Here is a 57,671-nt window from a genome sequence, read left to right on the forward strand (position 1 = left end):
ACGCCCGGTTACATTTCGAACCCGGAAGCTAAGCCTTTCAGCGCCGATGGTACTGCAGGGGGGACCCTGTGGGAGAGTAGGACGCCGCCGAACAATCATTGTGGGGGAGCCCCGCACCTTATGGTGCGGGGCTTTTCTGCGTTTACGGGTCTTTTCGGTGGCCGTGCCGTGAGGGGCCGCATTCTCCCGCGGCCCCTCACGGGCCGCCGGAGAAGCGGGGAAGACGGCTCAGAGACGGCCGGCGGCCTTCAGGGCCAGATAGGCGTCGGCGAGGGCCGGGGCCAGTTCCTCCGGGACCGCGTCCACGACCGTCACCCCGTGACGGGCCAACTGCTCGGCCGTCCGCAGGCGTTGCTGTCGGGCCTGGACGCCCGCGGCCGCCTCGTACACCGCGTCCACCGAACCCCGGGCGGCCGCCATCTCCGCGATGCGGGGATCCGCCACCGAGGCCACCAGGACCGAATGCCGGGCCGTGAGCTGCGGGAGCACCGGCAGCAGGGCCTCCTCCACGGGAGCCGACTCCAGGCTCGTCAGCAGGACCACCAGGGAACGGCGCGGAGCACTGCTCAGCACCGTGGACACCATCGACCGGGTGTCCGTCTCCACCAGCTCCGGCTCCAGCGGGGCCATGGCCTCGACCAGAGCGGGCAGTAGGTCCCGTGCGGACCGGCCCTGGACGCGGGCCCGGACCTTGCGGTCGAAGGCCAGCAGGTCCACGCGGTCGCCGGCGCGGGAGGCGAGGGCGGCCAACAGCAGGGCCGCGTCCATCGCCGAGTCCAGGCGGGGGGCGTCACCGACCCGGCCCGCGGCCGTCCGGCCGGTATCCAGGCAGATGAGGACGTGGCGGTCCCGCTCGGGCCGCCACGTGCGGACGGCCACCCGGTGCTGCCGGGCCGTGGCCCGCCAGTCGATGGAACGGGTGTCGTCCCCGGGCACGTAGTCCCGCAGGCTGTCGAACTCGGTGCCCTCACCGCGCGTCAGGACGCTGGTGCGGCCGTCCAGTTCACGGAGGCGGGCCAGCTTCGACGGCAGGTGGCGGCGGCTCGTGAAGGCGGGCAGGACCCGGACCCGCCACGGCACCTCGTGGTGTCCCTGCCGGGCCAGCAGACCCAGCGGGCCGTACGAGCGGATCGTCACCCGGTCCGCCTCGCGGTCACCGCGCCGGACCGGTCGCAGCCGGGTCGTCAGGCGGCGGCGCTCGCCCGCCGGGACCGTCACCCGGTGCCGGGAGGCCGAGGGCTCCGTGCCGGGCGGCCAACTCGACGGCGGCCAGGCGTCCCGGATGCGGGCCCGCAGGGTCCGGCCGCTCGGGTTCGTGACCGTCAGGTGCACCTCGGCCTCCTCGCCCAGCCGCACCGAGGACGCGCCCGAGCGCTCCAGCCGCAGCGACCGGACGGGCGCCGCCAAGGCGTAGTCGCAGGCGCAGGCCAGGGCCAGCGGGCCGTTCACGGCGAGGACGCCCGCCCAGCTCGGCTCCAGGAGACCGATCGGGAGGGCGCCGAGGGCCGCCAGCAGGGCGGCGCGTCCGGTGAGGGCCATCAGCGGGGCACGGGGACGTGGGTCAGGATCGCCTGGATCACCGCGTCGGCGGTGACCCCCTCCATCTCGGCCTCGGGGCGGAGCTGGACGCGGTGCCGCAGGGTGGGCAGGGCCAGGGCCTTCACGTCGTCGGGGATGACGTAGTCGCGGCCGGTCAGCCAGGCCCAGGCGCGGGCCGTCGACAGCAGGGCCGTAGCGCCGCGCGGGGACACGCCCAGGGTGAGGGAGGGCGATTCGCGGGTGGCGCGGCAGACGTCCACCACGTACCCGGTGATCTCGGGGGAGACCGTGGTGCGGGCCACGGCGCGGCGGGCCGCTTCGAGCTCGGCGGGTCCGGCGGCGGGGCGCAGCCCGGCGGCCTTCAGGTCGCGGGGGTCGAAGCCGGCGGCGTGCCGGGTGAGGACGTCGATCTCCGCCTCGCGGGAGGGGAGGGGGACGTTCAGCTTGAGCAGGAAGCGGTCCAGCTGGGCCTCGGGGAGGGGGTAGGTGCCCTCGTACTCGACGGGGTTCTGGGTGGCGGCGACGAGGAAGGGTTCCGGCAGGTGGCGGGGGGTGCCGTCGACGGTGACCTGGCGTTCCTCCATGGCCTCCAGGAGGGAGGACTGGGTCTTGGGAGGGGTGCGGTTGATCTCGTCGGCGAGGAGCAGGTTCGTGAAGACCGGGCCCTCCTGGAAGGAGAACTCGGCGCTGCGGGAGTCGAAGACGAGGGAGCCGGTGACGTCGCTGGGCATCAGGTCAGGGGTGAACTGCACCCGCTTGGTGTCCAGGGACAGGGCGGCCGCGAGGGAGCGGACCAGGAGGGTCTTGGCGACGCCGGGGGTGCCTTCGAGGAGGACGTGGCCGCGGCAGAGCAGGGCGACGACGAGGCCCGTCACGGCCGGGTCCTGGCCCACGACGGCCTTCCCGATCTCGGTGCGCAGGGCCTCCAGGGAGGCGCGGGCGGCTTCGGGGGAGACCTGCGGTCCGCCGGGGGTGGCGTCGGCGGGTTCGGCGGGCTGGGCCGTCATGAGGTGCGGACCTCTCTTTCGAGGGCGTCGAGTCGTTCGGTGAGCGCGAGCAGGGCCGCGTCGTCGGTGGGCGGCGGGCCGAAGAGGAGGGCCGCCGGGTCGTCGGTGGCGCCGCCGGTGGCGGTCGCGGTGCGGCGGGCCGAGACGGCGGGCAGCAGGACCGCCGGGTCGTGGGCGCGGGCGGCGGGTACGCCGAGGACGGTGGCGAGCCGGCCGCGGGTCGCGGTGCGGAGCACGGTCGCGGCGCGGTCGCGGGCGTCGGCCGCGCGGTAGAGGCGGGCGCGGCCCTCGGCGGCCTCGGCGGCCGGGACCACGACGGGCAGCGGCTCGGTGACCAGGGGGCCCAGGCGGCGGGCCCGCCAGAGGGCGGCGAGCACCGCGGCCACGGCCAGTTGGAGGAGGGCCCAGTTCCAGCCGTCGGGGACGAGGTCCGTGAAGGACTTCCGGGCGACCTGGTCGGGGTCGGTGAGGGCCGGGTCGTCGAGGGAGGGCAGGTACCAGACCAGGTCCGGTCGGGAGCCGAGGAGTTGGAGGGCGAGGGAGGCGTTGCCCTGCTCGGCGAGGTTCTCGTTGAGGAGGGGGGCGGGGGAGCCGAGGAGGACGGTCTCCCCGGCGGTACGGGAGGGGCCGGGGAGCAGCAGGAGGGTCGCGGAGCCGTCGGCGGGGTAGCAGGGGACCGCGCCGGGGCGGGCGTCGGTGTAGCGGGGGCCGTCCCCGGTGGCCGCGCTGCCGGCGCGTCGGGCCGCCGGCAGGGGGCAGTCCGGTGCGAGGACGGTGTCGCCGGCGGGCGGGTGGCCGGTGGTGCCGGGGGCCAGGGCGGCGAGGGAGGCGACGGGGGCGAGGAGGACGGTGCGTCCGCCGGACAGGTCCATGGCCGCCTTGAGGCGGGTCTGCTGGGCGGGGCCGAGGAGGTCGGGGACGGTGACCAGGAGGGTGGTGCCGGGGCCTGCGGCGGCGGCCGCTTCGGCGGTGGTGGTGACCACGCGGGTGCGGACGCCTGCGCGGGCCAGAAGTTCGGCGACGGCGCGGCTGCCCTGCGGGTCGGCGGAGCGGGGGTCGAGGGTGCCGTGGCGGGTTCCGGTGCGGAACAGGGCGAGGAGGAGTCCGGCGAGGACGAGGACGACGGCCGCGAGGACCAGGCCGCGGTGGTCGCGCCACAGGTCGGCGGGGCGGCGGGTGCGGTCGGTGGGGGCGGGGTCCGTGGCCGGAGGGTGCGGGGCCGGGGCGGTACGGGTCACGGGGCTCCTCCCGGGGCGGGGTGGACACGGGTGCGGCCGGGGGCCGTGTGCCGTCGGTGGGGGTGCGGGGCGGGGTCCGTGGCCGGGGGCGCGGCGGAGGTGCGGGTCATGACGGGGGGAGGAGCGGGGTCGTGACGGCGAGGGCCTGGTCGAGGTCGCGGATGCGCTCGTACGCGGCCCGGGTGGCGGGGCGGGAGCCGTAGGTGACCTCGTCGAAGGTGCGGGCGGCCGCGTGGAGCCCGGCAGTGTGGGCGGGCAGGGTACGGGCGGCCTCCGCGGCGGCCTCGTCGGCGGTGCGGCCGGGGCGGGGGTCGAGGAGGGTCCGTTCCTCCAGGGCGCGGACCAGGGCGCGCATCCGTTCCCGGATGGCTCCGTCCCAGCGGCCCGCCGCGGCGTGCGCCTCGGCGGCGGCCCGGTGCTCGGCCGCGCTGCGGGGGCCCGTCTCGAAGAGGCCGGGTGTGCCGGTGGGGAGGTGGCGGGGGGTGCCGAGGCGCCACCAGAGGGCGGCCGTGAGGAGGACCGCGACGAGGACCACGGCGATGAGTCCGGCGGTGCCGCCGGGGGTGGCGCCCGCGGCGGCGTCCAGGGCGTCGGCGACCCAGTCCCAGAAGGCGCGCAGGGCGCGTTCGAAGAGGCCCGGGTCGTTCTCGTGGTAGATCGGCCGGAGCAGTTCGGTCTCGGCCGCTTCCCGGGCGGGGACCCGCGGTGTGGTCACCGGCGGGACCTCGGCCCCGGTGGGACCGGCCGCGAGCGGTACGCGGCCGGTCCGTCCCCCCGTGACGTGCACCGTGTCAGCTCCCCGTGGTGCCGGGGTGTGGACCGGGGCCGCCGTAGTTCTCCAGGCCGGCGGCGCGGGCCAGTTCGAGGTCGAGGGCCTCGCGGCGGATCCGCTGGTCGATGTAGAGCAGGACGGTGACGCCCGCGGTGATCGGCAGCGTGACGGTGAAGGCGATCACGGAGCCGATGCCGGCGATGATCAGGAAGGCCCAGCCGAGCTCGCCGGTGCCGTTGACGAAGCCGCTGATGCCGTCGCCGGAGACGACCATGCCGATCAGGGAGAAGGGCAGCACGATGATGCCCTGGACGATACTGATCATGATCTGGGCCAGTACGGAGATGCCGAAGATCCGCCACCAGGAGCCGTTGACGAGCTTCGCGGAGCGGCCCAGGGCCTTGCCGATGCCCTGCTTCTCCAGCATCAGGGCGGGGGAGGCCAGTGCGAAGCGGATCCACAGCCAGGTCGCGACGCCGACGCCGATGGCGCCGCCGAGGAAGGCCAGGCCCAGGCTCTGGGTGAGGAGGCCGGGCAGGAGGCCGACGCCGATGACGGCGACCACCATCAGGGCGAGCAGCAGGGTCATCCCGAAGAGGGGGAGAAGTCGGGGGCGGGCCTCGCGCCAGACGGTGCCGATGTCGGAGGGCTTGCCGAGCACGGCGCGGCTGAAGACCATCGTGAGCATGGCCGTGGCGACGACGGTGCCGAGCAGGGTGACGGCGGCGGCCAGGCCGCTGCTGGCCAGGCTCGCCTGCATCTGGTCGAGGGCCGCGTCCACGTCGCCGGGTTCGGCGGCGGGGGCGGTGCCGTCCAGGGCGAACCCCTGGATCAGGGTGATGACGAGCTGGGCGACGATGCCGAGGGCGAGGGAGATGCCCAGGACGGTCCGCCAGTAGCGGCGCATGGTGGTGACCGCGCCGTCGAGGATCTCGCCGACCGCGAGCGGCCGCAGCGGGATGATGCCGGGCTTGGCGGCGGGCGGGGCGCCCCAGCCGCCGGCCTGCGGGCCGTTGGGGTACGGGGTGCCCCAGCCCTGCTGCGGGGTGCCGGAGCGGGCCCAGCCGCGGCCGGCGTCGGGCGCGGGGGGCTGAGGTGCGGGGCCCTGGGCGGGGCCGGGGGTGCCCGTACCGTCGGGGGCGGGGGCGGACCACTGGCCCGGCGGGGGCTGCTCCTTGGACCAGCGGGGGCCGGGTGCGGCGGAAGCGTCCTCCGGGGCCGGAGTGCCGTCCTGACCGGCGGCGGGCGCCGCGGGCTCGGGGCGGTCGCCTTCGGACGGGGAGGATCCGGGCGAAGCCCAGCCCGGAGAGTCGTTCATCATCGCTCCTTCGTGGCGCCCGGTTCGGGGGCGAGGCGCTGGTCGGCTGCCATCGTGCCATGCGGGGTCCGGGGGCGGACCGGCCCGTGTCCCCCTTCGTCACCCTCTTCCCCCGCGCACCTTCTCTTGATCCCCGGCAGCGGGCAGACTGGAGGACCGGAAATCACCCCGGGCGACCGTGCGGGAACGGGCGGTCGCGGGGCTGTGTGCCAGCTCACCGCCAGGTAACGATTAGCTAATGGGATGATGTCAACCATGAAGGGACGCGTCCTTGTCGTCGACGACGACACCGCGCTGGCCGAGATGCTCGGCATCGTGCTGCGTGGAGAAGGTTTCGAGCCGTCGTTCGTCGCCGACGGCGACCGGGCATTGGCGGCATTTCGCGAGGCCAAACCGGATCTGGTGTTGCTCGACCTCATGCTGCCCGGACGGGACGGCATAGAGGTCTGCCGGCTGATCCGGGCCGAGTCCGGGGTGCCGATCGTGATGCTCACGGCGAAGAGCGACACGGTGGACGTGGTCGTGGGCCTGGAGTCCGGGGCCGACGACTACATCGTGAAGCCGTTCAAGCCGAAGGAGCTGGTCGCGCGGATCCGGGCCCGGCTGCGGCGCTCCGAGGAGCCCGCGCCGGAGCAGCTGACCATCGGTGACCTGGTCATCGACGTGGCCGGGCACTCGGTGAAGCGGGACGGGGCGGCGATCGCGCTGACCCCGCTGGAGTTCGACCTGCTGGTCGCGCTCGCCCGCAAGCCCTGGCAGGTGTTCACCCGCGAGGTGCTCCTGGAGCAGGTGTGGGGCTACCGGCACGCGGCGGACACCCGCCTGGTCAACGTGCACGTCCAGCGGCTGCGCTCCAAGGTCGAGAAGGACCCGGAGCGCCCGGAGATCGTGGTGACCGTCCGTGGCGTCGGCTACAAGGCCGGACCGAGCTGACATGTCCTCCGGCAGGCCCCCGCGGGGCGGCCGGTTGCTCCGCGAAGGCGCACCCGGCGGCTCCGTCCTGCGGCTCTTCGTGCGCTGGGCGCGCAGGCCGCTGCTCCCGGCGGTCCGCTTGTGGCGCCGCAACCTCCAGCTGCGGGTGGTGGCGGGCACCCTCCTGATGTCCCTCGGCGTGGTGCTCCTCCTGGGCTTCGTGGTCATCGCGCAGGTGAGCAAGGGCCTCCTCGACGCCAAGGAGGAGGCCGCGCGGAGCCAGGCGGGCGGCGGATTCGCGGTCGCACAGGAGAAGGCCAGCAACGCGCCCGTGGACACGCCCCCCGAGGGCGGCGCGACCGACGGGCGCAGTGGCCGGAACGCCACCGCGTGGATGAACGACCTCGTGGAGGCGCTGTCCAGCGGTGGGCAGAGCGCCTTCGACGTGGTGGCGCTGGGCGCGGGCAGCGGGGACACCGGTTCCGGGGTGCGCGGTGCGCGCGCCTCGGGCGGGGTGGACCCGACCGCGAGCATCCCGGTGTCGCTGCGGGCCGAGGTGGACAAGGGGGCCGGGGCCTACCTGACCTTCTCGAAGATCCGGTACAGCGAGGGCGAGGGGAAGTCCCCCGAGCCGTCGCTGGTGATCGGCAAACGGCTGACGGACGTCAACGGCGACCCGTACCACCTCTACTACCTCTTCCCGCTGACGCAGGAGGAGGAGTCGCTGAACCTGGTGCGCGGCACCGTGGCGACGGCCGGGCTGTTCGTGGTGGTGCTGCTGGGCGCGATCGCGTGGTTCGTGGTGCGGCAGGTCGTGTCCCCGGTGCGGATGGCCGCGGGGATCGCCGAGCGGCTCTCGGCGGGCCGGCTCCAGGAGCGGATGAAGGTCACCGGGGAGGACGACATCGCCCGGTTGGGCGAGGCGTTCAACAAGATGGCCCAGAACCTCCAGCTGAAGATCCAGCAGCTGGAGGACCTGTCGCGGATGCAGCGGCGGTTCGTCTCCGACGTCTCGCACGAGCTGCGGACGCCGCTGACGACGGTGCGGATGGCCGCGGACGTCATCCACGACGCCCGGGTCGACTTCGACCCGGTGACGGCACGGTCGGCGGAGCTGCTGGCCGGGCAGCTGGACCGGTTCGAGTCGCTGCTCGCGGACCTGCTGGAGATCAGCCGGTTCGACGCGGGCGCGGCGGCCCTGGAGGCCGAGCCGATCGACCTGCGGAACGTCGTGCGCCGGGTCATCGACGGGGCCGAGCCGCTCGCCGAGCGCAAGGGCACCCGGATCCGGGTGCTGGGCGACGCGCAGCCGGTGGTGGCCGAGGCGGACGCCCGCCGCGTGGAGCGGGTGCTGCGGAACCTGGTCGTCAACGCCGTGGAACACGGCGAGGGCCGGGACGTGGTGGTCCGGCTGGCCTCGGCCGGCGGGGCGGTGGCCGTCGCGGTGCGCGACTACGGCGTGGGGCTGAAGCCCGGCGAGGCCACCCGGGTGTTCAACCGCTTCTGGCGGGCGGACCCGGCGCGGGCGCGGACAACCGGTGGTACCGGACTGGGCCTGTCCATCGCCGTGGAGGACGCCCGGCTGCACGGCGGCTGGCTCCAGGCGTGGGGCGAGCCGGGTGGCGGTTCGCAGTTCCGGCTGACGCTGCCGCGGACCGCCGACGAGCCGTTGCGCGGGTCCCCGATCCCGCTGGAGCCGGAGGACTCGCGGGCCGCGCGGGCCCGGACGGAGAGCGCCGCGACGGCCGGGGCGCGCACGGTGCCCGGTCCGCAGCAGCCCGAGCGCGCCGGGGCGGGCCTGGACCCGATACCGCCGCGGCCCACCGGGGCCGTCGCCGTGCCCGCCGACCCGACGGCCCTGCCGGGCAGCGGGGCGCGGGTGGTGCCGCGCACCGCCGCCGAGCCGGAGGGCGCGGAGGGCCGCGGTGCGGCGCGCGGGGCGGTGCCCGAGGAGGCGGCGGCCCGGGCGGCCGGGCCCGGGGGCGGCCGCGCGGAGCGCGCGGACGGAACGGACGGGAAGGACCGGGCGGGTGGACGCTGAGCAGTCGGGGCGTACGGAGCCGGTGCCGGGCGGCACGGGCGGTCCGGACGGGCTCCCGACACCGGACCGGGCCGCGCGGCGGGCCCGCGGACGCGGGCGCGGCCGGGTGCTGCGGGCCGCGGCGGTGCTCGGCTGCGGCGGGCTGCTCCTGGCCGGCTGCGGCTCCATGCCGGACAGCGGGGACATCCAGCCCGTGGACGCCTCCCGGGGCCTGGACTCGCAGGTGCGGGTGTACGCGGTGCCGCCGCCGGACGACGCCACCGTCCCCGAGATCGTCGACGGCTTCCTGGAGGCCATGACGAGCGACGACCCGCAGTTGGCCACGGCCCGCCAGTACCTGACCAAGGAGGCGGCGGAGAAGTGGAAGCCCGAGGCGGGCACCACGGTGCTGACCTCCGGGGCGAACATCACCCTGGCGACCCCGCCCCGGGACCCCGAGAAGGAGCCCCTGGGGGCGCGGGTCCGGCTCACGGGCAAGAAGCTCGCCTCGGTGGACTCCCGCAGCGCCTACCAGCCGGAGACGGGCAGCGGCCGCTACGAGGCCGACCTCCAGCTGGTGAAGAAGGACGGGCAGTGGCGGATCGCCGTGCTGCCGGACGGGCTCGTGCTCGGCAAGTCCGACTTCCAGCGCATCTTCAAGCCGGTGAACAAGTACTACTTCGCCTCGGGGATGCTCGTCCCCGACCCGGTGTACGTGCGCCAGCGGCAGGACCCGGTGTCCCGGATGGACCCGATGACGCAGACCGTGCGGTCCCTGCTGGCCGGGCCCTCGGCCTGGCTGGACCCGGTGGTCACCACCAGCTTCCCGACCGGCACCGCCCTGCGCGAGGGCACTCGGACGCTGACCTACGACGACCAGAACACCCTGCGGGTGCCGCTGAACCGCAAGGCGTCGAACGTGACCTCCCGGCAGTGCCAGAAGATGGGCACCCAGCTGCTGTTCACCGCCCGTGACCTGACCTCCTCGCGGGTCGCGCGGGTGGAGCTGCTCGACGAGGACGGCAAGCGGCCGCTGTGCGCGGTCGACGAGACCTCGGCGAACACGGGGCGGCTGTCCGGGACCCTCCAGCACCAGTACTACGTGGACACCCAACAGCGCCTGGTGCGGATGCAGCTCGGCACCGACGGCGAGGAGATCCCGCGGCCGGCGGAGCAGGTCAACGGCCCGCTGGTGAACTCCGGCCTCAAGGTGGGCCGGGCGGCCGTGGCGCACGACGAGCGGCGGGCCGCGGTCGTCACCGAGAACGGGCACAGCATGTACGTGCTCTCCCTGACCACGGGCGGCCCGCTGGGCAACCCGGTGCTGGAGAGCGCCGCGAACCGGCTGTCGGCGCCCAGCTGGGACGCCCTGGGCGACCTGTGGGTGGCCGACCGGGACCCGGCGAAGCCCGCCCTGTGGCTGCTGCCCGGCGGTACGGGCACCCCGCAGCGGGTGGAGGTGGCCGGGCTGGGCCTGCGCCGGGTGGAGGGCCTGCGGGTGGCCTCGGACGGCGTCCGGATCGCCCTGCTGCTCGCCGACGGCGACCGGCAGACCCTGTACATCGGGCGGATAGAGCGGCCCGAGGGCAGGGGCGACGGCGGCGCCGTGGTGGTGCGCGAACTGCGCCCAGCCGCACCGCAGATGGAACAGGTCACCGCGGTGTCCTGGGCGCCGCGCGGGCGGCTGCTCGTGGTGGGCCGGGAGGCGGGCGGCCTGGTGCAGGCCCGCTACATGCTGGCCGACGGCTCCCCCGTGGTCTCCGGCAGCCTGTCCGGCGCCACCGGGCTGAGCGCGATCGCGGCCTCCGAGGACGAGCGGCTGCCGGTGGTGGGCTACTCGGAGGAGGACGGAGTGGTCTGGCTGCCGCCGGGCGCCCAGTGGCGGACGGTCGAGGTGCCGGGGAAGGCCCCGGTGTACCCGGGCTGACCCCGCCGGGACCGGTACGGGTCCCGCCGGGCGCGTCCCCGCCGTGAGCCGGGCGGCCCCCGGCGGCTCCGAGCGGTGTGCGGCCGGGCGGGCCTGGCGTGACGGGTGTGCGGTGCGCTCCGGCGCGCGACCGTGCGCCCCCGAGGAGCGGGGCCGGTGGCCGGCGGTCGCCGAGCGATCGGATCCGGCCGAATTCAGCGGGTTCCGGAGTCGTCCCCGGGCGGTCGCGCACGGCCCCGGGTGGCCGGTCCGGGAGCTTGTCCACAGGGGTCGCGGAGTCGGCCCCCGGCGGGCACAGTGACGGCATGCGGGGGTGGTGGCAGGAGCTCGCCGGGCTGGTCCTGCCCGTGGACTGCGCCGGGTGCGGGCATCCTCGGACGCCGCTGTGCGCGGACTGCGCCCGGGCCCTCCACGGGCACGGCGGCGGGGCCCGGCGGGTCCGGCCGAGGCCCGCGCCGCCGGGGCTGCCCCCGGTGTACGCGGCGGCCCGCTACGAGGGCGCCGTACGGCAGCTGCTGCTCGCCCACAAGGAGCGCGGGGCGCTGGGCCTCGCGGAGGGCCTGGGGCGGGCCCTGGCCCTGGCCGTGACGGCCTCCGTGACCGCTGTGACGGCCGCCGCGGGGCCCGTGGGGCCGCTGGTGCTCGTCCCCGTCCCCTCGGCCCGCCGGGCGGTCCGGGCCCGGGGCCACGATCCGGTGCGGCGGACGGCCGTGGCCGCGGCGGCCCGGCTGCGCGCGGCGGGGCTGTCGGCGCGGGTGGCGCCGGTGCTCCGGCAGCGGCGCCCGGTGGCGGACCAGGCGGGGCTGGGGGCCCGTGAGAGGCGCGCGAACCTCGCGGGGGCCCTGGAGGTGCGGCCGGGGTGCGCGGGGCTGCTGGAGGCGGGCCGGGTGGTGCTGGTGGACGATCTGGTGACCACCGGGGCCACGCTGGCGGAGGCGGCCCGGGCGCTGGCCGCGGGGGCTCCGTCCGGGGGATTCCCGGATCTCCGCGCCGCAGTGGTGGCGGCCCGTCCGGAACCTTTCGAAAAGAATTGGAACTGAACGGATTCGAGCGCCGTTGCAGGTGGTAGGAGGGAAAACACGCCTGATCGGAGGTACGTTCCGGTAGCGGGTGCCGACAACCGTCCCAGCGAGATATGTTCGGTTGTAAGGAAATGGCGAGCCTGGCGCCACGCGTCGGAACGCGGCTTCGGTATCTCCGTGCCTCACGGAGAAGGTGTTCTCTCGACTCTCCGAAGTCGGTGGGGTGGCGATCTCGCCGATGGGGGAGGAGGAGGTGAACGTCGCCAAGTCCGAGGCTCCGGTGCCCACCGGAGTCTGGTGCAAGAGGGAGACGCTTCGCCGACGCGGCGGAGCGATCCGGGAACGGAGTTCTGCGTGGACATCGTCGTCAAGGGCCGCAAGACCGAGGTGCCCGACCGGTTCCGCAAGCACGTGGCCGAGAAGCTGAACCTGGAGAAGATCCAGAAGCTCGACGCCAAGGTGATCAGTCTGGACGTCGAGGTTTCCAAGGAACACAACCCGCGTCAGGCAGACCGTTCCGACCGGGTGGAGATCACCCTTCGTTCGCGCGGTCCCGTGATCCGGGCCGAGGCTTCCGCGGCGGACGCGTACGCGGCGCTCGACCTGGCACAGGACAAGCTGGAGGCCCGGCTGCGCAAGCAGCACGACAAGCGCGGCACCCGCCGCGGAGCGGGCCGCCTTTCGGCCGCCGAGGTCGCCGACGCCGTACCGGACGCGGCGGTCCTCAACGGAAATGGTGAACTCGCTTCGGAAGAGGCCGGAGAGAAGATCCCGACCACGCGGATCGGCTCGCTGGAGATCCAGGGCGAAGGCCCGCTGATCGTCCGCGAGAAGACCCACTCGGCCGCCCCGATGACGCTCGACCAGGCGCTCTACGAAATGGAACTGGTCGGGCACGATTTCTATCTGTTCGTCGACGCCGACACCAAGCAGCCCAGCGTGGTGTATCGCCGCCACGCGTACGACTACGGCGTGATCCACCTGGACGCCGACAGCGCCTCCACCTCGGAAGAGGCCCGCGGCGCGGGCGGCGCGCTGGGCGGCTGACCGCCCCGGGCCCACCGCTCGACGGGCGGTGACCGACCCACCCCTACGGTGCCTCCGGGAGCGCCCCGCGCGTGCCCGGAGGCATCTGTATGCAGCCACACGGCGCACCGCGCTGTCGCCCGGGCATGGAATCATGTCGGGCAGCCAACCGGCCTGTGCGGGGATCCGGTTGATGAGCACGAGCACGTGAACTTCGGGGCCGCGGCCCGCAGGGGGAGGAACGATGGCGGACAGCTTCGGTCCGGTGCGCGACACCGACCGGCCCGCCCCGGGCGGGGAGCCGATCCGGGTGCTCGTCGTGGACGACCACGCCCTCTTCCGCCGCGGGCTGGAGATCGTCCTCGCGCAGGAGGAGGACATCCAGGTCGTCGGGGAGGCCGGGGACGGCGCCGAAGCCGTGGACAAGGCCGCCGACCTGCTGCCCGACATCGTGCTGATGGACGTGCGGATGCCCCGGCGCGGCGGCATCGAAGCCTGCACCTCCATCAAGGAGGTGGCCCCCTCCGCCAAGATCATCATGTTGACGATCAGCGACGAGGAAGCCGACCTCTACGACGCCATCAAGGCCGGGGCCACCGGATACCTCCTCAAGGAGATCTCCACCGACGAGGTGGCCACCGCGATCCGGGCCGTGGCCGACGGCCAGTCCCAGATCAGCCCCTCCATGGCCTCCAAGCTGCTCACCGAGTTCAAGTCGATGATCCAGCGCACCGACGAACGGCGCCTGGTGCCCGCCCCCCGGCTCACCGACCGCGAGCTGGAGGTCCTCAAGCTCGTGGCCACCGGCAAGAACAACCGGGACATCGCCAAACAGCTCTTCATCTCCGAGAACACCGTGAAGAACCACGTCCGCAACATCCTGGAGAAGCTCCAACTGCACTCCCGGATGGAGGCCGTGGTCTACGCGATGCGCGAGAAGATCCTCGAAATCCGCTGAGCTCCGTCCCGCGGCGGTCGGGGCGGGACGGAGTCGCGCGGTCAGAAGAGCGCGGCCACCTCGGCGGTGACGGCCTCGGCCTCGGCGGGCGTGGTCGCCCGCTCCACCCGCACCTCGGTGCAGCCCACCCACGCGGCCGCCTCGTGCAGGGCCCGGGCCACGTCCGGGGCCGCCTTCGGGGAGACCAGCGACAGCTGCCGGGCCACCAGGGTCCGGCCCTCCCGCGCCGGGTCCACCCGGCCCACCAGCTCCCCGCCGGCCAGCACCGGCATCGTGAAGTACCCGTGCACCCGCTGGGCCTTGGGCACGTACGCCTCCAGCCGGTGGGTGAAGCCGAAGATCCGCTCCGTCCGGGCCCGGTCCCAGATCAGCGAGTCGAAGGGGGACAGCAGGGTGGTGCGGTGCCGTCCGCGCGGGGCCTCCGCCAGGGCCGCCGGATCCGCCCAGGCGGCCTTGGCCCAGCCCTCCACCTCCACCGGGACCAGTCCCGAGGACTCGATCACGGCGTCCACCTCGGTGCCCTTGAGCCGGTGGTAGTCGGCCAGGTCGGCCCGGGTGCCCACGCCCAGCGAGCGGCCCGCCAGGCCCACCAGGCGGCGCAGGCACTCCTCGTCCGTCAGGTCGTCGTGGAACAGCTCGGCCGGAACGGCCCGTTCCGCGAGGTCGTAGACCCGCTTCCAGCCGCGCCGTTCGGTGCAGACCACCTCGCCCACGTCCAGCAGCCACTCCACGGCGATCTTGGTCTCGGACCAGTCGTACCACTCGCCGCCGTTCTTGGCGCCGCCCAGCTCCGAGGCGGTCAGCGGGCCCTCCGCGGCCAGCCGCTCCAGCACCGTCTTGGTGGAGCGGTCCTTGTCCTCCAGCAGGTGCCAGCGGTGGCCCCGGGCCCGGCGCACCCGGCGCCGGAAGGCGAACTGCGGCCACTCCTCGATCGGCAGGATGCAGGCGGCGTGCGACCAGTACTCGAAGGCGTGCTGCTCCGTCCAGTACGCCCTCTCCACCGTCTCCCGGCCCACCGCGCCCAGCCGGGCGTAGGCGATCAGCTCGTGGGAGCGGGCCAGCACCGAGATGGTGTCGAGCTGGACGGCGCCCAGGTGCCGGAGCAGTCCCCGGACCCCCGCCTTGCGGTCCGGGGCCCCCAGGAACCCTTGGGCGCGCAGGGCGATCCTGCGGGCCTCGGCTGCGGACAGGGACACGACGGGCTGCGGCGCGGAGGTCATGGCCGCACCCTAGAGGTCGGCGCCGACAATGACCCCGGCGGCGACGGGAGAAAGTCAGGTGGCCCCCGCCCCCTCCCGCGGTCCGGTGGGATCCGGTCAGGCCACGGGCGCGGGCAGGTACGGGAGCAGCGAGGGCAGACCCAGGTCGGAGGGGAGCAGCCCGCCCACCCAGCCGTCCCGCCAGGTGCCGCGGACGGGGAGGCCGGCCCGCAGGACGCCCTCCACGCGGAAGCCCGCCCGCTCCGCGACGGCCTTCGATCCGGTGTTGCCGACCTCGGCCCGCCACTCCACGCGCCCGGCGCCGAGCGCGGTGAAGGCCCAGCGGCAGACCTCGGTGACGGCCTCCAGGGTGTGGCCCCGGCCGCGCTGCTCGGGGGCGGCCCAGTAGCCGATCTCGTACTGGGCGGGTCCGTGGACGTGCAGGCCGACCGCCCCGGTCAGGGCGCCGGAGGCGGTGTGCCGGACGGCGAACCCGTACTCGGTGTCCTGGCGCCAGCCGGCCGGGGAGATCTCCTCGCACCAGGCGCGGGCCTCTTCGGGGCCGTAGGGCACGGGCACCGAGGTCCAGCGCTGGACGGCCGGGTCCTGGCAGGCCGCGAGGGCCTCCGCGGCGTCGGCGGGGGCCCAGGGCGCGAGGGTCAGCCGGGCGGTGGTCAGGGTGACGGGTTCCATGTCCGGATTATCCGGAGAGGGGGGTCGGGCGGCGAACAGTTTTCGGGGCACCCGGCACCTTCCAGGACTCCCGTCCGTTCTCATTTCCGGGCGACCGTTCCCCTGCGGTGACGGCGGACCTCCCGACGCGACCATGTCCTCGCTTACGATGACGGTTGCGGTGGGGCCCACCTGCCGTGCCCGTGTACGAACCAGTGCTCAGGCCCGACCGGCAAGGAGACCAGCCCCAGTGTCCGTCTTCAACAAGCTCATGCGTGCAGGCGAAGGCAAGATCCTGCGCAAACTGCACCGCATCGCGGACCAGGTCAACTCCATCGAAGAGGATTTCGTCAACCTCTCCGACGCCGAGTTGCGGGCGCTCACGGACGAGTACAAGGAGCGCTTCCAGAACGGCGAGAGCCTGGACGACCTGCTGCCCGAGGCCTTCGCCACGGTCCGCGAGGCCGCCAAGCGCGTCCTGGGCCAGCGCCACTACGACGTCCAGCTCATGGGCGGCGCCGCCCTGCACCTCGGCTACGTGGCCGAGATGAAGACCGGTGAGGGCAAGACCCTCGTCGGCACGCTCCCGGCGTACCTGAACGCGCTGTCCGGCAAGGGCGTCCACCTGATCACGGTGAACGACTACCTGGCCGAGCGCGACTCCGAGATGATGGGCCGGGTCCACAAGTTCCTCGGCCTGAACGTCGGCTGCATCCTGGCGAACATGTCCCCGGCGCAGCGCCGCGAGATGTACGCCTGCGACATCACCTACGGCACGAACAACGAGTTCGGCTTCGACTACCTGCGCGACAACATGGCCTGGTCGAAGGACGAGCTGGTGCAGCGCGGCCACAACTTCGCCGTGGTCGACGAGGTCGACTCCATCCTCGTCGACGAGGCCCGCACCCCGCTGATCATCTCCGGCCCCGCCGACCAGGCCACGAAGTGGTACGGCGACTTCGCGAAGCTGGTGACGCGCCTCACCAAGGGCGAGCCCGGCCAGCCGCTGAAGGGCATCGAGGAGACCGGCGACTACGAGGTCGACGAGAAGAAGCGCACCGTCGGCATCCACGAGACCGGTGTCGCGAAGGTCGAGGACTGGCTCGGCATCGACAACCTCTACGAGTCGGTGAACACCCCCCTCGTCGGGTACCTGAACAACGCCATCAAGGCGAAGGAACTGTTCAAGAAGGACAAGGACTACGTCGTCATCGACGGCGAGGTCATGATCGTCGACGAGCACACCGGCCGTATCCTCGCCGGTCGCCGTTACAACGAGGGCATGCACCAGGCGATCGAGGCGAAGGAAGGGGTGGACATCAAGGACGAGAACCAGACCCTCGCCACGATCACCCTGCAGAACTTCTTCCGCCTGTACTCGAAGCTGTCCGGCATGACCGGTACGGCCATGACCGAGGCCGCCGAGTTCCACCAGATCTACAAGCTGGGCGTCGTGCCGATCCCGACGAACCGGCCCATGCAGCGCAAGGACCAGGCGGACCTGATCTACCGCACCGAGGTCGCCAAGTTCGCGGCGGTCGTCGACGACATCGCGGAGAAGCACGAGAAGGGCCAGCCGATCCTGGTCGGCACCACCTCGGTCGAGAAGTCCGAGTACCTCTCGCAGCAGCTGTCCAAGCGCGGTGTCCCGCACGAGGTCCTCAACGCCAAGCAGCACGACCGCGAGGCGAGCATCGTCGCCCAGGCCGGTCGTCGCGGCGCGGTCACGGTCGCCACGAACATGGCCGGCCGCGGTACGGACATCAAGCTCGGCGGCAACCCGGACGACCTCGCCGAGGCGGAGCTGCGCCAGCGCGGCCTCGACCCGGAGGAGCACATCGAGGAGTGGGCGCACGCCCTGCCCGAGGCGCTCGCCAAGGCCGAGGGTGCCGTGAAGGCGGAGTTCGAGGAGGTCAAGTCGCTCGGCGGCCTGTACGTCCTGGGCACCGAGCGGCACGAGTCCCGCCGCATCGACAACCAGCTCCGCGGTCGTTCCGGCCGTCAGGGCGACCCGGGCGAGTCCCGGTTCTACCTCTCCCTCGGTGACGACCTGATGCGCCTGTTCAAGGCGCAGATGGTCGAGCGCGTGATGGCCATGGCCAACGTGCCGGACGACGTGCCGATCGAGAACAAGATGGTCACGCGGGCGATCGCCTCCGCCCAGTCGCAGGTCGAGACGCAGAACTTCGAGACCCGCAAGAACGTCCTCAAGTACGACGAGGTCCTCAACCGTCAGCGCGAGGTCATCTACGGCGAGCGGCGCCGCGTCCTGGAGGGCGAGGACCTCCAGGAGCAGATCCGCCACTTCATGGACGACACCATCGACGCCTATATCCAGGCCGAGACGGTCGAGGGCTTCGCCGAGGAGTGGGACCTGGACCGGCTGTGGAGCGCCTTCAAGCAGCTCTACCCGGTGAAGGCCACCGTGGACGAGCTGGAGGACGCGGCCGGCGAGCGGGCGGGCATCACCGCCGAGTTCATCGCCGAGACGGTCAAGGAGGACATCCACGAGCAGTACGACGCCCGTGAGAAGCAGCTCGGCTCGGAGGTCATGCGCGAGCTGGAGCGGCGCGTGGTCCTCTCGGTGCTGGACCGCAAGTGGCGCGAGCACCTCTACGAGATGGACTACCTCCAGGAGGGCATCGGCCTGCGGGCCATGGCGCAGAAGGACCCGCTGGTCGAGTACCAGCGCGAGGGCTTCGACATGTTCAACGCCATGATGGAGGGCATCAAGGAGGAGTCCGTCGGCTACCTGTTCAACCTGGAGGTCCAGGTCGAGCAGCAGGTCGAGGAGGTCCCCGTCGCCGACTCCGTGGACCTGCCCGCGCAGGAGTCCCGTCCGGAGATCCGTGCCAAGGGCCTGGAGGCCCCGCAGCGCAAGGACCGCCTGCACTTCTCCGCCCCCAGCGTGGACGGCGAGGGCGGCGTGGTCGAGGGCGACTTCCAGGACACCGTGCCCGAGGGTGACGGCCTGACCCGCGCCGAGCGCCGCAAGGCGCAGCGCGCGGCCGGTGGGCGTCGCCGCAAGAAGTAGGGGTCGCGGCCGTCCGCGGCGCGTGACCACCGGCAGGGGCCGGGCACCCGAGGGGTGTCCGGCCCCTGCCGCGTTCCCGGCTCCCGGCGCGGGGCGGTCGGCGGTCACGCGCGGGGGCCGATCTCGACGGCGGCGCAGCGCCAGCGCAGGTCGCGGCCCTGCTCCAGGCGGAAGGCCATGGCGCTGACCCGGTCGCCCGCGCCGATCCGGGCGAAGGCTTCGATGACCCCGGGGGCGGGGTGGGCGAGGTCGCAGTGGCGGACCAGGGGGCGTCGGGCGTCCGCGGGACGCAGCGGGGTCTGCGGGGCGAGGCACACCAGCTGTTCGTAGGCGGCGCCGACGGTGTGGCCGAGCAGCCAGTGCACGGGGCGCTGGCCGCTGAGGACGGCCAGGAGCTGTTCGGCGAACCAGTAGTGCGGCTTGATCTGGCGCGGCACGCGCGGTCCGTGCGGACGGACCGGCGGGCGGCGCTGGTCGAGGCGTCCGGAGGGCCGGGTGCGGGTCATGGGATCCCCCTGGGGTACCGGGCGGTAACTTGGTCGGTGATCTTCTACGGGCGGTTCGTGACCGAAAGCAATCAGCCGTCCGGGAAGCTCCCGGAGGGCCCCCGTTTCACCTATCCGAGTGGCCCGGAGACGGTTCGGCGGGGGCCCGCGGGAGGCGCGCGGAGCCGGGTGGACGCGGGCCCGGACCGGCCCGGGGCCCCGAAGGGGGACCGGCGCCCGTATCCTGAATCCGTTCCCGACGACGGAAAGTGACCGGCCATGCGCGTGTACGTCCCCCTGACCCTTCCCGGGCTCGCCGAGGCGCACGGGGCGGGCGAGCTGGCCCCGGCCCCGCTGCGCGCCTACGCCGTGACCCCGGGCCTGCGCGAGTGGTACGTCTCGGACGACATCGAGGAGCTGGAGTACGCGGCCCTGGGCCGGGCCGCGCTGGCCTCCCTGCGGCTCGTCGCCGCCGACCCGGCGGCCGCCCGCCGCCGCGTGGTCCTGGCCCTGGACGTGCCGGACAAGGCCGCCGCCGCGGTGCCCGGCGTGGACGAGGCCACCCTCGGTCAGGTCACCGTGGACGCCGTGGTCCGGCTGACCGCCGCCGGCGCCGTGCACGTGGACGCCGACGAGGCCGAGAAGGACGTGGCCGCCGCGGCCGGGGCGCTGGCCGCCGCCGACGCCGGGGACGACGACGCGCAGTTCACGGTGGACGGCGCCGAGGACCACGAGCTGCTCTGGTTCGGGATCCAGGAGATCCCCAACCTGATCGCCTGACCGGGCCGGGTACCGTCTTCCCCATGGGGAAGCAGACCGGGAACACGCAGGACACGGCCGCGCGGGACGGACGGGGGGCGGCGGGTGCGCCGCACCTGGTCTGGGACTGGAACGGCACCCTCCTGCACGACATCCACGCCGTGATCGAGGCCACCAACGCCTCCTTCGCGGAGCTCGGGCTGGCCCCGATCACCCTGGAGCGGTACCGCGAGCTGTACACCGTCCCGGTGCCGAAGTTCTACGAGCGGCTGATGGGGCGCCTGCCCACGGACGCCGAGTGGCTGGTCATGGACGAGACCTTCCACCGCCACTACTGGGCCTTCGCGGAGGACTCCGGGCTCACCGAGGGCGCCCGCGAACTGCTCGGCGACTGGCAGCGCTCCGGCCGCACCCAGTCCCTGCTCTCCCTCGCCCCGCACGAGAGGCTGCTGCCCCTGGTGCGGGCCCACGGGATCGACGGGAACTTCGTCCGCGTGGACGGCCGGACCGGCCCCTCCCACACCACCAAGGCCGGACACCTGGTGCGCCACCTCGCGGCCCTGGACGGGGTCACCGCGGCCCGTACCGTCCTGATCGGGGACGCCGTGGACGACGCCCTCGCGGCCGCCCACGTGGGGGCCCGGGCGGTCCTGTACACCGGCGGTTCACACAGCCGGAGCAGTCTGGCCGTGGCGGGGGTCCCGGTGGTGGACACCCTCGCCGAGGCCGTCCACACCGCTGCGGAACTGGCTCAATAGTCACGGGAGGGTTCCCGGGCCCCGCGTCGCTGTCCAGAGTGTCAAACTTCCCCCCCTGGTTTTGTACACATACAGCTCATGACGGCGCGGGGGGATGTGGGGATAGCCTGGACCCGTGATCAGCGCGATATTCCTCGGGGGCGCCGAAGCCCCCGGACTGCGCCCGGAGTGCTCCCGCACCCGGGCCCTCGCTGATTCCCGCCGCTGGGACCGGCAGCCAGGGAAGTCGATCTTGGCTGAAAGTGTTCCGGCGTTTTCCTTTTACGGCATAGCGTCGGGACCGACCGAAACCCGGCGTCGCGGCGCTACGTCACTTCCTTCACCTACGTCACGCAACGGCGCGCGACAGGAGCCATGAGGACATGCAGACCAAGCTGGACGAAGCCAAGGCCGAGCTGCTCGTACGGGCGGCCCGGGTAGCTGAGAACAGCCCGGCCGGGGGGCTACTTCCGACTGGGACCGAGCAGACCGAGCGCCCCGACCGGGACACGGTGCTCTCCTACCTCCAGCGCTACTACCTGCACACCGCCCCCGAGGACCTCACCGACCGGGACCCGGTGGACGTCTTCGGCGCGGCCCTCTCGCACTACCGCCTCGCGGAGAACCGCCCCCAGGGCACCGCGAGCGTCCGCGTGCACACCCCGACCGTCGAGGAGAACGGCTGGACCTCCAGCCACTCCGTCGTCGAGGTCGTCACCGACGACATGCCCTTCCTCGTGGACTCCGTCACCAACGAGCTCTCCCGCCAGGGCCGCGGCATCCACGTCGTGATCCACCCGCAGGTGGTCGTCCGCCGCGACGTCACCGGCAAGCTCATCGAGATCCTCGGCCCCGACTGCGACGCGCACGGCCCCCGGACCCAGCGCCCCCACGACTCCCTCGTCGAGTCCTGGATCCACGTCGAGATCGACCGCGAGACCGACCGGGCCGACCTCAAGCAGATCACCGCCGACCTGCTCCGCGTCCTGTCCGACGTCCGTGAGGCCGTCGAGGACTGGGAGAAGATGCGCGAGGCCGCGCTCCGCATCGCCGAGGAACTCCCCACCGAGCCCAGCCCCGAGGACCTGCGCGAGTACGAGCAGGAAGAGGCCCGCGAGCTGCTGCGCTGGCTGGCCGACGACCACTTCACCTTCCTCGGCTTCCGCGAGTACAACCTCGTCGACGGGGACGCCCTCGCCGCCGTGCCCGGAACCGGCCTCGGCATCCTGCGCTCCGACCCGCAGCACGCCACCGAGGACGGCCACCACGGCCACCCGATCTCCCCCTCCTTCAACCGGCTCCCCGCCGACGCCCGCGCCAAGGCCCGCGAGCACAAGCTGCTCGTCCTCACCAAGGCCAACAGCCGCGCCACCGTGCACCGCCCCAGCTACCTCGACTACGTCGGCGTCAAGAAGTTCGACGCCGAGGGCAACGTCGTCGGCGAGCGCCGCTTCCTCGGCCTCTTCTCCTCGGCCGCCTACACCGAGTCCGTGCGCCGCGTGCCGGTCATCCGCCGCAAGGTCGCCGAGGTCCTGGAGCAGGCCGGATTCTCCCCGTCCAGCCACGACGGCCGCGACCTCCTCCAGATCCTGGAGACCTACCCGCGCGACGAGCTGTTCCAGACCCCCGTCGACAAGCTCCGCGAGATCGTCACCTCGGTCCTCTACCTCCAGGAACGCCGCCGCCTGCGGCTCTACCTGCGCCAGGACGAGTACGGCCGCTACTACTCGGCCCTCGTCTACCTGCCCCGCGACCGCTACACCACCGGCGTCCGGCTGCGGATCATCGACATCCTGAAGGAGGAGCTCGGCGGCACCAGCGTCGACTTCACCGCCTGGAACACCGAATCGATTCTCTCCCGCCTGCACTTCGTCGTCCGGGTCGCTCCGGGCACCGAGCTCTCCGACCTCACCGAGGCCGACGCCGAGCGCATCGAGGCCCGGCTCGTCGAGGCCGCCCGCTCCTGGTCCGACGGCTTCCAGGAAGCCCTGGTCGCCGAACTCGGCGAGGAGCGCGCCGCCGAACTGCTGCGCCGCTACGGCTCCTCCTTCTCCGAGGGCTACAAGTCCGACCACTCGCCGCGCTCCGCCGTCGCCGACCTGGTCCACCTGGAACGCCTCAAGGCCGGCGCCAGCGACTTCGCGCTCTCCCTCTACGAGCCCGTCAACGCCGGCCCCGGCGAGCGCCGCTTCAAGATCTACCGCCAGGGCGACCCGGTCTCCCTCTCCGCCGTCCTCCCGGTCCTCAACCGCCTCGGCGTCGAGGTCATCGACGAGCGCCCCTACGAACTGCGCTGCGCCGACCGCGCCCAGGCGTGGATCTACGACTTCGGCCTGCGGATGCCCGGCAACGGCACCCTCGGCGACGACGGCCGCGAGCGCTTCCAGGAGGCCTTCGCCGCCGTCTGGCAGGGCCGCGCGGAGAACGACAACTTCAACACCCTCGTCCTGGAGGCCGGTCTCACCTGGCGCCAGGCCGTGGTCCTGCGCGCCTACGCCAAGTACCTCCGCCAGGCCGGCGCCACCTTCAGCCAGGACTACATGGAGGACACCCTCCGCAACAACGTCCACACCACCCGGCTGCTGGTCTCCCTCTTCGAGGCCCGGATGTCCCCCGGCCGCCAGTCCGCGGGCACCGAGCTGATCGACGCCATGCTGGAGGAGCTCGACGGGGCCCTGGACCAGGTCGCCTCCCTCGACGAGGACCGCATCCTGCGCTCCTTCCTCACCGTCATCAAGGCCACCCTGCGCACCAACTTCTTCCAGACCGACAGCGCGGGCGAGCCCCACTCCTACGTCTCGATGAAGTTCGACCCGCAGGCCATCCCGGACCTGCCGGCCCCGCGCCCCGCCTTCGAGATCTGGGTCTACTCCCCGCGCGTCGAGGGCGTCCACCTGCGCTTCGGCAAGGTCGCCCGCGGCGGTCTGCGCTGGTCCGACCGGCGCGAGGACTTCCGCACCGAGATCCTCGGCCTGGTCAAGGCGCAGATGGTGAAGAACACCGTCATCGTGCCCGTGGGCGCCAAGGGCGGCTTCGTCGCGAAGAACCTCCCCGACCCCTCGGTGGACCGCGACGCCTGGCTGGCCGAGGGCATCGCCTCGTACAAGATCTTCATCTCGGCGCTGCTCGACATCACCGACAACATGGTCGCGGGCGAGGTCGTGCCCCCGCAGGGCGTGGTCCGCCACGACGAGGACGACACCTACCTCGTCGTCGCCGCCGACAAGGGCACCGCGACCTTCTCCGACATCGCCAACGGCGTGGCCGAGTCCTACGGCTTCTGGCTGGGCGACGCCTTCGCCTCCGGCGGCTCCGCCGGCTACGACCACAAGGGCATGGGCATCACCGCCCGCGGCGCCTGGGAGTCCGTCAAGCGGCACTTCCGCGAGCTGGGCCACGACACCCAGACCGAGGACTTCACCGTCGTCGGCGTCGGCGACATGTCCGGCGACGTCTTCGGCAACGGCATGCTGCTCTCCGAGCACATCCGCCTGGTCGCCGCCTTCGACCACCGCCACATCTTCATCGACCCGAACCCGGACGCGGCCGTCTCCTACGCCGAGCGTCGCCGCCTCTTCGAGCTGCCCCGCTCCTCCTGGGCCGACTACGACACCTCGCTGCTGTCCGCGGGCGGTGGCATCCACCCGCGCACCGCGAAGTCCATCCCGGTCAACGCCCAGATCCGGGAGGCCCTCGGCATCGAGGCGGGCGTCACCAAGCTGACCCCGGCCGAGCTGATGCAGGCCGTCCTCAAGGCCCCCGTGGACCTGCTGTGGAACGGCGGCATCGGCACCTACGTCAAGGCGGCCGGCGAGAGCCACGCCGACGTCGGCGACAAGGCCAACGACGCCATCCGCGTGGACGGAGCCGACCTCCGCGTCAAGGTGGTCGGCGAGGGCGGCAACCTGGGCCTGACCCAGCTCGGCCGCATCGAGTTCGCGCACGTCGGCGCGGGCGGCGAGGGCGGCAAGGTCAACACCGACGCCATCGACAACAGCGCGGGCGTGGACACCTCCGACCACGAGGTGAACATCAAGATCCTGCTCAACGCCGTCGTCGCCGACGGGGACATGACCGTCAAGCAGCGCAACAAGCTGCTCGCGGAGATGACCGACGAGGTCGGCCGGCTGGTGCTGCGCAACAACTACGCGCAGAACACCGCCCTGGCCAACGGCGCCGCCCAGTCCGCCAGCCTGCTCCACGCCCAGCAGCGCTTCATGCGCCGCCTGGGCCGTGACGGACTGCTCGACCGGGCCCTGGAGTTCCTGCCCAACGACCGGCAGATCCGCGAACTGCTCAACAACGAGAAGGGCCTCAGCCAGCCCGAGCTGGCCGTCCTGCTCGCCTACACGAAGATCACCACCGCCGACGAGCTGATCGTCACCGGCCTGCCGGACGACCCGTACCTGCGCGGCTCCCTGCACGAGTACTTCCCGCAGGCGCTGCGCGAGCGGTTCGGCGACCAGATCGACGCGCACGCCCTGCGCCGCGAGATCATCACCACGCTGCTCGTGAACGACACCGTCAACACCGGTGGCTCCACGATGATCCACCGGTTCCGCGAGGAGACCGGGGCCTCGGTGGAGGAGATCGTCCGGGCCCAGCTCGCGGCCCGCGAGATCTTCGGCCTGGCCGCCGTGTGGGAGGCCGTGGAGGGCCTGGACAACCGGGTCGCGGCCGACGTCCAGACCCGGATCCGGCTGCACTCCCGCCGCCTGGTCGAGCGCGGCACCCGCTGGCTGCTCAACAACCGCCCGCAGCCGCTGGAGATCACCGAGACCATCGAGTTCTTCAGCGAGCGGGTGGCGAAGGTCTGGGACGAGCTGCCCAAGCTGGTGCGCGGCGCCGACCTGGAGTGGTACGAGCTGGTCCGGGACGAGCTGACCGGGGCCGGGGTGCCGGACGAGCTGGCCGCGAAGGTGGCCGGTTTCTCCTCCGCCTTCCCGACCCTGGACATCGTGGCCATCGCGGACCGGTCCGGGAAGGACCCGCTGGAGGTCGCCGAGGTCTACTACGACCTGGCCGACCGCCTCTCCATCACCCAGCTGATGGACCGGATCATCGAGCTGCCGCGCAGCGACCGCTGGCAGTCCATGGCCCGCGCCTCCATCCGTGAGGACCTCTTCGCCGCGCACGCCGGACTGACCTCCGACGTGCTGGCGGCGGGCGAGGGCGACGCCTCCCCGGAGGAGCGGTTCAAGGCCTGGGAGGAGCGCAACGCCGCGATCATCGGGCGGGCCCGGACCACCCTGGAGGAGATCCAGGGCTCGGACGACTTCGACCTGGCCAACCTGTCCGTGGCGATGCGGACCATGCGGACCCTGCTGCGCACGCACACGTGAGCGGCTGAGTTCCCCGCCTGAGGACACGGAAGGGCCCGGACCGGTGACGGTCCGGGCCCTTCCCGCGTCCGAGGCCCCCGTGGGGGTGCCGGGCCCTACTTCCTGCCGAACTCCTCGTAGGCGTCGCAGACCTCCTGGGCGGGCCCGTCCATCCGCAGGACCCCGGCCTCCAGCCAGATGGCGCGGTCGCAGGTCTCGCGGATGGTGCCGATGCCGTGGCTGACGAGGAACACGGTGCCCGCCTCCTTGCGGAGCTCCTCGATGCGCTGCTGGCTGCGGCGCTGGAACCGGGCGTCACCGGTGGCCAGGGCCTCGTCGATCATCAGCACCTCGTGGTTCTTGGCGGCGGCGATGGAGAACCGCAGCCGGGCGGCCATGCCCGAGGAGTAGGTCCGCATGGGGAGGGAGATGAAGTCGCCCTTCTCGTTGATCCCGGAGAAGTCCACGATCTCCTGGTAGCGGTCGCGGACCTCCTGCTTGGACATGCCCATCGCCAGGCCGCCGAGCATCACGTTGCGCTCGCCCGTGAGGTCGTTCATCAGGGCGGCGTTGACCCCGAGGAGGGAGGGTTGGCCGTCGGTGTAGACCCGGCCGGAGGCGGCGGGGAGGAGCCCCGCGATGGTCTTGAGCAGGGTGGACTTGCCGGAGCCGTTGGAGCCGATCAGACCGATGGCCTCGCCTCGGTAGGCGGTGAAGCTGACCCCCTTCACGGCGTGCACCTCGCGGACGCCGGGGGCGGCCCCGCGGGAGAAGATCCGGCTCAGGGCGGAGGTGGCGCTGCCCCGGCCGCCCGCCGAGCCCTGGACCTTGTAGACGACGTGGACCTCGTCGGCGATGACGGTGGGGATGCGGGAGGGATCAGTTTCAGCCACGACCGTACGCCTCCTCGGCCTTCCAGAAGAACACGTAGCCGCCGACGAGGGCGAGCAGGGCCCAGCCCGCGGCGAGCGGCCAGGCGTGGTGGGGGAGTTGGACGCGGTGGAAGGAGTCCAGGAGGGCGAAGCGCATCAGGTCGATGAAGAGGGCGGCCGGGTTCCACTGGAAGGCCGTCATCACGAAGGCGGGGAAGTCGTGGCTCTTCAGGGTGGAGCTGATGTTCCACATCACGCCGGAGAAGTACATCCAGGTGCGCAGGACGAACGGCATCAGCTGGGAGACATCGGGCATCTTGCTGCCGATCCTGGCCATGATCATGGCGCACCCGGCGCAGAACACGGCCAGCAGGCCCAGGGCCGGCAGCACCAGCAGCCAGGAGAGGCGGGGGCGCTGTCCGAAGGCGAGCAGGATGAGCAGCAGGGCGCCCATGGTGACCAGCAGCTGCTGGAAGAGCTGGACCACGGTGGAGAGCGGCAGGGCGGCCCGGGGGAAGTGCAGGGCCCGGACCAGCCCGAGGTTGCCGGAGACGGCGCGGGTGCCGGAGTTGAGGGCGCTGCTGAAGAAGTCCCAGGTGAAGACGCCGATGACCAGGTACGGGATGAACTGGGGCGTGTGCCGGGTCTGGTTGAGGATGACGCCGAAGATGAAGTAGTAGACGGCCGCGTTGAGCAGCGGGGTCATCAGGTGCCAGACCTGGCCCAGCCGGGCGGTGCTGTAGGTGGCGGCCATCCGGGCCGCGGCGAAGGTGGTGATGAACTGCCGCCGCCCCCAGAGCTGCCGGGTGTACTCGGCGAGTCCGGGCCGGGCCCCGCTGAGCCGCAGGCCGTGGGCGGCCGCGAGCCGGGCGGCGGCCTCGCCGGTGAGGGCGGGCTGCGGCGGGCGCAGGGCGGGTGGGGTCGTCACGCTCACGGGGGTCGCTTTCGCCGGGGACGAGTCGTGCGTACGGCACCACGAGGACGGGACGGGTCCGTATCGTCGTGGCGCCGGATCAGAGTAGGGCGACGATACGTCGGAACGCAACCGTATCGTCGTAACGTAAAGCTTCGGTATGCTCGGCCCCATGCCCACCAGCCCTGCCCCCGGCTCCCCGTCCGCCGCCCCCCGGCCCGCCGGAGGGCCCTCCGACGGACCCCGGCGCGCCCCCGCCGGGGCGGCCGTGCTGCGGGAGGACATCACGGAGGCCATCCGGGCGGCGGTCTTCGCGGAGCTGGCCGCGGTCGGGTTCTCGAAGATGTCCATCGAGGCCGTGGCCCGCCGTGCCGGCGTCGGCAAGACGGCCGTCTACCGCCGCTGGAAGTCCAAGCTGCACCTGGTCCTCGATCTGGTCTCCGCCTTCGCCGTCCAGGGCCTGCCCGTCCCCGACACCGGATCGCTCCACGGGGACCTGCGGGCCCTGCTGGAGCTGATGAGCCACCTGCTGCGGCATCCGGTGGCCTCCCAGGTCATCCCCGACCTGCTGGTCGAGGCCGCCCGCAACCCCGAGATCGCCGAGGCGGTCCGCGAGGTCCTGCTGCGCAGCGAGACGGAGATCGCCGGGGCCGTGGTCCGGGCCGCCGCCGGCCGCGGGGAACTGCCCGCCGACACGGACCCGGAGCGCGCCCTGGACCTGGCCATCGGCCCGCTGTACTGGCGGCTCGTGGTCGTCCGCGGGGAGCTGCCGGCGGGCTACCTCGACGAGCTGGCCCGCGCGGTCACGGCCGCGCTCAAGGCCGGTTCCTAGCGCGCCGGCCCGGGCGGGGGAGGGGCGCGCGACGCCGGTCGCGAAGGCGCCGGCGGCCCCGGGACGCGCGAGGGCCCCGTGCCGGAGCACGGGGCCGCTCGTCGAACGGGGCCGGAGCCCCCACCGGGTCCGGTCAGTCCGCGCTCAGCCGGTCGAAGCCGGGGAGCGGGCTCCGCTGGGCGGTCGGACGGGACCCGGGCTGCGGCAGCGGGGCCGGCCGGCGCTCGCTCGGCGGCACGAAGGGCGGCAGCCCCGCCTTCTGCCCGAGGAACACCCGGCGCACCACCCGCTCCGCGGCGTGCCCGTCGTCGAGCCGGCAGAACCGGTCCCGGAAGGCCGCCCGCAGCTGGGCCGAGCGCGAGCCCTGCCAGTGCCCGGTGGCGAAGATGTCCACGAGCTCGTCCTCGGTCCGCGCGATCGCCCCGGGCGGGGCCGACCGCAGGTCGAAGTAGGTGCCGCGGGCCGCCTCGTACGCCTCCCAGTCCTCGGCGTGGATCACGATGGGCCGGTCCAGGGCCGCGAAGTCGAACATCAGCGAGGAGTAGTCCGTCACCAGGGCGTCCGAGGCCAGGCACAGCTCCTCCACCGAGGGGTGCGCGGACACGTCCACCAGCCGCGGGTGCCGTTCCCCGCTCAAGGGCTCCGTCCCGTAGGTGTGGTGCGCCCGGGCCAGCACCGTGAAGCGGGGTCCCAGGTCCCGCAGCATCCGCTCGAAGTCCGGGGCCTCGGGGCGGCTGCGCCGGTAGTCCCGGTGCGTGGGCGCGTACAGCACCACGGTGGTGCCGGGGGCGATCCCGAGCCGTTCCCGGATCTCCGACACCTCGCCGACGGTGGCCCGCTGGAAGACGTCGTTGCGGGGGTAGCCGTACTCCAGCACCGTGTACGAGGCGGGGAGGGCCTTCTCCCACACCAGGGTGGAGTGCCGGTTCGCCGACAGCAGGTAGTCCCATTGGTCCGCGCCCCGCAGCAGGGCCGCGAAGTCCGTGGTGGGGGTGGCGGCGGGCCGGTCCAGCAGGTCCAGGCCCACCCGCTTCAGCGGGGTGCCGTGCTGGGTCTGCACCAGCACCTGCCCGGGCCGCTTCACCAGCCCGCGGTCGAAGTTGACGTTCGTCACCAGGTACTTGGCCCGGGCCAGCGCCGACCAGTGGGCCCGGGAGCCGGGGCGCAGCCGCGCCGTTCCCGCCGGGACCGTGTCCGCGTGTTCCGGGCCGCAGATCCACGCCGTCCTCGTGCCCGGGGCCAGCTCCCGCAGCTTCGCCTCGATCGCCGCCGGATTGCAGGCGTACCCGCCGTGCCAGTACGCGCTGAACACCGCCAGGTCCGGGCGGAGCGGCAGGGTCCGCTGGAACCGGTACCAGCCCAGCAGCAGCCCCGTCCGCAGGGCCCGGCCGACCGCGCCCAGGCGTCGGCCGGCGCCGCGCAGGGCGGCCCGCAGGCCGGCCAGGCCCCGGTACAGCCGGTAGGTGCCCAGCCGCATCACCGCCTGTCGGGCGCGGGCCACCGGGGCGGGGGCGGCCCCGCGCACCCGGTAGCGGCGCAGCTGGGCGCGGGCCCGGCGGAAGAACTCGGCGCGGCTGCCCCGGGGCAGGCGGCCCTCGGCGGCGAACAGGCGGGTGTGGTGGTCGGCCATCCGCCGGTACAGCAGGGGCCGCCACCGGTCCAGGTGGGGTCGGGCGGCGAGGAAGGCGAACAGTCGGTCGTACTGGTTGAACACGTCGAAGTGGCGACGGGTGGCGGTGGTCATGATGGAGCCGGTGCGGCGCTGCCGGTAGTGCACGCAGACCCGGTCCAGCACGGCCACGGACTCCGCCGTCAGCAGCACGGGGGCCGTCCACGGGGTGTCCTCGTAGTAGCCGGGCGGGAAGGAGAAGGACTCCCGCTCCAGGAACTCCCGCCGGTACGCCTTGTTCCACACCACCTGCAGCACGTCCAGCAGCGCGGGCCGTTCCTCCGCGGTGAAGGTGGCCGGGCCCTCCTCGGAGAGCCGGTCCGCCCGCTGGTTGCGGACCAGCTCGCCGGTCCAGTAGGCGCGGGCGTAGTCGTAGACCAGCACGTCCGGTCCGCCCACGGCCTTCAGCCGGTCGTCCACCGCCCGCAGCGCCCCCGGGGCGAGCACGTCGTCGGCGTCGAGGAAGAGGACGTAGTCCCCGGTGGCCCGGGCCAGACCGGCGTTGCGGGCCGGCCCCAGACCGGCGTTGTGCGGCAGCCGCACCGCCGTCACCCGCGGGTCACGGGCCGCGTACTCCTCGATGATCGAGCCGCAGGCGTCCGGGGAGCAGTCGTCGACGGCGATCAGTTCCAGGTCCGGATGCGACTGGGACAGCACGGAGTCGAGGCTCTCCCGCAGGTACGCCTGGACCTTGTACGCGGGCACGATGACGCTGAACCGGGGCACGGCACATCCAGGGTTCGGTTGCGGGCAGGGGGCGGGCATATGGCCCAGCAACTCCCGGGACGGGGATCGGGTTACGCGTGATGCGGCATCCGGGTCACCTCGTATTCATGACCGGTGCTTCACCCCCTCCCGCCCCTTCTGTCCCCCCGGCCCCGGGGCTCATTTCACGGCGCCGGCCATCACCCCCGAGGCGAACTGCCGTTGGAAGGCGAAGAACACCAGCAGCGGCACGACCATCGACAGGAAGGCGCCGGGAGCGAGCACGTCCACGTTGTTCCCGAACTGCCGGACCTGCTGCTGGAGGGCGACCGTCACCGGTGGGTTCGTGGAGTCCGCGAAGACCAGCGCCACCAGCATGTCGTTCCACACCCACAGGAACTGGAAGATGCCCAGGGAAGCCAGGGCGGGGGCGCCCAGGGGCAGCACCACCCGGGCGAACAGGCGCAGTTCGCCCGCACCGTCCAGCCGAGCCGCCTCCAGCAGCTCCCGGGGTATCTCCGCGAAGAAGTTCCGCAGCAGGAACACCGCGAAGGGCAGGCCGAAGGCCGTGTGGAAGAGCACCACCCCGGCCGTGGTCTCGAACAGCCCCACCGCGCCGAACAGTTCCGACACCGGGATCAGCGCCACCTGCACGGGCACCACCAGCAGGGCCACCACCAGCAGGAACAGGGCGTCCCGGCCGGGGAACTCCAGCCAGGCGAAGGCGTACCCGGCGAAGGCTCCCAGCAGCAGCACCGACAGCGTGGCCGGGACGGTGATGGCCGCCGTGCTCAGCAGGGAACCGGTGATGGTCCCGTCCGACAGCAGCTCCGCGTAGTTCTCCGTGGTCAGTCGGGACGGTGCCTCGAAGACCTGCCACCAGCCGCCGCCGTTCAGGTCCCGTGCCGACAGGAGCGAGGAGACCAGCAGCCCCACCGTCGGCAGCAGCCAGAACAGGGCCGTCACCACCAGGAAGACCCGGACCGCTCCGCCGGCCGCGCGCTCCGCCAGCCGCGCGGCGAGCCCGCGCCGGGCGCTCACCGCTGCCCCTTCCGCATGCGCCGGATGTTGTAGAGCATCACCGGCACCACCAGCAGCAGCAGGAACACCGCGATGGCCGAGCCCACGCCCTGATCGGCGTCCGTGCCGAAGGAGGTCCGGTACAGCTGGAGCGCGAGCACGTTCGCGTCGTCCTGCACCGACCCCGGCGCGATCACGAAGACCAGGTCGAAGATCTTCATCACGTTGATCACCAGGGTCACCAGCACCACCGCGAGCACCGGCGCCAGCAGCGGCACGGTGATCCGGCGGAACACCTGCCATTCGTTCGCGCCGTCCACCCGCGCCGCCTCCAACAGCTCCCGCGGCACCGCCGCCAGCCCCGCCCCGATCAGCACCATCGCGAAGCCCGCCCACATCCACACGTACGCCCCGATCACCGCCGGGGTCACCAGCGAGGGCCCCAACCAGGACACCCCCGCGTACGGCTCGCGGAAGTTCTCCGCCGGCAGCCGCAGTACGGCCCCGTCGGCCTTCGCCGACAGGGTGAAGGTGCCGTCGGGCCCGGCTCGCGTCGAGTCCACCACCCGGCCCTCGCGCACCGCCTCCACCCGCATGCCCGCCAGCCCCGGCTCCCCGGGGTCCACCACCCCCGGACGTCCCCCGCCGCCCCGCACGAAGTCCTGCCAGACCGTGCCCGTCACCCCGCCGCCGGCACCCGCCGCGGCGGCGGGCCGGGCCGGCCGGGAGTCCTCCGGCAGCCGGTCCGGGGCCACGCCCACCAACGGCAGCAGCACCGCCGCCCCGGCCCGCACCGGCTGCCGGGTCGCGTACCCGCCGCCCTCCTCGGCGACCAGCGGCCCGGTCCGGCCCGGCCGCGCCCGCGGGAAGGCCGAGGACTCCGCGAAGGTGTCGTGCACCCCCACCCACACGGCGTTCGCCACGCCCCGCTCAGGATCCTGCTCGTAGACCAGCCGGAACACGATCCCCGCCGCCAGCATCGACACCGCCATCGGCATGAACACCACCAGCTTGAACGCGGTGCCCCAGCGGACCCGCTCGGTCAGCACCGCGAACACCAGCCCCAGGGCCGTCGCCGCCGCCGGGGCCACCACCACCCACACGGCACTGTTGCGCAGCGCCGTCCGGATCGCCTCGTCCGTGAACAGCCGGGCGTAGTTGTCCAGCCCCGCGAAGGAGTCACCGGACCGGTCCATGAAACTCCGGTACACCGAGTGCCCCACGGGATACACCACCAGCGAACCGAGCAGCACCAGGGACGGCAGCAGGAAGGCCGCCGCCACCGCCTTCCGGTGCCCCCGGGCCCGCTCGGCCGGGGAGGCCACGGCCTCAGCCCCCGTAGGCCCGCGCCGCGTCGGCCTCCAGCCTCCGCTGGGTGCCCGCGACGTCCGACGGGTTCTTCAGGAAGTCCTGGAGGGCCTTCCACTCACCCGCCCCCGGGGTCCCGCCGAAGGCCGCCGGAGCCTGGTCCGACATGTCGAACCGGAAGTCGTCCCCGGCCGCGATCAGCGACCGCGCCATCTCCCGCTGGATGTCGTTCGGATAGGCCGCCGGGTCCACCGCCTTGTTCGGCGACAGGAAGCCGCCCAACCCCGCCCACACCGTGGCCGCGTCCGAGGAGGCCAGGAAGGTCAACAGGGCCTGCGCCCCCTTCGACGGCTTCAGGGCCACCGCCACGTCCCCGCCGGACACCACCGGGGCCTTCGCCCCGACCCGCGGGAACGGGAACACCTTGGCGTCCTTGCCCAGCTCGGCGTCCGTCTCGCCGATGTTCACCGCGACGAAGTCCCCCTCGAAGACCATCCCGGCCTGCGCCCCCTCACCCCCGGTGAAGGTCTGCGTCACCGACTTGGGGAACTCCGTGGCCAGCGCCCCGGCCCGGCCCCCGGCCAGCAGGTCCTCCCGGCCGAAGAGCTGCCCCAGCGTCTTCAGGGCCGCCGCCACGCTCGGGTCCGTCCACTTCAGCTCGTGCCGGGCGAGCCGGTCGTACATCTCCGGCCCCGCCTGCGAGAGGTAGACGTTCTCGAACCAGTCCGTGAGCGTCCAGCCGTCCGCCCCGCCCACCGAGACCGCCGCCGTGCCCGAGGCCGACACCGTGTCCGCCGTGGCCAGGAACTCCTGCCACGTGGTGGGGACTTCGGCCCCCGCCGCCTCGAACACCGCCGTGTTGTACCAGACCAGCGACTTGTTCGCGGCCTTGAAGTACACCCCGTACGGGACCCCGCCCACCTCGCCCAGGCGCCGCCAGCCCGCCGAGTACTGGGAGTTCAACAGGGCCTTGGCCTCCGCGCCCAGCGGCTGCGCCCACTTCTTCTCCACCGCCTGCTTCAGCGCGCCCACCTGCGGCAGCAGGGCCACGTCCGGCGGCTGCCCGCCCGCGATCTTCGAGCCGAGGAAGTTCACGATCGGGTCCTGCGCCGGGACGAAGGTGACCTCCGCGCCCGTCCGCTTCTCGAACTCCTCCAGCACCTTGGTGAAGTTGGCCTGCTCGGGGCCCGTCCACACCGCCGCGACCGAGATCCGCTCCCCGGTCAGCCGGGGTAAGGCCACCCCGGGTGCGGACGCCTTCCCGGACGGGGTGCTCCCGCTCTCCCCGGGCCCGTCGTCGCCGCCGCTCGAACAGGCGGTGACGGCCAGGGCCCCCACGAGCCCCCACACCGCCCACCGCCGGAGCCCGCGCCGCCCGCCCGCCCCGCTCCGACCGTGCTCCTGCCCGCCGTGCCCGTGTCCGTGCCCGCGCATGCCGCCCCCGTATCCCTGTGTGACCGAGTCCGTCCCTCAGGGATACGCCTGCCCGCCGGGCCCCCGCAATACCGCGTGCACACCCCGGATCCCTCCCGGATCCGACCCCGGCCCGTCCCCTAGGGCCGTCCCCGGGTCTGCCCCTGGGGCTGTCCGTGGGCCTCTTCCGGGGCCGTCGCCGGGAACAGCACCGGGGCCGCCGCCACCAGGTCCGCGGCCCGGTCCAGCGCGCTGGCCAGCAGCGCCAGGTCCGTGGGGCCGTTGCCCAGTTCGCGCACCGGGCGGCGGGTCGGCGGATCGCCCATCCGCTCCCACTCCAGCGGCACCACCGTCGGCCGCAGGGTCGCCGTGCGCGGGATCCGGCCCGTCACCCGGCCGCCCTGGAAGGCGAGGCTCCGGCCGTCGGCGTACCGCAGCACCCCGCGTCCGGGCGCCGGCCGGTCCGGGCCCTCGTCCGGGCCCGAGGGCGGGGCGGCCAGCTCCACCCGCAGGCCGGCCAGCCGCGCGGGCTCGCTGTCCGCGGTGCGCTCCGGGCGGGCCGTGGACGCCACCAGGTGCACGCCCAACCGGCCGCCCTCGCGGGCCACCGCCTCCAGCGCCCGCACCACGGAACCGGCCGCGGGCCGCCCCGGACTGCCCAGCGCGGGCGCGACCAGCGCGTCGAAATCGTCCACGAGCACCACCAGCCGCGGCAGCGGGTCCGGTCCGACGGGCCCGCCGGGGGCGGTGCCCGCGCGCAGCCGCAACGTGCCCGATCGGGCCGGGTCCAGGTCCCCGCGCAGCTCGGCCGCGCCGGGCCGGCGCGGCGCCACCAGACGGCCCGACACCTCCTGCCGGGCGTGCCACTCCGCGAACGGCACCCCCGCCAACAGCTCCGCGCGCCGCTTCAGCTCCGCCCCCAGCGCCTGCGCGAACTCCCGCATCCGCACCGGGTCGGAGGCGGCCAACCGGCCCGCCACGTGCGGCAGCTCGGTGCAGGGCGCCAGGCCCTCGCCGCGCTCCCCGCCCGCCCCGTCCACCAGCAGCAGCCCGAGCCGGTCCGGTCGGGCCGCCGAGGCCAGCGAGGCCGCCACGGCCCGCAGCAGTTCGGTCCGGCCGCTGCCCGCCGGGCCCTCCACGATCAGGTGCGGCCCGTCGGCGACCAGTTCGACCCCGACGGGACCGCTCCGACCGCCGCCCAGCACCAGCTCGGCCAGCCCGCCCACGCTCTGCCCGCGGTCGGTGGCCGCCGCCCACCGGGCCATCAGCGAGGCCGGAGTGGCCCGGGCCAGCCCCAACTCGTCCAACAGGCGGGACACCGGCGGCAGCGCGGCCGCCGACCGACGGGACCCGGTCCCGCCCTCCGCGCCGCGCAGCGGTGCCAGTGCCCGGGCGAACCGCTCCGCCCAGGCCGCCGACACCCCGTCCGCGACGACCGTCTCCCCGTGCCCCGCCGGCCGGCCCCCGCTCACCGGCAACACCCGCAGCGCGGTGGCCACGTCCCCGCTGAGCAGGGCCGCCGTACCGCAGTCCCGGAAGGCGGGGGAGGCCGCGCAGGCCGCCTCATAGGTCTCCGCCACCGGGGAGGCGGGCGAGGCCGAGGGGGTCTCGGCCAGGCACACCAGGTGGATCCCGGCGGCCGGTCCGTGCCCGGCCAGCCGTCCCAGCAGATCGCGCAGCGGCCCCGGACCGGGATCGCCGTCCAGCACCACCACCGTGTACGGGCCCCGGTACGCGGCGCGCGCCCCGGCCACCGCCGCCCGGTCCGCCGAGGCCCAGCCGGCCCCCAACGGGCCGTCGTCCAGCCGCCGGGTCAGCTCGGCGGTCCGCGCCGCCGCCTGGTCCCGGTCGAAGGCGAGGAGCAGCCGGCAGTCCTGCCCGTGCCGGGGCCGTACGTGCGGCAGCCAGCCCAGCCAGGACCAGTCCGCGCGCCGCTCGGCCACCGGGCGCGCCCGGTCCGTGCTGATGAGGACCAGTTCGAGGTCCTGCGGGGAGTGGAGGGCCGCCAGTTGGGCGATCACCGAGCGGGCCAGTCCGGCCAGCCGGGGGCGCGGTCCGGCCAGGCCCAGTGCGCCGCTCTCCAGGAGCGGGACGGGGCTGCCGTTGCCGAGGCGTACGAGCAGGGCCTCGGGGTGTCCGGGGCCGCGCTCCCAGAGCAGCGGGCCCGGCCCGAGTGCGGCGAGCAGGAGGGCCGCCGGATCGGGCCGGCCGTCCGCCCGCACCGGTCCGGGCACGGGGGCGCCGGGGGCGGGCGCCCCCGCGGGGGCCTCCGCTTCGCGCTCGCCGCCGCCGAACCGGCGCCGGGCCCAGGCCCCGAACCCGCGGCGCGCCGGGGCCGCGTCCGTGCCGGTGCCGGTGCCGGTGTCGTGCCCGGTCCCGGCCTCCGGTGCGCCGGGACCGCCGTACGGGTCGGGGTGTGTCGCGCCGTCCGCTCCGCGCGGCTCCGGCGCGGTTCCGTGGCCGCCGGTTTCGTACCCGCCGGCGGGGACCGGCGCGACGGGAGCGGGGCGAACGGATCCGCCGTGGGTGCCGCCCTGCACCGGGAAGCCGTCGATGCCGGCGGGGGCCGCCGCCGGGGTGCCGGGGAAGGCTCCGCCGCCCGCCGGACCGCCCTGCGTCGGGACGGCGCCCGCGGGGAGCCGCACGCCCCCGGACGCGCGGGGCGGCGCGCCGGCGCCCGGACCGGTCGGGGTCGGCCCGCCCGGACCGGTCGGTTCGGCGGGGTCGGACCCGGTGGGGCCGATGCGGAGCCGGCCCTCCAGATCGGGGGTGACGGTCAGGGTGGCGGCGGCGGGGCCGGCCAGCCGGAGCAGGGACTCGCCCACGGAGAGGAGGGCGCCGGGCGGCAGCGGCACGGGGGCGGAGCCCACCGGCCGGCCGTCGACGGCGGTGCCGTTCGTGGAGCCGAGGTCCACGACCGTGACCCGGCCGTCCTCGCCCAGGGTCACCGCGCAGTGCAGGCGGGACACGTCCGGGTCGTCCAGGGGCACGTCGGCGTCGGTGGACCGGCCGATCCGCACCGGGCCGCCGTGCAGCAGGTGCACCCCGCCCGCGTCGGGCCCGCCGATCACGTGCAGCTGCGCCGGGGCGTCCTGCCCCGGCTCCTCGCCCGCCGCCGGCCCGTACAGGGACACCACCGCGCCGTCCACCAGGGGCGGTTCGCCGAGGGTGTGGCGCTGCGGGTCCAGGCGCTCCGGACCGGAATAGAGGACCACCGCTCCGCCCCGGCCGCCCGCGGTGCCGGCCGGGGTCTCCGGGCCGCCGACGGTCGCGGCCAGTGCCGAGGCCACGGCGGCCAGCGGAGTGCCGGTGGGCGCGGTGACCAGCACGTCACAGCACGCGCTCGCGCTCTGGGGGCCGCTGCGCGGCCCGAGGACGGTCAGCCGGATCTGCATGCCGTCGGCGGTCCCTTCTGCGCGGTGCGCCCGGCAGGGGGACACCGGCAGCTGCCGCCCGGTCCGCCCCCCACCCGGCACGGACGCGTCGCCCGGTCAGGTCTGCCGGACCGTGGGGCTCCCGACCCCGCGGTTCCGTACGGGTGCATCCTCGCACCTGCCGACGACAACACGCCCGCCGACCGCCATGAAATGATCTTGATCGGTCACCCGGGAGCGCACATCCGGACACGAAGCGACCTTCCGGACACCGTCCGCCCTCACCCTCCGTACGGGCGTGCGGCAACCATCCAGGGCGGACCGACGTCTTCCGGGGGGCCACCCCCTACAGTGGTCGGACACCGAATTCGATAACCAGGGAGCGCGTGACGTGCGGCCAGTCGGCAGCAAGTACCTGCTCGAGGAGCCGCTCGGACGCGGCGCCACGGGCACCGTCTGGCGTGCGCGCCAGCGCGAGACGGCGGGCGCCGAGGCGGCCGTTCCGGGCCAGCCGGGCGAGACCGTCGCGATCAAGGTCCTCAAGGAAGAACTGGCCAACGATCCCGACATCGTGATGCGCTTCCTCCGGGAGCGCTCCGTGCTGCTGCGGCTCACGCACCCCAACATCGTGCGCACCCGCGACCTGGTCGTCGAGGGCGATCTGCTCGCCCTGGTCATGGACCTCGTCGACGGTCCCGACCTCTACAAGTACATCCGGCAGAACGGGCCCTTCACCCCGGTCGCCGCGAGCCTGCTGACCGCCCAGATCGCCGACGCCCTGGCCGCCAGCCACGCCGACGGCGTGGTCCACCGCGACCTCAAGCCGGCCAACGTCCTCCTGGACGAGAGCGGCGGGCAGATGCGCCCGATGCTCACCGACTTCGGCATCGCCCGCCTCGCGGACTCGCCCGGCCTGACCCGCACCCACGAGTTCGTCGGCACCCCGGCCTACGTGGCCCCCGAGTCCGCCGAGGGCCGCCCGCAGACCTCCGCCGTCGACATCTACGGCGCGGGCATCCTGCTCTACGAGCTGGTCACCGGCCGGCCCCCGTTCGCCGGCGGCACCGCCCTGGAGGTGCTGCACCGCCACCTCAGCGAGGAGCCCCGGCGCCCCACCAACGTGCCCGAGCCGCTCTGGACGGTCATCGAGCGCTGCCTGCGCAAGGAGCCCGACGAGCGCCCCAGCGCGCAGAGCCTGGCCCGCGCCCTGCGCGTGGTCGCCGCGGGCATCGGCGTCCACTCCTCCCCGCCCGAGGTCGAGGCCGCCCTCGGGGTCGGCGCCCTGCTCGCCCCCGACCCCTCGCCCGCCCCGGTCCCGCCCACCCCCGGCGCCGCCGATCCGACCCAGGTGCTCGCCGCGCGCTCCGGCCAGGGCGTCCCCGGCTCCGAGGACGCCACCAGCTTCCTGCCGTCGGTCGGCGCCGACGACGCCACCTCCGTGCTGCCGCCCGTGGGTGCCGCCGACGCCACCTCGGTACTGCCGAGCACCGGCCCCGGCGGGGCCCCGGCCGCCGACCCGACCGCGGTCATGCCCCCCGTGCAGCGCCCCGACGCCCCGCACCCCTGGCAGAACCAGCTCCGGGCCGCCCGGGACCGCAACGAGCAGACCCAGATGCAGTACCTCGACCCCTCCGAGGACCCGCTGCGCCGCCGCCCCCAGCGCCAGGCCCCGCCGCCGGCCGCTCCCCAGCCGCCGCGCCGGGCCCCGCAGCAGCCCGCGCCGCAGCGCCAGGCCCCGCCCCCGCAGCAGTACCAGCAGGGACACGGCGCACAGCAGGGCGGGTACCCGTACCCGCCCCAGCAGCCCCATTACCAGCAGCAGCCGCAGCAGTACCAGCAGCCGCAGCAGCCTCCGCAGTACCGGCCGCCCGCCCCGCCTCCGCAGCAGTACCAGCAGCCCCAGTACCAGCAGCCGCAGCAGCCCCAGCCGTACGCGCCCGCCCCGGCGCCCCGGCAGGCTCAGCCGCCCGCCGCGCCCCCGGCCGCCCGGCCCCCGCGCGAGCCCCGGCAGCGCAGCGCCAACCCGATGCGCATCCCCGGCCTGGGCTGTCTCAAGGGCTGCCTCTTCCTGGTGCTCCTCTTCTTCGTGGGCGGCTGGCTCATCTGGGAGCTGACCCCGCTCCAGGACTGGATCGGCACCACCAAGGGCTGGTGGGACCAGCTCGGCACCTGGATCTCGGACGTCACCGACCAGTTCGGCTCCAGCGCCCCGTAACGCCCCGTCGCGCCGCCTCCCGTCCGGGCCCCGAAGGGTCCGGACGGGCCCGCGCGGGGCCCCGGTAGCCGCGACTTCATGGATTTGTCGACTTCTGGGGGATGATTTCCCCCGCAGAAGTGAAGGTCGCGGCGTTCAGGGGCGTGCAACCCCCCTCCGGCCGCGTAGCTTTGGTGCGTACGTCAGCGGTTGAGGGAGCAGTCGTGGCACGGAAGATCGGCAGCCGGTACACCGCTCACCAGATCCTGGGACGCGGCAGCGCCGGCACGGTGTGGCTCGGGGAGGGACCGGACGGACCGGTCGCGATCAAGCTGCTCCGCGAGGACCTCGCCTCCGACCAGGAGCTCGTGGGCCGCTTCGTCCAGGAACGCAGCGCCCTGCTCGGCCTCGGACACCCCCGCGTGGTCGCCGTCCGCGACCTCGTCGTGGACGGCAACGACCTCGCCCTGGTCATGGAACTCGTCCGCGGCACCGACCTGCGCACCCGACTCGACCGGGAACGGCGGCTCGCCCCCGAGGCGGCCGTGGCCATCGTCGCGGACGTGGCCGACGCCCTGGCCGCCGCGCACGCCGCCGGAGTGGTCCACCGCGACGTCAAGCCCGAGAACGTCCTCCTCGACATGCAGGGCCCCCTCGGCCCCGGCGGCTCCCACCCGGCCCTCCTCACCGACTTCGGCGTGGCCAAGCTGATCGACACCCCGCGCCGGGCCGCCGGCGGCCCGGCGGGCGGCTCCGGCACGCCCCGCACCCGCATCATCGGCACGCCCGACTACCTCGCCCCCGAGATCGTGGAGGGGCTGCCGCCGCGCGCGGCCGTGGACATCTACGCCCTCGCCACCGTCCTCTACGAGCTGCTGGCCGGCTTCACGCCCTTCGGCGGCGGCCACCCCGGGGCGGTGCTGCGCCGACACGTCACCGAGACCGTGGTCCCGCTCCCCGGGATCCCCGACGAGCTGTGGCAGCTGATGGTGCAGTGCCTGGCCAAGGCGCCGGCCTCCCGGCTGCGGGCCTCCGAGCTGTCCGCGCGGCTGCGGGAGCTGCTGCCCCTGCTGGCCGGCATGCCCCCGCTGGACGTGGACGAGCCCGACGACCTGGAGGCCGCGGAGGGCGTGCCCGCGGGGGCTCCGGGTGCCGCCGGCGGTCCGGACGGTGACGAGGGAGCGCGGGAGCCCGTGCGCCGCCGGGGCGCGGTGCCGCTGGTCCCGGGCGGCTCGGTGGACGCGAAGGACTCCAACCGCGACACCCACACCTCGATGCGGGTGCCCGGTCCCGAGGAGCTGGCGGGCGGCGCGCTGGGTACCGCCCGGGTGCCCCGGACGGCGGGGGCCCCGCGGCCGGGCTCGGCCCGGCACCGGGCCGAGGCCGTGCGCAAGCGGCGGCTGGTGCTGACCACGGCCGCGGTGCTGCTGGCGGGGGCCATCGGGGCGGGCGCGGCCTGGCTGGCCGCCCCCTCGGACGAGGGCCCGGCCCCGCAGGACAGCAAGCAGTCGGTGCCGCACACCCCCTGAGGACGTGCGCCCCGTGCGGACGCGCACCCCGGTCCGCACGCCGACCGGTCGCCCCGCGCGTCGGGCCCCCGAGTCGGGCCGCCCGCCGGGGGTCGGCGGCCCGTACCGGTCAGCCGAGCAGCTCCGGGTGGTGGCGGCGGGCCACCTCCGGGTGCGCGCGGACCCAGCCCTTGAGCTCGTTGCGGCCGTACTGGGCGTGCAGCGGGTTCGAGGAGTCGTGGGCCACGCCCGGGGCGTCCGCGAGGTAGGCGCCCGGCACGGTCTCGATCACGGCGTCCAGGCGCGGGTTGTAGAAGAAGGGGACGGAGAAACGTTCCGTCGCGCCGGGGGGACTCACCACGCGGTGGTCGGTGGCCACCAGGTAGCCCTCCGTGGCGATCTCCAGGAGCTCGCCCAGGTTCACCACGAAGGCGCCCTCCAGCGGGGGCACGTCCACGAAGCCGCCGTCCTTCACCACCTGGAGCCCGCCCACCGCGTCCTGGAGCAGCAGGGTCAGGAAGCCGTAGTCCTTGTGCGCGCCCACGCCCTGGTCGGCGCCGCTCGGGGCGGACCCCGGGTAGCGGATCAGCTTGGTGTGCAGGTGGGGCCGGTCCGCGAAGGCCGCGTCGAAGAAGTCCTGCGGGGCCCCGATCGAGGCCAGCAGCTCCCGCAGCAGCCGGTGGGCCACCTCGGCCAGCCGCCGCTGCCACTCCAGGACCACGGGCTCCAGCTCCGGCAGGGCCGCGGGCCACTGGTTGGGCCCCTCCAGCCACAGGAAGGCCGGGTCCTCGGGGCCGAGCTCCGGGGCGGGCCGTTCGGCGCCCACGTCCAGCTGGTCCCGCCAGTCCGAGGCCCCGCCGGTGAGCTCGTGCCCGATCCGGGTGTAGCCCCGGAAGTGCGGGGAGTTCAGGTTCGACAGCGCCACCCGGTCGGCCTCCGGCAGCTCGAAGAAGCGCCTGGTCAGATCGAGGATGCGGGCGGTCTCGGCGGGGGTGATCCCGTGGCCGGTCAGGTGCAGGAAGCCGGTGTCCCGGGCGGCGGCGTGCAGCTCCCGCCGGAAGTCCGCCACCTGCGCCGGGTCGTCCGCCCGGGAGAGGTCCAGGACGGGCAGTGCGGGGGAGGGCGCGGGGGTCGTGGGCGCCGGGGAAGGGGTGGCGGCTGCTGCGGAAGGGGCGGCGGACGGGTGCGCGGACGGCATGACGGCTCCGTTTCGGATGTCACGGGTCCCTGCCCCGGAGAGTGGCGGGGCGGCGGCACGGGGTCCAGCGGGGTGGGCTAAGGCTCCGGAGCCGCGGGCGGGACCGGTTGGAAGCAGGCGGGGCTAAGCGCTTGGTTCTGGTCCGGCGGCAGACAACTCATGCTGGTGACGCGCATGAAGTCCACATGGCGTCGGCGCACGAGAAGAAGGGTCATAGCCAGAGGGTACGCCGTGTTCCGGCCGGGACGAACCGAGGGATCCGGCCTGGCAGGACGGGTCCGGCCGGGGACCAGCTAGGCTGGGGGCGTGGCAGTCGTCGATGTTTCCGAAGAGCTGAAGTCCCTCTCCTCGACCATGGGGTCGATCGAGGCCGTCCTGGACCTCGACAAGCTGAGGGCAGACATTGCCGTGCTCGAGGAGCAGGCCGCGGCCCCGTCCCTGTGGGACGACCCGGAGGCGGCCCAGAAGATCACGAGCAAGCTTTCCCACCTCCAGGCCGAGGTCCGCAAGACCGAGGCGCTGCGCGGCCGCATCGACGACCTCGCCGTCCTCTTCGACCTGGCCGAGGAGATGGACGACGCGGACACCCGCGCCGAGGCCGAGGCCGAGCTGGTCGCCGTCCGCAAGGCGCTGGACGAGATGGAGGTCCGCACCCTGCTGTCCGGCGAGTACGCCGAGCGGGAGGCGCTGGTCAACATCCGCGCCGAGGCCGGTGGCGTGGACGCCTCCGACTTCGCCGAGCGCCTCCAGCGCATGTACCTGCGCTGGGCCGAGCGCCACGGCTACTCCACCGAGGTCTACGAGACCTCGTACGCGGAAGAGGCCGGCATCAAGTCCACGACCTTCGTGGTCAAGGCGCCGTACGCCTACGGCACCCTCTCCGTGGAGCAGGGCACCCACCGCCTGGTCCGCATCTCGCCCTTCGACAACCAGGGCCGCCGCCAGACCTCCTTCGCGGGCGTCGAGGTGCTCCCGGTCGTCGAGACCAGCGACCACGTCGAGATCGACGAGTCCGAGCTGCGCGTGGACGTGTACCGCGCCTCCGGCCCCGGCGGCCAGGGCGTCAACACCACCGACTCGGCGGTGCGCATCACGCACATCCCGACCGGCATCGTGGTGTCCTGCCAGAACGAGCGCTCGCAGATCCAGAACAAGGCCAGCGCCATGAACGTCCTCCAGGCCAAGCTGCTGGAGCGGCGCCGCCAGGAGGAGCAGGCCAGGATGGACGCCCTCAAGGACGGCGGCAGCTCCTGGGGCAACCAGATGCGCTCCTACGTCCTGCACCCGTACCAGATGGTCAAGGACCTGCGGACCGAGTTCGAGGTCGGCAACCCGCAGGCGGTGCTCGACGGCGAGATCGACGGCTTCCTGGAGGCGGGCATCCGCTGGCGGAAGCAGCAGGAGACCGCGAGCTAGGCCGTGTCTTCCGGATCTTGCCTGGCCCGCGCCGCCTGGCACCGCACCTCGCGGCACTGCGCGCGTTCCGCGCTTCGTCTCGGCTCCTCTTCGAGGACCTTGGAGGCCGAGCTGCCGGAAAGCCTGATTACGTCCAGTAGGCAGGCTTCCCGGCGCCTTGCGATGCACGGCACCAGACGCCGCGGGCCTCACCGGCAAGATCCAAAAGACACGACCTAGTACGACGCGCGCGACGCGACCGAACGTACCGAGGGCCCGGAGCGGGAAGCTCCGGGCCCTCGGCCGTGCCGCGTGTGCGGCCGTGCATACGATCGGTTGCGTGCCCGGAGGCTACGCGTGCTGCGCCACCAGGGCCAGCGCGGCCACCAGCACCACCAGGAGTGCGAAGAGCGCCATCGGGTTCAGACCGGCGAAGGGGCTCTCCTGCTGGAGGCGCTCCCGGTTCGCCCGGCACACCGGGCAACGGCCCTGTTCGACGGGCGCCGCGCAGTTCGCGCACACGAGCCGGTCATATGTCATGCGCTCTCCTCCTCTCGTCCCCTGAAGAACAACGCCAAAGGGAAGCGGACCGTTCCCCCTCCCACTGTGCCGGCTTCGAAGGCATTCGGCGCGGCCCGTCGGAGGATCGGTCGGGGAACGCGGACATTCCAGGCAAGTACGGACGCCGGCTGCCTTCCGTGCGCCCGGTCGCGTATGGTCACGCACACCTACCCCCGGCGACCGTGGTGCACCCGTGATCCGATTCGACAACGTCTCCAAGTCCTACCCGAAGCAGAACCGGCCCGCGCTCAGAGAGGTCTCCCTGGAGATCACCAAGGGCGAGTTCGTCTTCCTGGTCGGCTCCTCCGGCTCCGGCAAGTCCACCTTCCTGCGGCTGATCCTCCGCGAGGAGCGGGCCAGCCACGGCCAGGTGCACGTGCTGGGCAAGGACCTCGCCCGCCTGTCCAACTGGAAGGTCCCGCAGATGCGGCGCCAGCTGGGCACGGTGTTCCAGGACTTCCGGCTCCTCCCCAACAAGACGGTCGCGCAGAACGTCGCCTTCGCCCAGGAGGTGATCGGGAAGCCGCGCGGGGAGATCCGCAAGGCGGTCCCGCAGGTCCTGGACCTGGTCGGCCTCGGCGGCAAGGAGGAGAGGATGCCCGGTGAGCTCTCCGGTGGTGAGCAGCAGCGCGTGGCCATCGCGCGGGCCTTCGTCAACCGGCCGTCCCTGCTGATCGCGGACGAGCCGACCGGCAACCTCGACCCGCAGACCTCGGTCGGGATCATGAAGCTGCTGGACCGGATCAACCGGACCGGCACGACCGTCATCATGGCCACCCACGACCAGCAGATCGTGGACCAGATGCGCAAGCGCGTCATCGAACTCGAACAGGGCCGTCTCGTGCGCGACCAGCATCGCGGCGTCTACGGCTACCAGCACTGAAAGGTCGCAGAAGACGCCATGCGCGCGCAGTTCGTCCTGTCGGAGATCGGTGTCGGTCTCCGTCGGAATCTGACCATGACCTTCGCGGTCGTCATCTCCGTGGCCCTGTCGCTGGCCCTGTTCGGCGGTTCCCTGCTGATGCGGGACCAGGTCAGCCAGATGAAGGGCTACTGGTACGACAAGGTCAACGTCTCGATCTACCTGTGCAACAAGAACGAGGCCGAGACCGGGGGCGGGGCCACCTGCGCCAAGGGTGCGGTGACCGCCGACCAGAAGAAGCAGATCGAGTCCGAGCTCAAGAAGATGGACCTCGTCGACTCCGTGACCTACGAGTCGGCCGACGAGGCGTACAAGCACTACAAGGAGCAGTTCGGCGACACCCCGCTGGCGGCCTCCATCACCCCTGACCAGATGCAGGAGTCCTTCCGGGTCAAGCTCAAGGACCCCGAGAAGTACGAGGTGATCACCACCGCCTTCAGCGGGCGGGACGGGGTGCAGTCGGTGCAGGACCAGCGGACCGTGCTGGACAACCTCTTCCGGCTCCTCGGCTACCTGAACTGGGCCGCCCTCCTGGTCATGTTGATCATGCTGGTGGTGGCGCTGCTGCTGATCGTCAACACGGTGCGCGTCTCGGCGTTCAGCCGTCGGCGAGAGACCGGGATCATGCGGCTGGTGGGTGCCTCCAGCTTCTACATCCAGGTGCCGTTCATCATGGAGGCGGCCTTCGCCGGTCTCATCGGCGCGGTGATCGCCTGCGTGATGCTGGCCTCGGGCCAGTACTTCGTGATCGACCACGGGGCGGCGCTGCGCGAGAAGATGGAGCTGATCAACTTCATCGGGTGGGACGCGGTGGTCACCAAGCTGCCGCTGGTGCTCGCCATCGGCGTGCTGATGCCCTCCGTTGCCGCCTTCGTGGCGTTGCGCAAGTACCTGAAGGTGTGACGAGCGCCCCGGGGGTGGTTTTCCCGACCCGCCGTCCCCCGGGGGGCGTTGTCCTAGACTCGGCGCCATGCCGGGCAGCCCCGTCTCCTGTCTCCGGCCCCGCGACCTGCGTCGCGGGGCCGTTCTCACGTTGGTCTTCCTCGGGGTGATCGGGACGGCCGCGGCCACCGGCTGCTGGGAGCGCGAGGAGCCCCTCGGTGCCGTCGGCGCGGTCGGTGTCGCGGGGGCCGCCGGGTCCGTGGCGCCCTCGGCCCGCGCGTCGGTTCCGGCCGGCGCGGGGACGGCCGCGGGTACGGATTCCACGGCGGCGGAACGGGCCGCACGGCCGCGGACGGCCGACCGGGCCGCGGTGGCCAGGGCCGCCGCCGAGGCGATGGCCGACGGGAAGTCGGCCAAGGAGGCGGCCGCCGAGGTCGTCAGCCGCAGCGGGGACCGCTGGGGGGTGGTCTACGACCCCGCCGAGTACGCCGAGTTCGAGGAATCCCTGCACGGCGGCTACACCGGGGTCGGACTGCGCGTCGCGCCGGCCCGGGGCGGCCGGATCACGGTGGCCCGGGTCCGCCCCGACGGGCCCGCGGCGCGGGCCGGGATCCGCGCCGGCGACCGACTGGACACCGTGGACGGGCACCGGGTGACCGGAGCGTCCCCCGCCGAGGTCGTGGCCCTGCTGCGCGGGGCGGAGCGGAGCGCCGGGGTGGGCACCCCGGTGGTGCTGGTCACGGAGCGGGCCGGGCGGACGCGTACGGACACCCTGCGGCGGGAACGGCTGCGCACCGAAGCGGTGACGGTGCGGCGGCTGTCCGGCGGGGTGACCGTGATCCGGGTGGCCTCCTTCACCAAGGGGTCCGGGGAGCTGGTCCGGGAGGCCGTGCGGTCGGCCCCGGCCGGCGGCGGGGTGATGTTGGACCTGCGGGGCAACCGCGGCGGACTGGTCAGCGAGGCCGTGGCGGCCGCCTCGGCCTTCCTGGACGGCGGGCTGGTGGCCACGTACGACGTGCGCGGGGCCCAGCGGGCCCTGTACGCCCAGCGGGGCGGGGACACGGGGCGGCCGCTGGTGGCGCTGGTGGACGGCGGCACGATGAGCGCGGCCGAGCTGGTCACGGGCGCCCTGAAGGACCGGGGGCGGGCGGTGACCGTCGGGACCCGCACCTTCGGCAAGGGGTCGGTGCAGATGCCGACGGAGTTGCCGGACGGTTCGGTGGCGGAGCTGACGGTCGGCCTGTACCGGACCCCGGAGGGGCACAGCGTGGACGGGCGGGGGATCGTGCCGGACCTCGCGGTGGGGGAGCGGGCCGAGGAGCGGGCCCGCGCGGTATTGGGTGGCCTCGGGGGCGGGTCGTAGTGCGAAAATGACCGCACTATGGCAAAGGAACAAGGGCGCAAGCTGATCGCGCAGAACAAGAAGGCGCGGCACGACTACACGATCCTCGACACGTACGAGTGCGGGCTGGTGCTGACCGGCACCGAGGTGAAGTCGCTGCGGCAGGGGCGGGCCTCCCTGGTGGACGGCTTCGTGCAGATCGACGGGCACGAGGCGTGGCTGCACCAGGTGCACGTGCCCGAGTACACCCAGGGGACGTGGACCAACCACAGCGCGCGGCGCAAGCGGAAGCTGCTGATGCACCGGGCCGAGATCGACAAGCTGGAGTCGAAGGCGCAGGAGACGGGTCACACGATCGTGCCCCTCGCCCTGTACTTCAAGGACGGCCGGGCGAAGGTCGAGATCGCGCTGGCGAAGGGCAAGAAGGAGTACGACAAGCGGCAGACGCTGCGGGAGAAGCAGGACACCCGCGAGACGAGCCGGGCCATCGCGGCGGCGCGGCGCAAGCAGCGCGGCTAAAAGGCTTGGCATCCCGTGGCGCGCTTCGCGTACCATGGGCACAGCACCGCCCCCCCCGGGGTGGGGCACCTTGTAAAAAGAACATGGGGATGATCGGTTTCGACAGCGGCTGTCGAAACAGGAGAAGCGAGCCGAGGAAGCGGCAATGATCTCGTAAACCATATGTCGCAACCAATAATCGCCAACACCAAGAGCGATAACTCCCGCTTCGCCCTCGCTGCCTAATTTTAGGTAACGAACAGAAGCCTCTGTGAGGAGCGTCAGCCCGGGGATGGTCCCGACCCGGATCCTGGCGTCATCAAGGGATCTAAACCTCCACCTCCGGTCACGGGGGGTGGGGGGAAATCAAACAGTGACTGAGCCCGTCGGAGACTTGTCCGCGTGATCTCCGGGGCTGAGAAACTCATAGCGGACTGCGCTCGGAGAAGTCCTTTTTCTGCACCGTTGGACGCGGGTTCGATTCCCGCCATCTCCACTCATCCCATGTGGGCGAAGGCCCCGCCACCGGCACCCCCGGCGGCGGGGCCTTCGTCGTGCCCGGTGTCAGGCGGTGTAGTGGTACCGGGCCTTGATGATCTTCACCTGCTTGTCGTCCGCCCGGTAGACGAGCCGGTGTTCGTCGTCGATCCGGCGGGACCAGTAGCCGGACAAGTCGCCCTTCAGGGGCTCCGGTTTGCCGATGCCGGTGAAGGGCGTCCGTTGGATCTCCGCGATGAGGCGCACGATCCGCCGGGCCATCTTCGTGTCCGACGCCAGCCAGAAGAGGAAGTCCTCCCATGCGGCCGGGTCGAATCGAATGTCCCTCACTCCCCGCCCGCCAGGTCATGCAGCTCTTCCAGGCCCTTCGGGATGTCTTCCGAGGCCGCTCGATCGCGCGCCACCGCCTCCATGAGCCGCTGGGCGTTCGCGGGGGAGCGCAGCAGGTAGACCGTCTCCTGCCAGGCGTCGTAGTCGTCGGCCGACATGAGGACGGCGTCGCCGTTCTTCGAGCTGATCCGTATCGGGACGTGGTCGTTGTTCACCCGCTCGATGAGCGGGAAGAGGGTCTTGCGTGCTTCGCTGGCGCTGATCGGCATCGGGGCCTCCGCTCTCGTCCGTACCTGTTCATGGTACGAGAGTCGTACCGGATTGCGGTACGCGTCGAGTACGGGCCAGGGGGAGGGCCGCTGTGAGGGAGAGGAGGGCGGCGGCGGTGGGGGTGAGGTAGGCGGGGGCCGGGGTGAGGGCCTCGACGGCGGTGCCCGCCGCGGCGGCGCCCGCGGCGATCCCGGTGAGCAGGGCGGTGACGGCCAGGGTCATGCCCTCGTTGAGGCGGTCCGGCGGGGTCATCCGCTGCACCAGGGCCATGCCCGTGACCATCGTCGGCGCGGTGGCCATGCCGGCCGCCAGCAGGGCCAGGCCCAGCAGCGGCAGGGAGCCGGAGGAGGCGGCCGCGTACGGCAGGCACATCAGGGCGGCCATCACGGCCACGCACAGCAGCAGGCGGCGGCGGGGGGCGGCGGCCGCGGGGAGCAGGCCGTAGGCCAGCCCGGCCAGGCAGGAGCCGAGGGCCTGGAGGGCCAGGACCGGGCCGGAGGCGCCGCCCAGCCCGCGCGCGTCCAGATGGGCGATCGAGACCACCTCCATGGAGCCGAAGACCGCGCCCGTGGCCGCGAACAGCACCAGCAGGCCGGGCATCCCGGGGGCCCGCAGCGGGGCCGGGCCGCGGGCCACCCGCCCGGACGGCGGCGGTTCGGTGGACCGGCAGGCGGTGAACAGCAGCATCCCGGTGAGCAGCAGCGCCGCCGCGGTCAGGGTGCCCGCCTCCGGGAAGAGGCCCGCGCACAGGGCCGCGGCCAGGACCGGGCCGAACATGAAGCACGCCTCGTCCGCGGCCTGTTCGAAGGAGTTGGCGGTGTGCCGGGCTGCCGGGTCGGCGTGCAGCAGGTGCGCCCAGCGGGCCCGGGCCAGGCCGCCGATGTTGGGGGTGGTCGCGGTGGCGGCGTACGCGAGGAACAGCGTCCAGTCCGGGGCGCCGGTCCGCACGCACAGCACCAGGAGCAGGGAGCCGAGGACGGCGACGGCCGTGGCGGGCACCGCCACGCGGGCCTGTCCGTACCGGTCCACCAGGCGGGCCGTCCAGGGGGCCACCACGGCCGTGGCGGCCAGCCCCGTGGCCGTCACCGCGCCGGCCAGGGCGTAGGAGCCGCGCTGTCCGGCGATCATCATCACCGCGCTGACCCCGAACATGCCCATGGGCAGCCGGGCCACCAGGTTCCCGGCGGTGAAGGCACGCGCGCCGGGTGTGCGGAACAGCCGCCGGTACGGGCCCGTGGGGCGGGTCGGGCGGGCGGGGGGAGGTCCGGTCGGGGCGGGTCGGGGCGCGGCGAGGACCAGGGTGTCGCCGGTGACGGTGAGGAGGGGCCGGTGCATGGGGATCAGCCTCCGGCCGGAGGCCGCCGCCGGTCCAACACCTCTTCCGTGGCCTTTCACGCACCCCTGTTGTTAATGTGCCGCGGTGACCGAGTTCCTCGACCCCCGGCTGCTGCGCGGATTCCTCGCCGTCGCCGAGGACCTGCACTTCACCCGCGCCGCCGCCCGCCTGTTCGTGGCCCAACAGGCGCTCAGCCGTGACGTCCGCGGCCTCGAACGGACCCTGGGCGCCGAGCTGTTCGTCCGCACCACCCGGCAGGTCGCCCTCACCCCGGACGGGGAGCGGCTGCTCCCGCACGCCCGCCGGGTGCTCGCCGCGCACCGGTCGCTGTCCGAGGCGTTCGCCGGGGCCCGCCCCCTCCTGGTGGACCTCAACACCGACGGGCCCAGCACCGGCCGCGCCGTCCTGGAACACGCCCGCGAACTCGCCCCCGGCTGCGAGCTGATGGCCCGCTTCGAGAGCGGACTGACGCACAGCGCCGCCGAGATCGCCGCCGGCCGCCTCGACGTTGCCTTCGGCCGGTTCGCCGGGCTCGCCCCGGGGCTACGGTACGGACTGTCCCAGCAGCCCGTCCGGTACGAGCCGCTGGCGGTGCTGCTGCCCGACGGGCACCCGCTGGCCGGGCGGGAGACGGTGCGGCTCGACGAGCTCGCCGGGGAGACCCTGTACGCCGGGGCCGGGAACCCGCGCACCCGCGAGTGGACCGACCTGGCCCGGGCCCTCTTCGAGGGCCGCGGCATCGCCCTGGCCCCGCCCGCGCCCGTGGCCATGGGCAAGGAGGAGTTCCGGCGGGTGATGGCCAAGACCGGCAACCCGGTCCTGGCCACCGTGGACTTCGCCCGCCTGCCCGGTACCGTCAACCGGCCCCTGACCTGCCCCGTCCCGCTGTCCCCGCTCTCCCTGGTGTGGCGCCGGGGGCTGCGCCACCCCGGCCTGGACGCCCTGCGCGCCGCCGCCGGTGCCCTCGCCGCCCGGCACGGCTGGCTGGACCGGCCCGCGGACTCCTGGCTGCCCGGACCCGACGAGGAGGTCATGCGCGGACCCTCCTGACCGGCCCGCCCCCGGCGGCCGGCTCACACCGCCCGGACGCCCCGGGTGAGAGCAACGTTCCGCGCCGGTCACCCCGCGGGCACGGGCACCGAAACGCGCCGCTCCTACGGTCGGCCCCACCGGACACCACCGCAGGGGAGGCACGAGATGACCGCAGCGCGTACGGGCGGCCGCTGGATCGCACACTGGGACCCGGAGGACGAGCGCTTCTGGCGCGAGACCGGCGAGCGCACCGCCCGCCGCAACCTCGTCTACTCCGTGCTCTCCGAGCACATCGGCTTCTCCGTGTGGACCCTCTGGCCGGTGCTGGTGCTCTTCATGGGCCCCGAGTACGGCATCGACCCCGCCGGGAAGTTCTTCCTCATCGGCACCGCCACGCTCGTCGGCGCCCTCGTGCGGGTCCCGTACACCTTCGCCGTCGCCCGCTTCGGCGGCCGCAACTGGACCGTCTTCAGCGCCCTGTTGCTGCTCGCCCCCACCACCGCCGCCCTGCTGGTCATGGAACCGGGCACCTCCTACGGCACCTTCCTGCTGGTCGCCGCCCTCACCGGGGTCGGCGGCGGCAACTTCGCCTCCTCCATGACCAACATCAACGCCTTCTTCCCGCTCCGGCGGAAGGGCTGGGCCCTCGGACTCAACGCGGGCGGCGGCAACATCGGCGTCCCCGTGGTGCAGCTCGCCGGACTGCTCGTCATCGGCACCGCGGGCGCCGGCCACCCCCGGCTGCTCCTCGCCGCCTACCTGCCGCTCATCCTCCTCGCCGCCGTCCTCGCCGCCCTGCGCATGGACAACCTGGCCCCCGTCCGCAACGACACCGGGGCCGTCCGCGAAGCGCTCCGCGAGCGGCACACCTGGATCATGGCCTTCCTGTACGTGGGCACCTTCGGCTCCTTCATCGGCTACGGCTTCGCCTTCGGGCTGGTCCTCCAGACCCAGTTCGGCCGCACCCCGCTCCAGGCCGCCTCCCTCACCTTCATCGGGCCGCTGCTCGGCTCCCTGGCCCGACCCGTCGGCGGGCGACTCGCCGACCGCTCCGGCGGGGCCCGCGTCACCCTCGCCGCCTTCGTGGCCATGGCCGCCGCCACCGGACTGGTCCTGCTGGCCTCCGTACGCGACTCCCTGCCGCTCTTCCTCACCGGATTCACCGCCCTGTTCCTGCTCAGCGGCCTCGGCAACGGCTCCACGTACAAGATGATCCCCGGCATCTTCCAGGCCCGGGCCCTGGCCCGCGGCCTGACCGGGGAGGCGGCCGACGCCTCCGGCCGACGGCTCTCCGGCGCCGCCATGGGACTGATCGGAGCGGTCGGCGCCCTCGGCGGGCTCGGCATCAACCTCGTCTTCCGCGAGGCGTTCCTGCGCTCCGGCTCCGGCACCGCCGCCTTCCTGACCTTCCTCGGCTTCTACGCCGCGTGCTGCGCCGTCACCTGGGCGGTATACCTTCGCCGACCCGCCCCGGCCCCCGGCGCGCACGACCCTGCCGGCGCCGAGCCCGCCGGCCCGGTCCGGCTCGGCTACGCCGAGGTGTGAGCCGCCCCTCCCCGCAGGCAGCCGCGTTACGGCGCGGAAACACGGCCGAACCGGGCCCGTCACGGCCCGTTGGCAGGCTCGGTCCGGCCGCAGACCCGATCCGTCCGCCGCGCCGCTCCCGGCGGGCCGCCGACCCCGCGCAAGGCAGGTCACCATGGCTGAGAGAACACCCCCGCACCCCGGCGGACTGAACGGGTTCACCGTCGGGGTGACCGCCGCCCGGCGCGCCGACGAACTCGGCGCGCTCCTCGCGCGCCGCGGGGCCGCCGTCCAGCACGCCCCCGCCCTGCGGATCGTGCCGCTCGCCGACGACGGCGAACTCCTCGCCGCCACCCGGGAACTCATCGACCACGCCCCCGACGCCGTGGTGGCCACCACCGCCATCGGCTTCCGCGGCTGGATCGAGGCCGCCGACGGCTGGGGCACCGGCGAAGCCCTCCTCGACCGGCTCCGCGGGGCCGAACTCCTCGCCCGCGGACCCAAGGTCAAGGGCGCCGTCCGCGCCGCCGGTCTCGCCGAATCCTGGTCCCCCGCCTCCGAATCCCTCGCCGAGGTCCTCGACCGGCTGCTCGGCGCCGGGGTCGCGGGCCGCCGCATCGCCCTCCAACTGCACGGCGAACCCCTGCCCGGCTTCGTCGAGGCACTCCGGGCCGCCGGCGCCGACGTGGTCGTCGTCCCCGTCTACCGCTGGCTGCCCCCCGAGGAGCCCGCCCCCCTGGACCGGCTCCTCGACTCCCTCGCCGCCCGCACCCTCGACGCCGTCACCTTCACCTCCGCCCCCGCCGCCGCCTCCCTACTGGCCCGCGCCGAGAGCCGCGGCCTGCTGCCCCGGGTCCTGGACGCCCTCCGCGCCGACGTGCTCGTGGCCTGCGTCGGACCCGTCACCGCCCTGCCCCTCCAGGCCCGCGAAGTCCCCACCCTGCACCCCGAACGCTTCCGTCTCGGCCCCCTGGTCTCCCTCCTCTGCGCCGAACTGCCCGCCCGCGCCCGGGTGCTCTCCGTCGCCGGCCACCGGCTGGAGATCCGCGGACACGCCGTCCTCGTCGGCACCGAGCTGCGCACCGTACCGCCCGCCGGCATGGCCCTGCTGCGCGCCCTGGCCCGCCGACCCGGCTGGGTCGTGCCCCGCGCCGAACTGCTCCGGGCCCTGCCCGGCGCGGGCCGCGACGAGCACGCCGTGGAGACCGCCATGGCCCGGCTCCGGGCCGCCCTCGGCACCCCCCAGCTCATCCAGACCGTGGTCAAACGCGGCTACCGGCTCTCCCTGGACGCCCGCGCCGACACCAAGTACGGCCCGCCGTGACCGGGTACGGGCCCCGGCCCCGGGGACGCGGCGCACGACCGGCCCCGCCCCCGATCCGGGCCGCCCGGGGCCGGGACCGCGCCACACGGCCCCGGTAGGGTGGCCCGATGATCGTCAACGGGGTGGAGATGCGGCCGCTGCGGCCGGAAGACGCCCGGCCACTGGCCGAGGCGCTCGTACGCAACCTGGACTACCTGGCCCCCTACGAGCCGCCCAGGCCCGCGGACTTCCACACCGAGCAGGGCCAGCGCCTGCGCGTCGCGGAGCTCCTCGAAGCCCGCGCCGCCCTCCGCAGCGTGCCCTGGGTCCTCCAGGACACCGCCGACGGCCGGATCGCCGGGGCCGTCAACCTCAACAACCTCGTCCTCGGCCCCTTCCGCTCCTCCAGCGTGGGCTACTGGATCGGCGAGGAGTACCGCGGCCGCGGCCTGGCCACCGCCGCCGTCGCCGAGGTCACCCGGGCAGCCCGCGACGAGTTCGGCCTGCACCGCCTCGAAGCCGGCACCCTCCTCGACAACCACGCCTCCCAGCGCGTCCTGCTGAAGTCGGGCTTCGAACCCTTCGGCACCGCCCCGAACTACCTGTACATCGACGGCGCCTGGCGGGACCACCGGCTCTTCCAGAAGCTCCTCCACGGCGACCCGCCCGGCCCGCTCCCCGCCCCGCCCGCCGGCGACGCCTGACCGGAGCCGCCCCGCCCCGCGCCCGGATCCGGACCGCCCGGCGGGGTTCCGGTCCGGGCCGACCGGGTGCACTCTGACGGGGGCGGGTCCGGCGCCGCAGGGCGCCCCCGATCCGCCGCTCCGGCGTGTGCACAGACCCTTCGAGCTACCGGCGAGGCGGTGACGGCATGAACGCGCACGGGCTGTGGTTCGACTCCGGACGGACCTGCCTGGACCTACTGGCGACCGGCGGCCCCGAACGCCTGTCCGGCCCCGCCGAACTCCACCGCTGGCTCCTGGGCGCCGGACTCCTCCCGCCCGGACCCGCCCGCCGCCCCGTCCCCGTGGACGGCGGCTGGCCACCCCGCTTCCGGGCCCTCCGCGCCGACCTCGCCCCCCTGGTCCGCGCCGCCCTCCCCGCCCCGCCCCCCGGCTCCGCGCCCCGCCCCGCGACACCCCGGCTCCCCGCCGCCGCCCTGGCCCGGGTCAACACCCTGGCCCTCCTGGCACCCCCCGGACTGTGCGCCGTCCGCGGGGCCGACGGCGCCCTCGTCCGCGAGCTCCGCGGGGCCGACTGCGGAGCCCTGCTCGCCGCCGTCGCCCGGGACGCCGTCGAACTCCTCACCGACCCCGCCGAACGCGCCCTGCTCCGCGCCTGCGCCGGCGACGGCTGCACCCGCCTCTACCTGGACGCCTCCCGCGGCCACCGCCGCCTCTGGTGCTCCAGCGAGCTCTGCGGCAACCGCGAACGGGTGGCCCGACACCGCCGCCGCACCCTCGCCGACCGCCCCGCGTGAGCGGCCCCCGGCACCCCGCACCCCCGGCCGGCTCGCCACGACACCCCGGACCGGGCCCGGCCCACCCGGCTTCCCGGAAACGGCGGGTGCGGGCACGGCCCGCCGTCGCGTACGGTTGACGGTCGCCCACGCACGTCAGAAGGGGGCCCCGGTGGCCGCGCAGGATGCCGTCGATCACACGGTCGGTACCACGGCAGATTCCGTCCGCGATCGTGAGATCGCGGTCGAGCAGAAGCACCTCGACCAGGTGTACCGCCGCTTGGAGGAGAAGATCCACGAGGCGGAGTTCCTGATGAACGACGCGGCCAAGCGCGGGCAGGTCGGCACGCCCGGCGCCCTCGCCGAACGCGACGCCCAGGTCTTCCGCGCGGGCATCCACCTCAACCGGCTCAACAACGAGTTCGAGGACTTCCTCTTCGGACGCATCGACCTCCTCCGCGGCAAGGACGGCGAACGCGGCCCCGACGGCGCCCACACCTCCGTGGAGCCCGCCGACGACGCCGTCCGCGAGGACCGCACCGCCGACATCGAGGAGACCCTCCACATCGGCCGCATCGGCGTCCTCGACTCCGACTACTCCCCGCTCGTCATCGACTGGCGGGCGCCGGCCGCCGCCCCGTTCTACCGCTCCACCCCCAAGGAACCCGGCCGGGTGGTCCGCCGCCGCGTCATCCGCTCCAAGGGCCGCAAGGTACTCGGCGTCGAGGACGACCTGATGCGCCCCGAGGTCACCGCCCACCTCGACGGGGCCGAACTCCCCGTCATCGGCGACGGTGCCCTCATGGCCGCCCTCGGCCGGGCCCGCACCCACACGATGCGCGACATCGTCTCCTCCATCCAGGCCGAACAGGACCTGGTCATCCGGGCCCCCGCCGCCTCCGTCGCGGAGGTCTCCGGCGGCCCCGGCACCGGCAAGACCGCCGTGGCCCTGCACCGCGCCGCCTACCTCCTCTACCAGGACCGCCGCCGCTACTCCGGCGGCATCCTGATCGTCTCCCCGACCCCGCTGCTCGTCGCCTACACCGAGGGCGTGCTGCCCTCCCTCGGCGAGGAGGGGCAGGTCGCCATCCGCGCCCTGGGCTCCCTGGTCGACGGGGCCGAGGCCACCGCCTACGACGAACCGGCCACCGCCCGGATCAAGGGCTCCTCCCGGATGCTCAAGGTCCTCCGCAAGGCCGTGCGCGGCGCCCTGGAGCTCGGCGGCCCCACCGGCACCGCCCCCGACCTGCTCCGCGTGGTGGCCTTCGGCCGCCGCCAGGAGCTGGAGGCGGCCGAGCTGGACCGGATCCGGCAGATCGCGCTCGGCGGCACCGCCCCGGTCAACCTGCTCCGGCCGCGCGCCCGCA

The 57,671-nt window shown here is 73.9% G+C and carries 44 protein-coding genes, 1 rRNA gene and 1 other RNA gene (1 of these 46 running past the window's edge); 26 read left to right on the forward strand and 20 right to left on the reverse strand.

What is annotated here, in order from left to right; translation table 11 throughout:
* A 5S ribosomal RNA gene (rrf, locus tag ABTZ17_RS05815) occupies positions 1-93 on the forward strand; the annotation flags it as partial.
* A 135-nt stretch (positions 94-228) separates the two neighbouring features.
* Here the strand turns inward: rrf and ABTZ17_RS05820 are convergent.
* From ABTZ17_RS05820 to ABTZ17_RS05840, 5 genes are all read right to left on the reverse strand, one after another.
* Entirely contained in the window at positions 229-1,539 is a 1,311-nt protein-coding gene (locus ABTZ17_RS05820) for a DUF58 domain-containing protein (RefSeq protein WP_352194247.1), read from the reverse strand.
* Positions 1,539-2,546: an AAA family ATPase gene (locus ABTZ17_RS05825; RefSeq protein WP_352194248.1), complete on the reverse strand. Its 1,008-nt coding sequence runs from the start codon at positions 2,544-2,546 to the stop codon at positions 1,539-1,541. Before ABTZ17_RS05825 ends, ABTZ17_RS05820 begins: the two co-directional genes overlap by 1 nt.
* A complete protein-coding gene (locus ABTZ17_RS05830) occupies positions 2,543-3,784 on the reverse strand; it encodes a DUF4350 domain-containing protein (protein ID WP_502994604.1) in 1,242 nt (413 codons plus the stop codon). The genes ABTZ17_RS05825 and ABTZ17_RS05830 overlap by 4 nt, the downstream gene beginning before the upstream one ends.
* Positions 3,785-3,890: 106 nt before the next feature.
* A complete protein-coding gene (locus tag ABTZ17_RS05835; RefSeq protein ID WP_502994605.1) occupies positions 3,891-4,571 on the reverse strand; it encodes a DUF4129 domain-containing protein in 681 nt (226 codons plus the stop codon).
* A gap of 4 nt (positions 4,572-4,575) precedes the next feature.
* Positions 4,576-5,874 (reverse strand): DUF7544 domain-containing protein, encoded by a 1,299-nt coding sequence (locus ABTZ17_RS05840; RefSeq protein ID WP_352194250.1) that lies wholly within the window; start codon positions 5,872-5,874, stop codon positions 4,576-4,578.
* 243 nt (positions 5,875-6,117) lie between these two features.
* On the opposite strand from ABTZ17_RS05840, the gene mtrA reads away from it, so the two are divergent.
* The 6 genes from mtrA (at position 6,118) to ABTZ17_RS05870 (ending at position 13,739) form a co-directional block, all read left to right on the forward strand.
* The gene (gene mtrA / locus ABTZ17_RS05845) at positions 6,118-6,807 is read left to right on the forward strand and encodes a two-component system response regulator MtrA (protein WP_352194251.1); all 690 of its coding nucleotides are present in this window, start codon (positions 6,118-6,120) and stop codon (positions 6,805-6,807) included.
* A gap of 1 nt (position 6,808) precedes the next feature.
* Complete coding sequence (gene mtrB, locus ABTZ17_RS05850) at positions 6,809-8,827, forward strand: MtrAB system histidine kinase MtrB (RefSeq protein WP_352194252.1); 2,019 nt, start codon at positions 6,809-6,811, stop codon at positions 8,825-8,827.
* On the forward strand, positions 8,817-10,733 hold the full coding sequence (locus ABTZ17_RS05855; RefSeq protein ID WP_352194253.1) for an LpqB family beta-propeller domain-containing protein: 1,917 nt from the start codon (positions 8,817-8,819) through the stop codon (positions 10,731-10,733). The genes mtrB and ABTZ17_RS05855 overlap by 11 nt, the downstream gene beginning before the upstream one ends.
* Before the next feature lie 305 nt (positions 10,734-11,038).
* A complete protein-coding gene (locus ABTZ17_RS05860; protein WP_352194254.1) occupies positions 11,039-11,773 on the forward strand; it encodes a ComF family protein in 735 nt (244 codons plus the stop codon).
* Positions 11,774-12,109: 336 nt separating this feature from the next.
* Positions 12,110-12,802: a ribosome hibernation-promoting factor, HPF/YfiA family gene (gene hpf, locus ABTZ17_RS05865; protein WP_502994606.1), complete on the forward strand. Its 693-nt coding sequence runs from the start codon at positions 12,110-12,112 to the stop codon at positions 12,800-12,802.
* Between the two features lie 223 nt (positions 12,803-13,025).
* Positions 13,026-13,739 (forward strand): response regulator, encoded by a 714-nt coding sequence (locus ABTZ17_RS05870; RefSeq protein WP_352194256.1) that lies wholly within the window; start codon positions 13,026-13,028, stop codon positions 13,737-13,739.
* A 41-nt stretch (positions 13,740-13,780) separates the two neighbouring features.
* Here ABTZ17_RS05870 and ABTZ17_RS05875 read toward each other — a convergent pair whose 3' ends face one another.
* Positions 13,781-14,959 carry a winged helix-turn-helix domain-containing protein gene (locus tag ABTZ17_RS05875; protein WP_352194257.1) on the reverse strand — a complete coding sequence of 393 codons (1,179 nt, stop codon included), beginning with the start codon at positions 14,957-14,959 and terminating at the stop codon, positions 13,781-13,783.
* A gap of 96 nt (positions 14,960-15,055) precedes the next feature.
* Entirely contained in the window at positions 15,056-15,631 is a 576-nt protein-coding gene (locus ABTZ17_RS05880) for a GNAT family N-acetyltransferase (protein WP_352194258.1), read from the reverse strand.
* A gap of 229 nt (positions 15,632-15,860) precedes the next feature.
* Between ABTZ17_RS05880 and secA the strand changes: the two genes are divergently transcribed.
* Positions 15,861-18,644 carry a preprotein translocase subunit SecA gene (gene secA, locus ABTZ17_RS05885; RefSeq protein ID WP_352194259.1) on the forward strand — a complete coding sequence of 928 codons (2,784 nt, stop codon included), beginning with the start codon at positions 15,861-15,863 and terminating at the stop codon, positions 18,642-18,644.
* A 104-nt stretch (positions 18,645-18,748) separates the two neighbouring features.
* On the opposite strand, the gene ABTZ17_RS05890 is transcribed toward secA, so the two are convergent.
* The gene (locus tag ABTZ17_RS05890; protein ID WP_352194260.1) at positions 18,749-19,150 is read right to left on the reverse strand and encodes an Rv3235 family protein; all 402 of its coding nucleotides are present in this window, start codon (positions 19,148-19,150) and stop codon (positions 18,749-18,751) included.
* Positions 19,151-19,408: 258 nt separating this feature from the next.
* Between ABTZ17_RS05890 and ABTZ17_RS05895 the strand changes: the two genes are divergently transcribed.
* The 3 genes from ABTZ17_RS05895 (at position 19,409) to ABTZ17_RS05905 (ending at position 25,967) form a co-directional block, all read left to right on the forward strand.
* Positions 19,409-19,909 carry a DUF6912 family protein gene (locus tag ABTZ17_RS05895; RefSeq protein WP_352194261.1) on the forward strand — a complete coding sequence of 167 codons (501 nt, stop codon included), beginning with the start codon at positions 19,409-19,411 and terminating at the stop codon, positions 19,907-19,909.
* Positions 19,910-19,932: 23 nt separating this feature from the next.
* On the forward strand, positions 19,933-20,646 hold the full coding sequence (locus ABTZ17_RS05900) for an HAD family hydrolase (protein WP_352194262.1): 714 nt from the start codon (positions 19,933-19,935) through the stop codon (positions 20,644-20,646).
* Positions 20,647-21,008: 362 nt separating this feature from the next.
* Entirely contained in the window at positions 21,009-25,967 is a 4,959-nt protein-coding gene (locus ABTZ17_RS05905) for an NAD-glutamate dehydrogenase (protein WP_352194263.1), read from the forward strand.
* Positions 25,968-26,062: 95 nt separating this feature from the next.
* Here ABTZ17_RS05905 and ABTZ17_RS05910 read toward each other — a convergent pair whose 3' ends face one another.
* A complete protein-coding gene (locus ABTZ17_RS05910; RefSeq protein ID WP_352194264.1) occupies positions 26,063-26,839 on the reverse strand; it encodes an ABC transporter ATP-binding protein in 777 nt (258 codons plus the stop codon).
* Positions 26,832-27,746: an ABC transporter permease gene (locus tag ABTZ17_RS05915; protein WP_352194265.1), complete on the reverse strand. Its 915-nt coding sequence runs from the start codon at positions 27,744-27,746 to the stop codon at positions 26,832-26,834. Before ABTZ17_RS05915 ends, ABTZ17_RS05910 begins: the two co-directional genes overlap by 8 nt.
* A 157-nt stretch (positions 27,747-27,903) precedes the next feature.
* Between ABTZ17_RS05915 and ABTZ17_RS05920 the strand changes: the two genes are divergently transcribed.
* The gene (locus ABTZ17_RS05920) at positions 27,904-28,563 is read left to right on the forward strand and encodes a TetR/AcrR family transcriptional regulator (RefSeq protein ID WP_352194266.1); all 660 of its coding nucleotides are present in this window, start codon (positions 27,904-27,906) and stop codon (positions 28,561-28,563) included.
* 133 nt (positions 28,564-28,696) lie between these two features.
* Here ABTZ17_RS05920 and ABTZ17_RS05925 read toward each other — a convergent pair whose 3' ends face one another.
* From ABTZ17_RS05925 to ABTZ17_RS05945, 5 genes are all read right to left on the reverse strand, one after another.
* Entirely contained in the window at positions 28,697-30,958 is a 2,262-nt protein-coding gene (locus ABTZ17_RS05925) for a bifunctional glycosyltransferase/CDP-glycerol:glycerophosphate glycerophosphotransferase (protein WP_352194267.1), read from the reverse strand.
* 159 nt (positions 30,959-31,117) lie between these two features.
* Positions 31,118-31,978 carry a carbohydrate ABC transporter permease gene (locus ABTZ17_RS05930; RefSeq protein WP_352194268.1) on the reverse strand — a complete coding sequence of 287 codons (861 nt, stop codon included), beginning with the start codon at positions 31,976-31,978 and terminating at the stop codon, positions 31,118-31,120.
* Positions 31,975-33,282, reverse strand: coding sequence for a carbohydrate ABC transporter permease (locus tag ABTZ17_RS05935; protein ID WP_352194269.1), 1,308 nt, complete (start codon positions 33,280-33,282; stop codon positions 31,975-31,977). Before ABTZ17_RS05935 ends, ABTZ17_RS05930 begins: the two co-directional genes overlap by 4 nt.
* 4 nt (positions 33,283-33,286) lie before the next feature.
* On the reverse strand, positions 33,287-34,699 hold the full coding sequence (locus tag ABTZ17_RS05940) for an ABC transporter substrate-binding protein (protein WP_352194270.1): 1,413 nt from the start codon (positions 34,697-34,699) through the stop codon (positions 33,287-33,289).
* Between the two features lie 119 nt (positions 34,700-34,818).
* Positions 34,819-38,073 carry an FHA domain-containing protein gene (locus ABTZ17_RS05945; protein WP_352194271.1) on the reverse strand — a complete coding sequence of 1,085 codons (3,255 nt, stop codon included), beginning with the start codon at positions 38,071-38,073 and terminating at the stop codon, positions 34,819-34,821.
* A gap of 370 nt (positions 38,074-38,443) precedes the next feature.
* Between ABTZ17_RS05945 and ABTZ17_RS05950 the strand changes: the two genes are divergently transcribed.
* Together ABTZ17_RS05950 and ABTZ17_RS05955 are read left to right on the forward strand one after the other, a co-directional pair.
* The gene (locus ABTZ17_RS05950) at positions 38,444-40,267 is read left to right on the forward strand and encodes a serine/threonine-protein kinase (protein WP_352194272.1); all 1,824 of its coding nucleotides are present in this window, start codon (positions 38,444-38,446) and stop codon (positions 40,265-40,267) included.
* A gap of 203 nt (positions 40,268-40,470) precedes the next feature.
* Positions 40,471-41,775 (forward strand): serine/threonine-protein kinase, encoded by a 1,305-nt coding sequence (locus tag ABTZ17_RS05955; RefSeq protein WP_352194273.1) that lies wholly within the window; start codon positions 40,471-40,473, stop codon positions 41,773-41,775.
* Between the two features lie 109 nt (positions 41,776-41,884).
* Here ABTZ17_RS05955 and ABTZ17_RS05960 read toward each other — a convergent pair whose 3' ends face one another.
* On the reverse strand, positions 41,885-42,952 hold the full coding sequence (locus tag ABTZ17_RS05960; protein ID WP_352194274.1) for an isopenicillin N synthase family dioxygenase: 1,068 nt from the start codon (positions 42,950-42,952) through the stop codon (positions 41,885-41,887).
* A gap of 306 nt (positions 42,953-43,258) precedes the next feature.
* Between ABTZ17_RS05960 and prfB the strand changes: the two genes are divergently transcribed.
* Entirely contained in the window at positions 43,259-44,368 is a 1,110-nt protein-coding gene (gene prfB, locus ABTZ17_RS05965) for a peptide chain release factor 2 (protein ID WP_352194275.1), read from the forward strand.
* A 330-nt stretch (positions 44,369-44,698) separates the two neighbouring features.
* Here prfB and ABTZ17_RS05970 read toward each other — a convergent pair whose 3' ends face one another.
* Positions 44,699-44,887: a hypothetical protein gene (locus ABTZ17_RS05970; RefSeq protein ID WP_352194276.1), complete on the reverse strand. Its 189-nt coding sequence runs from the start codon at positions 44,885-44,887 to the stop codon at positions 44,699-44,701.
* A gap of 214 nt (positions 44,888-45,101) precedes the next feature.
* On the opposite strand from ABTZ17_RS05970, the gene ftsE reads away from it, so the two are divergent.
* From ftsE to ssrA, 5 genes are all read left to right on the forward strand, one after another.
* The gene (gene ftsE / locus ABTZ17_RS05975; protein WP_352194277.1) at positions 45,102-45,791 is read left to right on the forward strand and encodes a cell division ATP-binding protein FtsE; all 690 of its coding nucleotides are present in this window, start codon (positions 45,102-45,104) and stop codon (positions 45,789-45,791) included.
* An 18-nt stretch (positions 45,792-45,809) separates the two neighbouring features.
* A complete protein-coding gene (gene ftsX, locus ABTZ17_RS05980) occupies positions 45,810-46,733 on the forward strand; it encodes a permease-like cell division protein FtsX (protein WP_352194278.1) in 924 nt (307 codons plus the stop codon).
* Between the two features lie 67 nt (positions 46,734-46,800).
* Positions 46,801-48,075 (forward strand): S41 family peptidase, encoded by a 1,275-nt coding sequence (locus ABTZ17_RS05985; protein ID WP_352194279.1) that lies wholly within the window; start codon positions 46,801-46,803, stop codon positions 48,073-48,075.
* An 18-nt stretch (positions 48,076-48,093) separates the two neighbouring features.
* Complete coding sequence (gene smpB / locus ABTZ17_RS05990) at positions 48,094-48,573, forward strand: SsrA-binding protein SmpB (RefSeq protein ID WP_352194280.1); 480 nt, start codon at positions 48,094-48,096, stop codon at positions 48,571-48,573.
* An 85-nt stretch (positions 48,574-48,658) separates the two neighbouring features.
* Positions 48,659-49,051, forward strand: a transfer-messenger RNA (tmRNA) gene (gene ssrA / locus ABTZ17_RS05995).
* A 65-nt stretch (positions 49,052-49,116) separates the two neighbouring features.
* Here the strand turns inward: ssrA and ABTZ17_RS06000 are convergent.
* Genes ABTZ17_RS06000 through ABTZ17_RS06010 form a run of 3 tightly spaced genes read right to left on the reverse strand, consistent with a single transcriptional unit; the run spans position 49,117 to position 50,985 of the window.
* Entirely contained in the window at positions 49,117-49,380 is a 264-nt protein-coding gene (locus tag ABTZ17_RS06000) for a Txe/YoeB family addiction module toxin (protein WP_352194281.1), read from the reverse strand.
* Entirely contained in the window at positions 49,377-49,649 is a 273-nt protein-coding gene (locus ABTZ17_RS06005) for a type II toxin-antitoxin system Phd/YefM family antitoxin (protein WP_352194282.1), read from the reverse strand. Before ABTZ17_RS06005 ends, ABTZ17_RS06000 begins: the two co-directional genes overlap by 4 nt.
* Before the next feature lie 28 nt (positions 49,650-49,677).
* A complete protein-coding gene (locus tag ABTZ17_RS06010) occupies positions 49,678-50,985 on the reverse strand; it encodes an MFS transporter (protein WP_352194283.1) in 1,308 nt (435 codons plus the stop codon).
* A gap of 85 nt (positions 50,986-51,070) precedes the next feature.
* On the opposite strand from ABTZ17_RS06010, the gene ABTZ17_RS06015 reads away from it, so the two are divergent.
* From ABTZ17_RS06015 to ABTZ17_RS06040, 6 genes are all read left to right on the forward strand, one after another.
* Positions 51,071-52,036, forward strand: a complete 966-nt coding sequence (locus ABTZ17_RS06015) for a LysR family transcriptional regulator (RefSeq protein WP_352194284.1) — start codon at positions 51,071-51,073, stop codon at positions 52,034-52,036.
* A 147-nt stretch (positions 52,037-52,183) separates the two neighbouring features.
* Positions 52,184-53,563, forward strand: a complete 1,380-nt coding sequence (locus ABTZ17_RS06020) for a nitrate/nitrite transporter (RefSeq protein WP_352194285.1) — start codon at positions 52,184-52,186, stop codon at positions 53,561-53,563.
* Positions 53,564-53,717: 154 nt separating this feature from the next.
* The gene (locus ABTZ17_RS06025; protein WP_352194286.1) at positions 53,718-54,866 is read left to right on the forward strand and encodes a uroporphyrinogen-III synthase; all 1,149 of its coding nucleotides are present in this window, start codon (positions 53,718-53,720) and stop codon (positions 54,864-54,866) included.
* A gap of 107 nt (positions 54,867-54,973) precedes the next feature.
* Positions 54,974-55,549, forward strand: a complete 576-nt coding sequence (locus ABTZ17_RS06030) for a GNAT family N-acetyltransferase (protein ID WP_352194287.1) — start codon at positions 54,974-54,976, stop codon at positions 55,547-55,549.
* Positions 55,550-55,716: 167 nt separating this feature from the next.
* The gene (locus tag ABTZ17_RS06035; protein ID WP_352194288.1) at positions 55,717-56,325 is read left to right on the forward strand and encodes a CGNR zinc finger domain-containing protein; all 609 of its coding nucleotides are present in this window, start codon (positions 55,717-55,719) and stop codon (positions 56,323-56,325) included.
* 151 nt (positions 56,326-56,476) lie between these two features.
* Positions 56,477-57,671: the 5' portion of a HelD family protein gene (locus ABTZ17_RS06040; RefSeq protein ID WP_352194289.1), read on the forward strand. The gene runs 1,133 nt beyond the window's last position; the window shows 1,195 of its 2,328 coding nt (coding positions 1-1,195); the start codon lies at positions 56,477-56,479; its stop codon lies off the right edge, out of view.

This window comes from Streptomyces sp. NPDC097619 (assembly GCF_040302735.1).
Classification (GTDB): domain Bacteria; phylum Actinomycetota; class Actinomycetes; order Streptomycetales; family Streptomycetaceae; genus Streptomyces.

What these genes read in the sequence shown, in the direction of transcription:
- ABTZ17_RS05940 (WP_352194270.1), bottom strand. Translation starts at nt 34,699, where the DNA reads ATGCGCGGGCACGGACACGGGCACGGCGGGCAGGAGCACGGTCGGAGC.
- mtrB (WP_352194252.1), top strand. Translation starts at nt 6,809, where the DNA reads ATGTCCTCCGGCAGGCCCCCGCGGGGCGGCCGGTTGCTCCGCGAAGGC.
- ABTZ17_RS06025 (WP_352194286.1), top strand. Translation starts at nt 53,718, where the DNA reads ATGGCTGAGAGAACACCCCCGCACCCCGGCGGACTGAACGGGTTCACC.
- ABTZ17_RS05970 (WP_352194276.1), bottom strand. Translation starts at nt 44,887, where the DNA reads ATGACATATGACCGGCTCGTGTGCGCGAACTGCGCGGCGCCCGTCGAA.
- ABTZ17_RS05880 (WP_352194258.1), bottom strand. Translation starts at nt 15,631, where the DNA reads ATGGAACCCGTCACCCTGACCACCGCCCGGCTGACCCTCGCGCCCTGG.
- ABTZ17_RS05825 (WP_352194248.1), bottom strand. Translation starts at nt 2,546, where the DNA reads ATGACGGCCCAGCCCGCCGAACCCGCCGACGCCACCCCCGGCGGACCG.
- ABTZ17_RS06030 (WP_352194287.1), top strand. Translation starts at nt 54,974, where the DNA reads ATGATCGTCAACGGGGTGGAGATGCGGCCGCTGCGGCCGGAAGACGCC.
- ABTZ17_RS05905 (WP_352194263.1), top strand. Translation starts at nt 21,009, where the DNA reads ATGCAGACCAAGCTGGACGAAGCCAAGGCCGAGCTGCTCGTACGGGCG.
- ABTZ17_RS05820 (WP_352194247.1), bottom strand. Translation starts at nt 1,539, where the DNA reads ATGGCCCTCACCGGACGCGCCGCCCTGCTGGCGGCCCTCGGCGCCCTC.
- ABTZ17_RS05920 (WP_352194266.1), top strand. Translation starts at nt 27,904, where the DNA reads ATGCCCACCAGCCCTGCCCCCGGCTCCCCGTCCGCCGCCCCCCGGCCC.
- ABTZ17_RS05840 (WP_352194250.1), bottom strand. Translation starts at nt 5,874, where the DNA reads ATGAACGACTCTCCGGGCTGGGCTTCGCCCGGATCCTCCCCGTCCGAA.
- ABTZ17_RS06005 (WP_352194282.1), bottom strand. Translation starts at nt 49,649, where the DNA reads ATGCCGATCAGCGCCAGCGAAGCACGCAAGACCCTCTTCCCGCTCATC.
- ABTZ17_RS06020 (WP_352194285.1), top strand. Translation starts at nt 52,184, where the DNA reads ATGACCGCAGCGCGTACGGGCGGCCGCTGGATCGCACACTGGGACCCG.
- ABTZ17_RS05945 (WP_352194271.1), bottom strand. Translation starts at nt 38,073, where the DNA reads ATGCAGATCCGGCTGACCGTCCTCGGGCCGCGCAGCGGCCCCCAGAGC.
- ABTZ17_RS05900 (WP_352194262.1), top strand. Translation starts at nt 19,933, where the DNA reads ATGGGGAAGCAGACCGGGAACACGCAGGACACGGCCGCGCGGGACGGA.
- ABTZ17_RS05895 (WP_352194261.1), top strand. Translation starts at nt 19,409, where the DNA reads ATGCGCGTGTACGTCCCCCTGACCCTTCCCGGGCTCGCCGAGGCGCAC.
- ABTZ17_RS05890 (WP_352194260.1), bottom strand. Translation starts at nt 19,150, where the DNA reads ATGACCCGCACCCGGCCCTCCGGACGCCTCGACCAGCGCCGCCCGCCG.
- ABTZ17_RS05860 (WP_352194254.1), top strand. Translation starts at nt 11,039, where the DNA reads ATGCGGGGGTGGTGGCAGGAGCTCGCCGGGCTGGTCCTGCCCGTGGAC.
- ABTZ17_RS06035 (WP_352194288.1), top strand. Translation starts at nt 55,717, where the DNA reads ATGAACGCGCACGGGCTGTGGTTCGACTCCGGACGGACCTGCCTGGAC.
- ABTZ17_RS05870 (WP_352194256.1), top strand. Translation starts at nt 13,026, where the DNA reads ATGGCGGACAGCTTCGGTCCGGTGCGCGACACCGACCGGCCCGCCCCG.
- ABTZ17_RS05960 (WP_352194274.1), bottom strand. Translation starts at nt 42,952, where the DNA reads ATGCCGTCCGCGCACCCGTCCGCCGCCCCTTCCGCAGCAGCCGCCACC.
- ABTZ17_RS05875 (WP_352194257.1), bottom strand. Translation starts at nt 14,959, where the DNA reads ATGACCTCCGCGCCGCAGCCCGTCGTGTCCCTGTCCGCAGCCGAGGCC.
- ftsX (WP_352194278.1), top strand. Translation starts at nt 45,810, where the DNA reads ATGCGCGCGCAGTTCGTCCTGTCGGAGATCGGTGTCGGTCTCCGTCGG.
- smpB (WP_352194280.1), top strand. Translation starts at nt 48,094, where the DNA reads ATGGCAAAGGAACAAGGGCGCAAGCTGATCGCGCAGAACAAGAAGGCG.
- ABTZ17_RS05985 (WP_352194279.1), top strand. Translation starts at nt 46,801, where the DNA reads ATGCCGGGCAGCCCCGTCTCCTGTCTCCGGCCCCGCGACCTGCGTCGC.
- mtrA (WP_352194251.1), top strand. Translation starts at nt 6,118, where the DNA reads ATGATGTCAACCATGAAGGGACGCGTCCTTGTCGTCGACGACGACACC.
- ABTZ17_RS06010 (WP_352194283.1), bottom strand. Translation starts at nt 50,985, where the DNA reads ATGCACCGGCCCCTCCTCACCGTCACCGGCGACACCCTGGTCCTCGCC.